The sequence below is a fragment of the Pseudomonas sivasensis genome, assembly GCF_013778505.1.
In the GTDB taxonomy this organism is placed as follows: domain Bacteria; phylum Pseudomonadota; class Gammaproteobacteria; order Pseudomonadales; family Pseudomonadaceae; genus Aquipseudomonas; species Aquipseudomonas sivasensis.
This window is the reverse complement of the sequence record NZ_JAAOWU010000005.1, coordinates 10,393-66,455: the sequence shown is the minus strand read 5'-3', so window position 1 is coordinate 66,455 and position 56,063 is coordinate 10,393. Positions and strand designations below refer to the sequence as shown.

Sequence of the window (56,063 nt, the reverse complement as noted above, 5' to 3'; positions counted from 1 at the left end):
ACCTGCCGACCGAGGAGCAGCTCGCAGAGCGCGCCGCCAACGGCAAGGGCTTGACCCGTCCGGAACTGTCGGTGCTGATCTCGTACAGCAAGATCGACCTCAAGGAAGCATTGCTCAAGTCCCTGGTGCCGGATGACGAGTACCTGACCCGTGACATGGAGACCGCGTTCCCACCGAGCCTGGTCGCCAAGTTCGGCGAGGCCATGCGTCGTCACCGCCTGAAGCGTGAGATCGTCAGCACCCAGATCGCCAACGACCTGGTTAACCACATGGGCATCACCTTCGTTCAACGACTCAAAGAGTCGACCGGCATGAGCCCGGCGAACGTGGCCGGCGCTTATGTGATCGTGCGCGACATCTTCCACCTCCCGCACTGGTTCCGCCAGATCGAAGCCCTGGACCACCAGGTCTCCGCTGACGTGCAATTGCAGTTGATGGATGAGCTGATGCGCCTGGGCCGCCGCGCTACGCGTTGGTTCCTACGCAGCCGTCGCAACGAGCAGGACGCTGGGCGTGACACCGCGCACTTCGGTCCGCACCTGGCCGCACTGGGCCTCAAGCTCGACGAACTGCTGGAAGGACCGACCCGCGAAGGCTGGCAGAAACGCTATCAGGCTTACACTGAAGCGGGCGTGCCGGAGTTGTTGGCGCGTATGGTTGCAGGCACTACTCACCTGTACACCCTGCTGCCAATCATCGAAGCCGCTGACGTAACCGGGCATGACGCCGCCGAAGTGGCCAAGGCCTACTTCGCCGTAGGCAGCGCTCTGGACTTGCCATGGTACCTGCAGCAGATCAGCGATCTGCCAGTGGCCAACAACTGGCAGGCTGCGGCTCGCGAAGCGTTCCGCGACGACGTGGACTGGCAGCAACGGGCGATTACCATTTCTGTCCTGCAAATGGCCGACGCGCCACAAGACATGGAAGCCCGCGTGGCCCTGTGGCTTGAGCAGCACAAGGACATGGCGGATCGTTGGGTGGCCATGATGGTGGAGATTCGTGCTGCGGTCGGTACGGACTACGCCATGTATGCGGTCGCCAACCGTGAGTTGCTGGACTTGGCCTTGAGTGGGCCGTCTGTGCTGCAACCGGCTTGATTTAGCGCCTGAAACAAAAGCCCCTGCATTGTGAGATGCAGGGGCTTTTTGTTGGAATGCCCTTTATCAAACACCCCAAAAACTGTGGGAGGGGGCTTGCCCCCGATAGCAGAGTGTCAGCCAGCCTCTTCATGACTGGCCCACCGCTATCGGGGGCAAGCCCCCTCCCACATTTTTATCTCGTTTTATCTGGAGATTAATGGTGTTTCAGCAACTTGGCTTCCAGGTGATCCAGGTGTTGGGTCATCAGGGTCACTGCGGTGCTTGAGTCGCGTTGCTCCACCGCATCCACAATCGCCACATGCTCCTGCCACGCGCAATACGTGCAGGCTTTTGCTTCGAATTGGGCAATGATCAACGACGTCAACGGCACCAGGCTGTTGAGGAACTGCGCCAACGGACCATTCCCCGCCATCACCGCCAGTTGCAGGTGAAACTCCCCCGACAAGCGAATCGCCGGCCCACGCTGGTCGCGTTCAATGCACTCGCGTTCGCGAGCAATCAACTCGCGCAGTTGGCGTATCTGCGTCGCCGTGGCCTGGGCACACGCCAGTTGCACCACGGTGATTTCGGTCATGCGCCGTGCTTCGAGGATCTGCCGCGTCTGCTGTGCGTCCGGTGCCGCTACTTGAGCGCGCTGGTTGGGACGCAGGATGATCACTTGCTGATGAGACAGCTTGGCCAATACGCGGCGAATCACACTGCGGCTCACGCCAAAGGTTTCACCCAGGCTTTCTTCTGTAAAGCGGCTGGCCGGGGCGATGCGTTGTTCGAGGATCGCGTCGAACAGCCGTGGGTAGATGTCATCCACCGTTGGCTTTTTACCGGCTACCAGGCGCAGGGCGGGGAGGAAGGGCTCGCGGTGCAGGGCGTGGGCGGTCATGGTCGTCTCCAAAAAGTCAGCTGCCCAGATGGTCGTCCGGGATGTTCAAGCGAATACCCATGCGCAGGCCTTCCTGGAGGATGTGCTTGCGCATTTCTGCGCTGGCCAGGGCGCTGTTCTTGTTGCGTATGGCGCGCACCACCGCGTCGTTTTCCTGCAGGCGCTCGGCCAGGTGTTCAGGAGAGTTGCGCAGAACCTGGGCGCTTTGCTTGAGGGCGTTGCTGGTCTGTTGCACCACGTTCTGGAAAATCGGGTTGGACGTGAGGGCGAAGAGTTCTTCGTGAAAGCCAATGTAGGCGTTCATGCCTGCTTCGGCGTCACCAGCGTCGAGCGCCTCGCGCATGTCCATTAGGGTCAAGCGCAATTGGCCGACTTCCTTGCTGCTGATGGACTGGGCCACAAGGCCGACGATGAAGGGTTCGAGGGTGTAGCGCAGTTGCAGGAGGTCTTCGAGACTGGCGTCGGCCACGGCGTCGCTGGATTGGGGTTCACTGACGCTGGTTTCGAGCACGACCACGCCTTTGCCGGGCATGGAGCGCACCAGGCCGAGGGTTTCCAGCACGATCACCGCTTCGCGCAGGCTGGGGCGGCTGATGCCCATCTGTTCGGCCAGTTCGCGCTGGCCGGGCAGCATTTCGCCCCGGCGCCACTGACCTCGCGCCAGGGCGGCGCGGAGTTTTTCTACGACTGAATTGACGACCGTTGAGGTGCTGATCACGTCGATACTTCCTTAATGTTGCTAATACAGTCATGTGGGAGGGGGTTTGCCCTTGATGGCGGTGGATCAGTTACAGATCTATCAACTGACCGTCCTCATCGGGGGCAAGCCCCCTCCCACATTAGCCAGTGTTGCCCATGAGACAGCGTTAGAATTCCTGGTGGGCCGGCAGCACCGGTTTCTTGGCCTGGAAGGCATACCCTTGCTGGCCGTCCAACACCTTGTTGGCGCGCTGGATATCGATGTCTTTTTCCCAGCGTGCGATGGCCACGGTGGCGACGCAGTTGCCGATCAGGTTAGTCAGTGCGCGGCCGATGCCCATGAACCAATCCACCGCCAATACCAGCACCAGGCCCACTACCGGAATCGCCGGGATTGCTGTCAGCGTTGCCGCCAGGATCACCAGCGCAGAGCCGGGAATCCCGTGGGCGCCTTTGGAGGTGATCAACGACACGAGCAGGATGGTCAGCAAGTCAGTCATCGACAGCGGCGTGCCGGTGGCGTTGGCGATAAACACGATGGCCAGGGTCAGGTAGATCGAGAAACCGTCGAGGTTGAACGAATACCCCGTTGGAATCACCAGGCCCACGGTGGAGCTACCAATGCCCAGGTGTTCGAGTTTGCGCATGACCTGCGGCAGCACGGCATCGGAGGAGGCGGTCCCCATCACGATCAGCAGTTCTTCGCGCAGGTACTTAAGCAACGGCAGCATGCGCAGGCCCGACAGGCGCATTACCAGGCCCAGGATCAGTCCGACGAAGGCAAAGCAGGTCAGGTAGAACAGGCCAACCAGGCTGCCCAGGTGTTGCAGGGAGTCCAGGCCGTAAGTGCTGGTGGTGAAGGCAATCGCGCCGAACACACCGATTGGCGCCAGGCGCACGATCATGCCCATGATGCGGAAGATCACGTGGCTAAGCTCATTGATCAGCCGTGTGATGCCTGAGGCCGCTTCGCCCACCAGGTTCAGCGCGCTGCCAAACAGCACCGAGAACAGCAGCACTTGCAGCACGTTGTTGTCGGCAAAGGCGCCGATCACCGAGTTGGGGATCAGGTCCATCAGGAACTGGCTGGTGCCCTTGATGTGCTGGCCCTTGTCGGCCAGTTCATTGAGGCCGGCGGAGGAGAGCTGCTCCAGGTGGATATTGGCACCTTGGCCGATACCGGTGCTGAAGGCCATGACCAGGCCGATCACCAGGGCGATGGTGGTGAGGATTTCAAAGTAGATCACCGACTTGAGGCCGATTCGTCCGACTTTCTTCAAGTCGCCGGCGCCGGAAATGCCACTGACCACGACGCAGAACACGATCAGGCCAATCAGCATTTTGATCAGCTTGATAAAGCCGTCACCCAGGGGTTTGAGTTGCGAGGAGAATTCGGGAAGGGCCAGGCCGCAGATGATGCCAAGCATCAGGCCAATTACGACTTGCAGGAAAATCGAACGCGAGCACCATCTGAGCATGGGAGGGATCTCTATTCGGTGCCCTGGTGGTTCCAGGGCTTAATTGTTGTGGTCATACCGGTAAGTCCAGTGCGGGGCCAGTCTACGCCGGGTTTTTTCGAAATCACAAGTCATTATTGGTTGATTGACAAGTCCCGGTCTGACCAGTTGGTCGCTGAGGGCGATGCTTGAGCGGTTGGCGGGCTGGAAAAATTTTCGTCTATCATCCGCCGCTCGGCTTATGAGGTGATGGATGGACACTCCAGGATTGACCACTGACGCAGCGGGCCACACCCATTGCAGCTGGCGCACCTCGGCGCCGGAATATCCGCGTTACCACGACCAGGAATGGGGTGTGCCGGTGGCGGACGATGTCCAGCTGTACGAGAAAATTTGCCTGGAAGGCTTTCAGGCGGGGATGGCGTGGATCACCATTTTGCGCAAGCGCGAGCAGTTTCGTGCGGCGTTCGAGGGCTTTGATTTTCGTCGGGTGGCGCAGTACGGCGAGGCTGATATAGAGCGGCTGATGCAGGATCCGGGGATTGTGCGTAATCGGGCCAAGATCGTGTCCACCATCAACAACGCGCGCAGGGCCTGTGAGCTGGTGGATGAAACCGGATCGCTGGCGCGGTGGTTGTGGGCGTTCGAGCCGGGTGATGAAGAGCGCCCGGCGGTGGTGGACCTGGCTTACTGGACGGGCAACCCCACCTCATCGGCCTCGGTGCGACTGTCCAAGGCCCTTAAAAAACGTGGCTGGACCTTTGTAGGTCCGACCACGATGTATGCGCTGATGCAGGCGATGGGGATGGTCAATGATCACCTTGAGGGCTGTGTGTGCCGGTCAAGGATCGAAGAACTGCGCTGCCTATTCAAACGCCCCTAGTCCCTGACTCAACGCGGTCAAAACTGTGGGAGGGGGCTTGCTCCCGATAGCGGTAGTTCAGCCAAATGGGTGTCGTGACGCACTGCTATCGGGAGCAAGCCCCCTCCCACATTTAGCGACCGCCCATACTTCTGATAGATGTCTTAGCTGATCATTTTGGAAGAGGGGTCAGCACCTCGGCCTTGTCATCCAACACCATCACCACCAGTAACTTCGCTGGCTGGGTCTGGCTGGCATTGCTGGATTCAAAGTGCCGCGAACCCGCGGGCTCGTAGAACGATTCGCCGACCTTGTAGGTTATCGCCTCCTCATCATTGACCCGCGAAGTGATCGCGCCCTCCAGCACATAGGCCACCGCCGTACCCGTATGGCTATGGGGAACGGTGGCCTGGCCGGGGGCGTAATCAACGGTGAGCATGATGGTTTTCTTGCCGGGCACGTTGGTCAGGGCGTGCTCCTGCAGCACCTTGATCGACTCCTGGTTGTACACCGGTTCGTGGGCAAAGGCGCTGAGTGAAGCGAGCATCAGAGTGGTGGCGAGCAGGCGTTTCATGTTCGGGTTTCCGAGTAGTTCGAGACCTGTCCACCCTACGCCGCAGAACCTGGCCGACCAATGACCAATCCGCCGGAAAAGCCCCTAGCCAATCTGTTTGAGAATGTCGCGCACCTTGTCCAGCGCCGGGTCTATATCCAGGGTTTCGATGGCGCCGAATCCAATAATCAGCCCAGGGCGCACCGGTGCGTCGTGGAAGAACACATCAAGCGGGTATAAACCCACTTCGGCCTCACGCGCCAATGTCATCAGCAACGGAATGCTCACCGGCACCTTGCACAGCGCCGCCATATGAAACCCCGCCACGGTGGGCACGGCTTCGAACCACGGCGACAAATCCCCGGCCAGTCGTTGCAGGATGCGCTCACGACGCCCGGCATATACGGAGTGGCAGCGGCGGATGTGTTTGAGCAGGTAGCCTTCGCTGATGAACTTGGCCAGCGCCCACTGCGGCAAGGTGGAGCTGTGCTGGTCGGTCAATTGCTTGGCCTTGAGTACCGCGCCGTGGATCGCCGGCGGCAGCACCAAATAGCCCAGGCGCAGTTCGGGCAGCAGGGTTTTGGAGAAGGTGCCGACGTAAGTGACTACGCCGCGGGTGTCCATGCTTTGCAGGGAATCGGTGGGGCGGCCTTCGTAGCGGAATTCACTGTCGTAGTCGTCCTCGATGATGATCGCCCCCAGGTCGAAGGCGCGGACCAGCAAGGCTTCACGGCGCGCCAGGCTCATGGGCATGCCGAGGGGGAACTGGTGGGAGGGGGTCACATAGATCAAGCGGGTGCCGTCGGGGATCTGATCCACCTGAATGCCTTGGTCATCCACCGGCACACTGGCGACCCGGGCGCCCATCGCCTGGAACAACTGGCGTGCGGGGCTGTAGCCAGGGTCTTCCATGGCGACGATGCTGCCTGGTTCCAGCACCACGCGGGCCAGCAGGTCCAGCCCTTGTTGCGCGCCATTGGTGACCACGATGTCGTCATCGCAGCATTTGACGCCTCGGGAAAAGGCGATATGCCCGGCGATGGCACTGCGCAGTGCTGGCAAGCCTTCGGGTTGGCTGTAGAAGCCGCTGTTCTGGGCAATGCGGCGCAGCGCGTCCTGGGTGCAGCGTCGCCATTCGTCTTGTGGGAACTGATTGCGGCTGGTGGCGCCGCCGAGAAATTCGTAGCGCAGGAGATTGTCGCGTGTGGGGTGGCGCATCGGCGAGGGCAGCGCCTGCCATTTAGCCAGATTGCTGGCGCAGGCCAGGTCGGTGGCAGTTTGTAGACGATCCGCTGGGGGCGCCCAAGCGTTAACGAAGGTGCCACGACCGATCTTTCCCACCAGCAAGCCTTCATAGGTCAACGTGGCGTAGGTATCGGACACGGTCTTGCGCGATACGCCCAACTGCTCGGCCAGCAGGCGGCTGGGCGGCAGTTGCGCGCCTGCCGCGAGACGCCCGGCCGCAATGGCTTCGCGCAATTGCTGATAAAGCTGGGCCGCCAGGTCCTTGCGGCCTTTGATGACGATGTGCAGTTCCATGTTTCACTCTGAGACAAATCGATCTACGCCAAGGTTACGCGTAAATCGACCTGTAGAAACCCGGGCGAAGTCAGGAGAGGAAACCACCGTCTACATTCAGCGACACACCGGTGGTGTAGCTGGACGCGTCACTCGCCAGAAACAGCACCGCGCCGGCCATCTCGCTTGGGTCGGCCACACGCTTGAGCGGGATCTGCGCCAGGGCCATTTTCAGGATCGCATCGTTTTTCACCAGCGCCGAGGCGAACTTGGTGTCCGTCAGGCCCGGCAGCAGGGCGTTGCAACGGATGCCGAATTCAGCGCATTCCTTGGCGAACACTTTGGTCATGTTGATCACCGCGGCCTTGGTCACCGAGTAGATGCCTTGGAAGACACCCGGCGAGATGCCGTTGATCGAGGCCACGTTGATGATGCTGCCGCCGCCGTTTTCGCGCATCAGCTTGCCGGCTTCCACCGACATGAAGAAGTAGCCGCGAATGTTCACGTCAACGGTCTTCTGGAACGCGCCCAGATCGGTGTCCAGCACGTTGCAGAACTGCGGGTTGGTGGCTGCGTTGTTGACCAGAATATCCAGGCGGCCGAACTGCTCGCGAATGCCGGCGAACACCTGGCTAATCTGCTCCATTTCACCAATATGGCAGGCAACCGCAGTGGCCTTGCCGCCGTCGGCGATGATTGCGTCGGCCACATGCTGGCAGCCTTCTAGCTTGCGGCTGGAGACGATCACATGGGCGCCTTGCTGGGCCAGCAACTTGGCGATGGCCTCACCGATGCCACGGCTGGCGCCGGAGACAAACGCAATTTTGCCGTCGAGGTCGAACAGATGAGTCTTGGACATGGGGGTTCCTTGTTTTTGTGCGATCAGAGGGCTGATTTAGCGATTACCTTCAGGCTCATTTGCTCCAGCAGTGAGTTCATCTGAATGAACTGAGCAAAGCGTTTGTCCTGGGTCTGGCCATGGAAGAAACGGTAGTAGATCTGCTGAACGATGCCGGCCAGGCGGAACAGGCCGTAGGTGTAATAGAAGTCGAAATTATCGATCTGGATGCCCGACCGTTCGGCGTAGTAGTCGACGAACTCGCGGCGGGTGAGCATCCCGGGCGCATTGCTTGGCTGGCGGCGCATCAGTTGCACCGGCGCGGGGTCGGCGGCCTCTATCCAGTAGGCGAGGGTGTTGCCCAAGTCCATCAGCGGATCGCCGAGTGTGGTGAGCTCCCAGTCCAGTACGCCGATGATCTGCATCGGGTTGTGCGGGTCGAGGATCACGTTATCGAAGCGGTAGTCGTTATGCACGATGCTTGATGTCGGGTGGTCGGCCGGCATCTTGTCGTTGAGCCAGGCCCGCACTGCCTCCCATTTGGGCGCATCGGGGGTCAGGGCCTTTTCGTAGCGGTCGCTCCAGCCGCGAATCTGGCGTGCCACATAGCCTTCGGGTTTGCCCAGGTCGGCCAGTCCGCAGGCGGTGTAGTCGACTTGGTGCAGCTCGACGAACTTGTCGATAAAGCTTTTGCACAGTGCTTCGGTCTTGGTTGCATCCAGCCCCAGCTCAGGCGGCAGGTCGGAGCGCAGGATGATGCCCTTGACGCGTTCCATCACGTAGAACTCAGCGCCGATCACCGACTCATCGGTGCAATGCACATAGGCTTTGGGGCAATACGGGAAGCCATCTTTTAGCTGATTGAGAATGCGGAATTCACGGCCCATGTCATGGGCTGACTTGGCCTTGTGACCGAAGGGCGGGCGGCGCAGGACGAATTCCTGCCCAGGGTATTCCAACAGGTAAGTCAGGTTGGACGCGCCGCCGGGGAACTGACTGATCGCAGGCGTGCCGCTCAGGCCCGGGATATGGGCCTTGAGATAGGGATCGATCAGGCCAGCATCAAGTTCTTCGCCTGGGCGAATCTGGGTCGATTGGTCGTTCAGCGCCATGCTTATCCCTTCTGCTTATTCTAAAGGCCTTGGACTATTTCCTAATCTAATGCGCACGACCGCCCAGCGACAAGGTCGGGGCGGCTTAATAGGTTAGCGTGTTGGATGATGATCAGCGTGCCTGATTGGTCATTTTACGGGCGCGGGTAACACGACCGGCGTGAGCACTGGTCGGCCGGCGAAGTACTCCACCAGATTGTCGGCCACCCGTTGCACGGTGTCGTGAGCGGCTTCCGGTGAAAGGCCGGCCACATGGGAGGTGAGTACGGTATTGCTCAGGTGCTTGAGGGCGTCGGGCACCTTGGGTTCGTCGTCGAATACATCCAGCGCAGCCCCGCCAATGCGGCGCTGTTCAAGGGCGGTGATCAGGTCGGCGGTAACCACCACGCTGCCACGGCCGATATTGACCAGGTAGCCATTCGGCCCCAGAGCATCCAGGGCGTGACGATCAATCAGGTGACGGGTGCTCGGGCCACCGGGCGTGGCCAGGATCATGAAGTCCGAAGTGCGCGCCAGCTCCACGGCGCTGGCGCAGTAGGTGTAATCCACATCATCACGGGGCTGACGGTTGTGATAGCTCACTTCCATACCGAATCCGAGGGCGGCGCGCTTGGCGATTTCCAGGCCCACGGCGCCCAAGCCAAGAATGCCCAGTTGCTTGCCGCCCAGGGAAGGGCGCATCACCTTGGGCCATTCACCGCGCCGCACGGCGACGTCGGTCTGCGGGATGCCGCGCACCAGGGACAGCAACAGCGCCATAGCGTGGTCCGCCACCGACGGCGCATTCACCCCGGCGCCGTTGGTCACGACAATCCCACGATTGCTGGCGGCCTGCAGGTCAACATGTTCGTAACCGGCGCCGATCACACAGATGATTTCCAGCAGCGGCAGCGCGGCGATTTCGTCTGCGTAGAGGCCCAGGGGGCCGCGGGTCAACACGGCGTTGATCTGGCCGCCATGGCGCTTGATGGCTTGGGCTCGTTCGGCTGGGGTTGGCGCCAGGATCACATGAAAGTCATTGCTCTCGATGATTTGCAGGTAGTCGTTGATGGTTTCAACCAGGACCAGAACAGTGGTGGTCATCGGACGGCTCTTCCTTGTGGGGCGGGATGGAAGAGAGAGTATGCGACATTTTATAGGGCGGTGATGCAAGGTCCGCAGGGGGCGGGTAGAGGGCAGTGAATCCATAGCATGGATCCACGCCCTGGTGAGTCGCGCAGTCTTAGCCGATGCGAGGCATTGGGATCATTGTGTTGTTGGGTTTGGGCGCGGCAGCATATTCAATGCCGTTGAAAGGGAAGCTGGGAGGCTGCTGTGGCTTGGGCTTATCTTGTGCCGCGATTTGATCGGCAATATGCATCGCCACGCTGTCGACCAAGTGGCCGGCGTGGGACAGATTGAGGTTTGAAATCGTCATGGTTGAATCTCCAAGGTTTGTGATAAGGCTCCCTCTGAGTGGGCGAAACAGGCGTCACGTTCCTGACTGGAACAAATTGTCGTCAATTGGATTGATCTGCTTCGTACAACCATTCCTCAGCTAAGTCTTTGCTTATTCAAAAGAATCCCGGACAATCCGGCCCCTTCTATGGTCGGGGCGCTGCCTGTCAGGTTTTTCTGACTCGTCCCGGCCGTGTAAATGCGGAGATCCGACCGGATGAATGATCAGGCCAATAGCGTCGACGAACGCTATGCAACGACACCTGCAACCCTCACAAGCTGGAGCCGCCAGGACACCACCTGGATGCTTGGCCTGTTCGGCACCGCCATTGGCGCCGGTACCTTGTTCCTGCCAATCAACGCCGGCCTGGGCGGTTTCTGGCCGCTGGTGATCCTGGCAGTGCTGGCGTTTCCGATGACCTTCTTTGCCCACCGTGGGCTGACCCGTTTTGTGCTCTCCGGCCGTGAAGGTTCGGACATTACTGATGTGGTCGAAGAGCATTTCGGTATCAAAGCGGGTGCACTGATCACCTTGCTGTACTTCTTCGCGATTTTCCCGATCCTGCTGATCTACAGCGTGGCCCTGACCAACACGGTCAGCAGCTTTATGGAGCACCAGTTGCACATCATGCCGCCGCCACGGGCGCTGCTGGCGTTTGTGCTGATCCTCGGCTTGCTGGCGGTGGTGCGTTGCGGCGAACAAGTGATCGTCAAGGCCATGAGCATGATGGTGTACCCGTTTATCGTCGCCTTGCTGTTCCTTGCGGTGTACCTGATCCCGCATTGGAACGGTGGCATCCTCAGCACCGCGAGTGTGGTCCCGGCGCCTTCGGCCTTGCTCAATACCCTGTGGCTGGCGATTCCGGTGATGGTGTTCTCGTTCAACCACTCCCCGATCATCTCGGCGTTCGCGGTTGACCAGAAGCGCCAGTACGGCGAACACGCCGATGAGCGCAGTTCGCAGATCCTGTCCCGCGCGCACCTGTTGATGGTGGTGATGGTGCTGTTCTTCGTGTTCAGCTGCGTGCTGACCCTGTCGCCGGCCCAGTTAGCTGAAGCGAAGGCGCAGAACCTGTCGATCCTGTCGTACCTGGCCAACCACTTCAACAACCCGACCATCGCGTTCGCTGCACCGTTGATCGCGTTCGTGGCGATTGCCAAGTCGTTCCTCGGTCATTACATCGGCGCGAGCGAGGGCCTCAAGGGTCTGGTGCTCAAAAGCGGTCGCCGTCCAGCTGCGAAGACGCTGGACCGTATGACTGCGGGCTTCATGCTGGTGGTGTGCTGGATCGTCGCCACGCTGAACCCCAGCATCCTCGGCATGATCGAGACCCTGGGCGGGCCAATCATTGCGTCGATCCTGTTCCTGATGCCGATGTACGCGATCCGCAAGGTGCCGGCCATGGCCAAGTACCGTGGGCACGCGTCCAACGTGTTTGTCACCGCAGTGGGCCTGGTGGCAATTACTGCATTGATTTACTCGCTGCTGTCCTGAACCCAGGGCTCACGCAAGCAAGCCGATTCGCGCATAGCGCGAATCGGCTTTTTTTTGCCCGCGCAAAAGCTGATGCGGCTCAACCGCAGCCGAGCAATGAGGGCTAAGCTTACGCACGCTTTTTGCCAGGATGGGTTGGGCCGATTGAAGACTGAAACCGATGCACCCGTTGCCGTACCGTCGAACCGCATCCAAGACCTGCTGGCTGGCTTATCCATCGCGGGTTTGCTGCTGCCCGAAGCCGTCGCCTATTCCAGTATCGCCGCGCTGCCGCCCCAGGCCGGGGTGATCGCTTTATTTGCAGGCCTGGTGTGCTACGGCCTGTTCGGCACTAGCCGCTTTGCGATTGTTTCGGCTACCTCGTCGTCGGCGGCCGTTTTGGCGGCGGCGACGGCGAGCCTGGCGGGAGATGAGCCGGCATTGAGGCTTTCCCTGGCCTTCGGGCTGGTACTGCTCACCGGGGTGTTTTTCCTGTTGGCCGGCCTGTTGAAACTTGGCGGCGTCACTTCGTTTATCGCCAAGCCCGTGTTGCGTGGCTTCGCCTTCGGCCTGGCGCTGACCATCATCCTCAAGCAATTGGCCAGTGTGGTGGGCGTGCACCTGACCGATAACAACCTGATCCGTTTTCTGCCGCAGTTGCTGGAGCAGCTACCGCGTTGGAACTGGCCTGCGGCACTGGTGGCGGGGCTGGCGTTGCTGGTGTTGTGGCTGTGCGCACGCTTCCCGCGTCTGCCGGGTGGTCTGGTGGTCGTGGTGCTCGGCATCGCTGCCGGGCAGTACCTGGACCTGCAGGCCTATGGCGTGGCGCAGATCGGCATGATCGACCTGCGCCTGGAGCTGGGGCATTTGCCGATGCTGCCGTTTGCCGACTGGCTGCGCCTCGGGGAATTGGCGTTTGCGCTGGTGATGATCCTGTACGCGGAGTCCTACGGCTCTATCAGTTCGTTCGCGCTCAAGCATGGCGACCGCGTGTCCTCCAACCGTGACCTGCTTGCGCTGGGAGTGGCCAACCTGGTCTCCGGTCTGTTCCACGGCATGCCGGCCGGTGCCGGGTATTCGGCGACGTCGGCCAACGAGGCGGCCGGCGCCTATTCGCGCCTGGCGGGGATTGTCGCGGCGCTGGTGATATTGCTGATCGTGCTGACGGTGCTTCCCTATGTCGCGCTCACGCCGGAGCCGGTGTTGGCGGCCGTCGTCATCTATGCCCTGGGTCGAGGCTTGAGTTTGCAGCCGCTGGGGCGTTATTTCCTGTGGCGCCGCGATCGCGTGCTGGTGATTTGTGCGGTGGCGGCGGTGCTGGTGCTGGGCGTGCTGGATGGTTTGCTGCTCGCGGTCGCAATCAGTGTGATGTTGATGCTGCGCCAGATGTCGTCGGCCGACATTCAAGTGCTGGGCCGCCTGGGTGACAGCCATGACTTTGTCGACCGCCTGCACCATGCCGATGCCCTGGCCGTCCCGGGGGTATTGATCGTGCGGCCCAGCGAAGCGCTATTTTTTGCGAATGCCGAGCGCATCCTGGGCGCGGCCTTGCGCCTGATGCGTCATTCCCAGGCGCAGGCGGTAGTGTTGAGCCTGGAAGAATCGCCGGACCTCGACGGCACCAGCATCGAAGCGCTGGCGGCTTTTTTTGCGCAAGTACACGGGGAGGGCAAGCGCCTGGTACTTGCCCGCGTGCGGCATGACGCGCGCGAGGTGTTGCAGGGGCTGCCCGAAGCATTGGCGTCCCATGTGCTGCTCAGTGGCTTGAGCGTCGATGGCGCGGTGCAGCTGGCGCTGGAGGTGAGCAAGGCGTGACGCGTGGGGATTGCTCCAAATAGCGGTGGGTCAGTGGCAGATGCGTCAACTGACTCGCCCATCGGGGGCAAGCCCCCTCCCACATTTGGAGCGGTGTCTTCAGCCAGCTCATCTTCAGGATCAGACGGTGGTGCGGTTGAAGGTATAAGGTCGCCCGTTGCGGTCAAAGCTGTGGGAGGGGACAAGCCCTCTCCCATATTTGGATCGGTGTCTTCAGCCAGCTCACCTTGAGGGTCAGACGATGGTGCGGTTGAAGGTATAAGGTCGCCCGTTGCGGTCAAAGCTGTGGGAGGGGACAAGCCCTCTCTCACATTTGGATCGGTGTCTTCAGCCAGCTCACCTTGAGGATCAGACGGTGGTGCGGTTGAAGGTAGAAGGTCGCCCGTCGCGGTCAAAACTGTGGGAGGGGGCAAGCCCCCTGCCACATTTGGAGCGGTGTCTTCAGCCAGCCCACCTTGAGGATCAGGCGGTGGTGCGGTTGAAGGTATAAGGTCGCCCGTCGCGGTCAAAACTGTGGGAGGGGGCTTGCTCCCGATAGCGGTGGGTCAGTGACAGAGGGATCAATTGAATGTGTTTATATTCCAGGCATAAAAAAACGCCGCGTATCTTGCGATACGCGGCGTTTTTGTTACATCAACACCTTAGGCTTGAATCACCGGGATGTTGGCGCTTGCTGCGATCTTGCGGAACTCAGCGATCTGGTCGAAGTTCAGGTAGCGGTAGACGTCGCTGGCCATGGTGTCCAGTTTCGCCGCGTAGCCCATGTACTCTTCGACGGTCGGCAGGCGACCCAGGGTGGAGGCTACTGCCGCCAGCTCAGCCGAGGCCAGGTAGACGTTGGCACCATCACCCAGACGGTTAGGGAAGTTACGGGTCGAGGTCGACACAACAGTCGAGTTCGGTTCTACACGTGCCTGGTTACCCATGCACAGCGAGCAGCCCGGCATTTCCATGCGCGCGCCAGCCTTGCCGTAGATGCCGTAGTAGCCTTCTTCGGTCAGTTGGTGAGCGTCCATCTTGGTCGGCGGCGAGAGCCACAGACGGGTAGGCAGCTGACCCTTGACCTGCTCCAGCAACTTACCGGCAGCGCGGAAGTGACCGATGTTGGTCATGCACGAACCGATGAACACTTCGTCGATCTTCTCGCCGGCAACACTCGACAGCAGACGAGCGTCGTCCGGGTCGTTTGGTGCGCAGAGGATCGGCTCGTTGATTTCGGCCAGATCGATCTCGATGATTTCGGCGTATTCCGCGTCGGCATCGGCTTCCATCAGCTCTGGGTTGGCTACCCAGGCTTCCATCGCTTGAGCGCGACGTTCCAGGGTACGTGCATCGCCGTAGCCTTCGCCGATCATCCAGCGCAGCAGGGTGATGTTGGAGTTCAGGTACTCGGTGACGGACTCTTTCGACAGCTTGATGGTGCAACCGGCAGCCGAACGTTCGGCCGAGGCGTCGGACAGCTCGAAAGCCTGTTCCAGCGTCAGGTCGTTCAGGCCTTCGATTTCCAGGATGCGGCCGGAGAAGGCGTTTTTCTTGCCTTTCTTCTCGACAGTCAACAAACCGGACTGGATCGCGTAGTAAGGAATGGCATGAACCAGGTCACGCAGGGTGATGCCAGGTTTCATTTTGCCTTTGAAGCGCACCAGGATCGATTCCGGCATGTCCAGTGGCATTACGCCAGTGGCTGCGGCGAACGCGACCAGACCGGAACCGGCTGGGAACGAGATGCCCATCGGGAAGCGGGTGTGGGAGTCACCACCGGTACCGACGGTATCCGGCAGCAGCATGCGGTTCAGCCAGCTGTGGATGATGCCGTCGCCTGGACGCAGCGATACACCGCCACGGGTCATGATGAAGTCAGGCAGGGTGTGGTGGGTGGTCACGTCGATCGGCTTTGGATAAGCCGCGGTGTGGCAGAAAGACTGCATTACCAGATCGGTCGAGAAGCCCAGGCACGCCAGGTCTTTCAGTTCGTCACGGGTCATAGGACCGGTGGTGTCCTGGGAACCCACGGTGGTCATCTTCGGTTCGCAGTACGTACCTGGACGAACGCCTTTGCCTTCCGGAAGACCGCAGGCCTTGCCGACCATTTTCTGGGCCAGGGTGAAACCCTTGCCAGTGTCGACCGGTGCTTCAGGCAGCTTGAACAGGTCGGTAGGGCCCAGACCCAATTCGGCGCGAGCCTTGTCGGTCAGGCCACGGCCGATGATCAGCGGGATACGGCCGCCGGCACGAACTTCGTCCAACAGGACCGGGGTCTTCATTTCGAAGGTGGTCAGGACTTCATCGGTGCCGTGTTTGCAGACTTTGCCAGCATGAGGATACAGGTCGATGACGTCGCCCATGTTCATGTTGGTCACGTCGAATTCGATTGGCAGTGCGCCAGCATCTTCCATGGTGTTGTAGAAGATCGGAGCGATCTTGCTGCCGAAGCAGAAACCGCCGGCACGCTTGTTCGGTACGTAAGGTACGTCGTCGCCGAAGAACCACAGTACCGAGTTGGTAGCGGATTTACGCGAAGAGCCGGTACCGACCACGTCACCGACGTAGGCGATCGGGAAGCCTTGGCCGCGCATTTCTTCGATCTGCTTCATCGGGCCGGTCTTGCCTTGCTCGTCCGGCACGATGCCTTCGCGAGCCATTTTCAGCATGGCCAGGGCGTGCAGTGGGATGTCAGGGCGGGACCAGGCGTCCGGAGCAGGGGACAGGTCGTCGGTGTTGGTTTCGCCGGTGACCTTGAATACGCGCAGGCTGATCTTGTCGGCCAGGGTAGGGCGGTTGCGGAACCATTCGCCGTCAGCCCAGGACTGGATTACGGCTTTAGCGTGCTCGTTGCCGTTGCGGGCTTTTTCGGCGACGTCGTGGAACGCGTCGAACATCAGCAGGGTGTGCTTGAGTTGGGCCGCGGCGACAGGCGCCAGCTCGGCGTCGTCCAGCAGCTCGACCAACGTCACGATGTTGTAGCCGCCTTGCATGGTGCCGAGCAGTTCAACAGCGCGTTTCTTGTCGATCAGGGGGGAAGTGGCTTCGCCCTTGGCCAGGGCAGACAGGAAACCGGCCTTGACGTAGGCAGCTTCGTCAACACCAGGTGGAATGCGGTTGGTGATCAGGTCAACGAGGAATTCTTCTTCGCCGGCTGGAGGATTTTTCAGCAGCTCGACCAGGCCTGCGGTTTGTTCGGCGTTAAGCGGCTGGGGAACAATACCCAGGGCTGCACGCTCTTCGATATGTTTGCGGTAGGCTTCAAGCACAGTTATTACCCTCATCAGTGGTCCCACGGGACGCTCATCCAGAAATGAACGGCACGCATGCGCTCGGGGGCTTTTTGGGCCGCAAAGCCAGCGCTGCCGGCATTCCTCACAGAAGCTGCTTTCAAAGTTTTACGCCTGCAGAACGGAGCTGATGAGGGTTGGCGCGGTTGTTGACCTACCGGGGTCAAGTCCGCGCCAACACCGTTCTGAAGGAACGACTGTGCTCGTGACGCTTTGAAAACAGCTTCCAGCGGATTATTGGCGCCTTACAAGGCCGGATGATTCTACGGCAAAAAATTTCTAAAGGTAAGTTGCCATGGCAAGTTTGCTGGGTGATCAACCTTAGACAAAGGGCTAACATGGCGCACTGTTTCGCTGATTTGCGTGTCGTTGCCCATGTCCAACCAAACCATCAAGACCCCCTGCGTCGGCCTGTGCTCCACGGTTTACGGCGATCTGGTGTGCCGTGGCTGCAAGCGCTTCCACCACGAAGTAATCCTGTGGAATGGCTATAGCGAAGAAGAAAAACGTGCGGTATGGCTGCGCCTGGAGCAACTGCTGGTGCAGGTGATGGCCGGCAAACTGGAGATTTTCGACCCCAAGACCCTGCGCGGTCAGTTGGAGCAGCGCAAGATCCGCTTCGTGCCGCACCAATCCGAGTACTGCTGGGCATACCAGTTGATTGCGCGCGGTGCGCGGGTCATCAATAACCTGGAGGCGTACGGCATGGTGCTGTTGCCGGAGTTTCGTGAATGGGCGTTGCCGGAACTGCGCGATGCCATCGACCGTGAGTTCTTTATCCTGTCCGAGGCCCACTACCAGCGCTATATCGCCCCAGGGTTCCTCAGGGATGCGCTCTCTACCTGACGGCAAAAATCGGAATGTGGGAGGGGGCAAGCCGCCCCCCACATTGGACGTCGGTTATCTGGAGGATAGGCGTCAGGGTTTGGTGACCAGCTCTTCCAGGTGATCCATCAATGTCTGCGGCTTGAGCACCAACACATCACTTTCCACAGCATCCAGCACCACCTCCGCCGTGTTGCCGATCAGTGCACCGGAAATTCCGGTGCGCGCTACGGTACCGATGATGGTCACTGCTGCCTGCCACTTGTGCGCCGCGAATGGAATCAGCACATCCGCCGGGCCTTCCTCGATATGCAGGTGCGCGTCGTCCACGTCGAACTCAGCCTGGAACGCCTGGCACTGCTCGCGGTAGCGCGCTTCGATGGTTTCCTTGAGTTGGAACGTCGGGTCCGCCGCCGACAACATCGGCGACGGATGGGCGCTGATCACGTGCAGCTGCGCCTTGGCGAGGCTGGCGATGTCGAAGCCATGATCAATGATCGAATTGTGCAGCGAACGGTGCTCGCTGTCGGTATTGCCCACATCAATTGCTGCCAGGATCACCCCGCCAGCCCATGGCGTGGACGTCTTGACCAGCAACACCGGTGTCGGGCAAAAGCGCAGCAGCTTCCAGTCCGCCGGTGTCAGCAGCGCCTTCTTCAGCGGGCTGTCGGGAAAGTGTTGCTTGATCACCAAACCGCAGCCCTAAGCCTGCTGCACATCAATGATGGTTTCATGCAGGCTGGCATTCCACGCCTGTTCGGTGGTCACGCTGTAGCCATCCTCCTGCAATCCAGCCTTGAGCAGGCTCAACAGAGCCGAATGCTCATGGTTTTTATCGCAGACCAGCAAGTGCAAGTGCGCGCCGGTTACCTCGGCGATCAGCTTGGCGCGCTTGAGGGCCAGGCTTTCCGAATGCTCGGGCTCGATGACCACCAGGATGCTGCGGATGGCTTGCATGGTCGGGATCTCCAAAAGAGTGGGCGTGGAATAACTATAGTTGCTGCCCGGCAGCCGTCATGTTGATGCACATCAAGGCCGGTGGCTGGTGGTCTGCGGCGTGGTCGGTATAATCGCCGGCCTTTTGTGATCCTTTTGCCCGTGAGCCCGATGAACCTGCCAGAAATCCACGAATTCCTCGGTTGCCGCACCCCCGACGCCTGGGTCCAGGCCGCGTTGGCCGATCAGGAAACGCTGCTGATCGACCACAAGAACTGCGAATTCAAGGCCGCGAGCACCGCCTTGAGCCTGATCGCCAAGTATCACGGCCATGTCGACCTGATTAACATGATGTCGCGCCTGGCCCGCGAAGAACTGGTGCACCACGAACAGGTCATGCGCCTGATGAAAAAGCGCAAGATTGAACTGCGCCAGTTGCACGCCAGCCGTTATGCCTCGGGCTTGCGCAAAGTCGTGCGCAACCATGAACCAGTGAAATTGGTGGATACGTTGGTAGTCGGGGCGTTTATCGAGGCGCGCAGTTGCGAGCGTTTCGAAGCGTTGGTGCCGCATTTGGACGAAGAACTCAGCAAGTTCTACTTCGGCCTGCTGAAAAGCGAAGCGAGGCATTTCCAGGGTTACCTGAAGCTGGCCTACCAGTATGGCGATGCAAAGGATATCGCCCAGGTGATCGAGCGGGTGAGGGCGGCCGAGCAGGAATTGATTGAGTCACCTGACGTCGAGTTTCGCTTTCACAGTGGTGTGCCGGCCTGAGGCGACGGCCACGCCGATCAGTGCGGTGATCCCGGTCAGCAGCAGGATCACCGTTTGCGTGCCCAAGGGCGCTGCCAGCACGGCAATCACCAGGCCAGCCACGGGCTGTGGCAGGTTATTGAGTAGGGTGATCATGCCGACGGTCTTGCCAAAGTCCTCTACCGGGATGACCTGCTGGCGCACGCTGCGCATATAGACGCTGTACATCTTGTCGAAGCCTATAACCAGCAGGAAGCCAAGGCTGTAAGCCCACAGATTGGGGCTGACCGCCATGATCAGCGCGCCCACAGTGATCAGTCCGTAAGACACGCCGCCGAGGCGTTTTAACGGCAAGGTCGTGCGCGACAGGTAAAACAGAATCACGATAGTCACCAGCGCACCTGCCGCTTGCAGCAGCGCGTAGGCATCCTTGTCGGCGTTGAAATCGCCAGTGACCATGGCGGCGGATGTGGCCAGGGTGGCGCCAATGAGCAGGTTCACGCCCACCGTCAGCGCAATCAGGCGTTTCAACCCCGGCAGGTTGCGGATATGCGCGACGGCGATGCGCAGCGGTTGCAGCCAGATATCACGGTGCTGCTGATGGGGTTGCGGGTTGACTGAGGTGTTACGTTGCCACGCGCGCATCGCCAGGTCTGCCAACACGAACAGCCCTGCAACCCCCAGCACTACCCAATGCCAGGCCCACACCTCCAGCATCAGCGCGGCCAACAACGGCCCCAGTACCAGGCCGGATTGGTCGGCGATCTGGGAGTAGGACAACGTCTTGGCATAGCTGTATTGCGCAAAGATATGCGGCATCAGCACCTCCCGGGCCATGATGCCTTGGGTGGTCAGCACCCCACATAGCGCGGACAGCAGCACCAGCCAGTAGATACCGTCGAACATCCCGTAAAGCGCCACAGCCACCACACAGGCCAGCGCCCGGTAGACCTGGCTGATATGCAGGATACGCACGGGCGAATACTTGTCGCACACGGCGCCGCACACCGGGAAGGCCAGGAAGCGTGGCAGCGACTCGATAAAAAAGGCCAGGCCTGCCCACGACGCACTTTGGGTGGTTTGAAATACGATCAGCGGCACGATAAACAACAGGATCTGATCCGCCAGACGCGACAGGAACAGCGAAACAAAGAACGCCAGGTAATCCTTACGCATACAACTCCCTGTGATTGGCGTTAAAGAATGCAGGCTATTTGTAAAAAGCTCTTAAAAACATGAAGCTTCAGCGACGCCCGTTGGCTATCTGCTTCAGTTGCCCAGCTTGCCACCTATAATGCCGCCTCTTCAATCCGCGTGCGCGCACTGAGAACGTATGGAAAACCTGGGTCAGGGTAAGGTTCTGCTTGTTGAGGACGACGAGAAGCTGGCGGGGCTGATCGCGCATTTTTTATCACAACATGGCTTCGAGCCTCGCGTGGTACACCGAGGTGATGAAGCCTTGGCGGCGTTCCTGGCGTTCAAACCGAAAATTGTCGTACTCGACCTGATGCTGCCGGGCCAGAGCGGCCTACAGGTGTGCCGCGAGATTCGCAGTGTGTCCGACACTCCCATCGTGATCCTTACCGCCAAGGAGGATGACCTGGACCATATCCTCGGCCTGGAATCCGGCGCCGACGACTACGTGATCAAACCGATCAAACCGCCGGTGCTGCTGGCGCGCCTGCGTGCGCTGCAACGCCGCCAATTGCCGGAGCCTACCGTACGCGGGGCGCTGGCGTTCGGTCGGTTGGCCATCGACCGCAGTTGCCGGGTCGTCAGCCTGGGGGACGACAAGATCGACCTCACCACCATGGAGTTCGAATTGCTGTGGTTGCTCGCCAGCAACGCCGGCACCATTCTTTCCCGCGATGACATTCTCAACCGCATGCGCGGCATCGCGTTCGACGGCCTTAACCGCAGCGTCGACGTCTACATCAGCAAACTGCGCGGCAAACTCAATGACAACCCACGTGAGCCGGTGTGTATCAAGACGATCTGGGGCAAGGGGTATCTGTTCAATCCGTTTGCTTGGGAGGTCTAGATGCTGCGCTTATACATGCGCCTGTACATCATCCTCGCGCTGGGGTTGGCGGGGGCGATTTGGCTGGTCAACTACACCTTTGATGAACTGCTGCCCGAAGCCAACGAAACCTATAATCGCGAAGCCATGCGTGGCCCGGCGTACGGTCTGGTAGAGCAGTTGCGCCCGTTGCCAGCCGATGCGCGCCCGGCGCGGCTGGCCCAATTGCAGCCACATTATGGTTTGCTGCTGAAACTGGTCCAGCGTGATGAATTGGCCCTGACCCCCCGTGAACAACAATTGTTGGCGGCCGGCCACTTGGTAGTGCGTGGCGATTTCATGGAGTTCATCGCCTCGGTCGACAGCGGTCCACAACTGCTCGAAATCAAACTGCCGGCAGAGCCGAAATGGCTATACCTGTGGGCCTACAGCCTGCTGGGTCTGTGCCTGGCGGTAGTGCTGTATTTCTGGGTGCGTCCGCATTGGCGTGACTTGGAGCACATCCGTCTGGCCGCACAACGTTTTGGCGACAACGACCTCGGCTCGCGCATCCTGCTGCCGCGCCGCTCCACCGTGCGCGAACTGGCCGGGCACTTCAATCAGATGGCCGAGCGTATCGAGAGCCTGATCGCCAACCAGCGCGAACTCACCAATGCGGTGTCCCATGAGCTGCGTACGCCAATTGCACGATTGTCGTTTGAACTCGACCAACTCAAGCAGCAGGCCGACCCGCGTCAGCGCAGCGAATTGATCGCTGATATGTACGCCGACCTGGGCGAGCTGGAGGAAATGGTCTCCGAACTGCTGACCTACGCCAGCCTGGAACGCGGCGCGACCCAGGTCACTCGCGAGCGCATCGAAGCCCATAGCTGGCTCGACAGCGTGATCGGTAGCGTGGCCCTGGAGGCGGAGGCGGCGGGCATACACCTGTCGTTGCGCACCTGCGAAGTGGACGTGATCCAGATCGAGCCGCGTTTCATGGCGCGAGCGGTGATCAACCTGCTGCGCAATGCCATCCGTTACGCCGAGCACCGTGTGGACATTTCACTGATCAAATTCGGCAACGGTTATGAAGTGCGGGTATGTGACGACGGCCCGGGTGTACCCGAGGAGAGCCGGGCGAAGATCTTCCAACCGTTTATGCGCCTGGATGCCAGCCGTGATCGCCGTACCGGCGGCTTCGGCCTGGGCCTGGCGCTGGTGCAGCGAGTGTCCCAATGGCATGGCGGGCAGGTGCATGTGCAGGATTCGGAGCGGGGCGGGGCGTCGTTTCGGATGACGTGGGCGAACGCTGAATAACGTTTATGAACACGATGAAGGTCAAATGTGGTGGAGGGCTTGCTGTGGCTGAGCAAGCCCTTCATCACAGGGTGGGCTCGTGTCCGGCTTTAATGGTCCAGCGCACTCAACACTGCATGGGCGACTTTCACCCGCTCTGCATTCGGGTAGTTCTTGTTCGCCAGAATCACCACCCCTAATCCCTTGCTCGGCACGTAGGCCACATAGGCGCCAAAACCATTGGTGGAGCCGGTCTTGTTCACCAGCGAGTTGGCGTGGGGCGCCTGGGCAGGGGTTAGCCAGTTCACCTTGTGCGGCTCCATGGCCATTGGTGTGGAGTTGCCGTCAGTCAACGCATCGAGCGTGATGGGATAAGGGTACATTTCCCAGCCCAGCCCTTGGGTCATGCCGTCGACGGTGTAGTAGCCGGTATGAGTGATGCTGACCGCGCGTTGCACGGCGCTTTCCAGCTTCGCCGGGTTCATGTTGGCTTGCACATAACGCAGCAAGTCCGAGGCGCTGGTCTTGATGCCGTAAGCCTCACTGTCCATGGCGCCGGGGCCGACGCGCACCGGTTTGCCATCCTTGCCGTAGCCTTGTGCGTAGAGGCTCATCTGACTCGGCGGCACCTTGACGAAGGTGTGCTTGAGCCCAAGTTTGGGCAGCAGGGTTTTTTCCATCGCCTGATCGAACGGTTGCTTGAGGCTCTGCGCCGTCAGGTAGCCGAACAGGCCCAGGCTCGGGTTGGAATACAAACGCTGGGTGCCTGGGGCGAAGTCGGGCTTCCACTGCTGGAAGTAGCTGATCATGTGCTGATTGTTGTCAGCCTCCGGTGGAAATTGCAGAGGCAGGCCGCCGGCGGTGTAGGTGCCGAGGTTAAGAATGCTGATGTGATCAAACTTGCCGCCACCCAAGGCTGGAAGGTAGCCGCTGGCCGGGGCCGAAAGCTTGAGTTTGCCGGTAGCCGCCGCATAACCAGCGAGGGTGGCGGTGAAGGTTTTGCTCACCGACCCGACTTCGAACAGGGTGTTCTCGCTGACGGGCTGCCCCGTTTCCTGGGAGGCGACGCCGTAGTTGAAATAGTGCGCTTTGCCGTCCTGAACCACGCCGACCACAAGACCGGGAATGGCCTGTTGCTGCATCAGCGGCTTGACACTCGCGTCCACCACCGCCTGCAGATCGGTCGCGGCCAGGCAGTGGCCGGTAGCGACAAGGGCGGCTACCGCCGTGAGATTGCGCATGCCTGAGAACATAGATAGGGGCATGAGAGTGTTTCCATGAAAGTGATCGATTAAAAAAAGACCCTCGCGGGGGATGCAAATATAGGCAGTTCGCCTGCTCTGGGCAAACGATGAAGTCTCTTGCCTGGGTATAACGGGAGAAGGCCAACGTGATAAATTTTTTAGAAACATAATGAAACATTCTCCGAGGCGCACCGCTCTACCGCTACACCTGTACTGAGTTATTCCATGAAAACACCGCGCCCCTCCGCTCGTATGCCCCACCTGACCCAACTGCGAAACCTCAAGATGGCGCGCTCGGCGCACGCTTATGTGCGCGGCAGTACCGTTCAATTCTACGAGTGGCTGCACAGCTTGCCTGGACGCCGTTTGCCCCGCGGGCCAGCGATCTGGATCTGCGGCGACTGCCACGCTGGCAACCTTGGCCCCACCGGCGACACCAAGGGGCGCATCGATATGCATATCCGCGACCTGGACCAGGCAGTGATTGGCAACCCGGCCCACGACCTGGTGCGCCTGGCCTTGTCCCTGGCGACCGCCGCGCGAGGCTCGGACCTGCCGGGGGTAACCACCGCACGCATGCTCGAAGAAATGATGGTGGGCTACGAACAAGCCTTCAAAGACAAACCCGATGAAACGCCGCCACGCCCGTCCCAGGTCAAGGCAGGGATGCGCAACGCCGTGGCGCGCACCTGGAAGCACTTGGCCCGTGAGCGCATCGAAAGCGCCCGGCCGACCATCCCGTTAGGCAAGCATTTCTGGCCGTTGTCGCGGGCCGAAAAAAGTGCGCTGAAAGTCGTCTGCGCGTCGGACGAGATCCACCAGTTGGTTACTTCGCTCAAAGGCCGGCCCAAGGATGCCAAGGTCGAACTTTTGGATTGCGCTTATTGGGTCAAGGGCTGCAGCTCCCTTGGCTTGTTGCGCTACGCGGCCTTTCTCGGTGTTGGTGATAAGGATGATCAGGCGTATTGCCTGATCGATATCAAGGAGGCGGTCGGCGCCGCTGCACCCCGGGCCGCACGGGCGAAGATGCCGAGGGACAACGCCCGCCGGGTTGTGGAAGCTGCGCGTCAGCTGTCGCCGGGCCTTGGCGAGCGGATGGTGGCGACGCGGTTTCTGGATCACGGGTTTTTTATTCGCGAACTGCTGCCTCAGGACATGAAGTTGGAGTTGGATGAGTTGAGCGAGACTGACGCGATGCACGCTGCGGGTTATTTGGCTCGGGTGGTTGGCGTTGCTCATGCCCGGCAGATGGATCGGGCGACTCGTAAGGATTGGATGGCGGTTTTGCAGGAAAACCGGTCAAGGGAGTTGGATGCGCCTTCGTGGTTGTGGACCAGCGTGGTGCAGCTGGTGGGGAGTCATGAGCAGGGGTATTTGGATCATTGCCGGCGGTATGCTTTGGAGCATTGATGTCGAGGGGGTGATGGGTTTTGCGTAGGAGAGCTGGTAGATGTCTGTTTCTGCGTCAACGGCGGCCAGGGTTACGCCATTTGACTGATGGTCCCCTATCCAAATGTGGGAGGGGGCTTGCTCCCGATGGCGGCCTGACAGTCGACTCATATGTTGGTTGGGGTACATAGCCATCTCTGCGGTAACGGCGGCTTAGGGTTCCGCGCTTACAGCGGGTCACTTTTGGAAAGGCCGGAATGCCGGCCCAGCCAAAAGTAACCAAAAGGCTTTCGCCCCAACACTCGCTGCTTCGTCTGGAATCTGCATGCCCTCACTCCGGCTTGGATCTATGGCCCAGTGCGGCTAACCCGGCGTCCTGCCGGGTTGCCCACGGATTCAAGCCTGCGTTCGGCCAGCGCGTCTGACGGGGCGCTTTGGATCAAGATCAAAAGCAGGAGCAACAGCCAGAGCAGCGCCAGTCATGCCAGGTATTTGTTGAACCACCCCAGTGTTCTTTCCCATGCCAGATTGGCGGCTGCTTCGTCATAACGTGGCGTCGAGTCATTGTGGAAGCCGTGATTGGCGCCCTTGTAGATGAACGCTTCATAGGTTGTGCCGGCCGCTTTCAAGGCTGCCTCGTAGGGCGGCCAGCCTTCGTTGATGCGTGTATCCACCTCGCCGAAGTGCAGCATGATCGGCGCCTTGATCCGCGGTACGTCCTTGGCTTCCGGTTGGCGGCCGTAGAAGGAGACGGCTGCGCCCAGTTCGGGGTAGGCCACCGCTGCTGCGTTGGTCACGCCACCGCCGTAGCAGAAGCCGGTGATGCCGACTTTTCCGGTGCTGCTGTCGTGGTGCATCAGCCATTCGATGGCGGCGAAGAAGTCGTTCATCAGTTTGGTCGGGTCGACGGTCTGTTGCAGCGCTACGCCTTTTTCGTCATTGCCGGGGTAGCCGCCGACCGAGGTCAGACCGTCCGGGGCAAGGGCGATGAAGCCGGCTTTGGCCAGGCGTCGGGCGACGTCTTCGATATACGGGTTCAGGCCGCGGTTTTCGTGGACCACCACCACCGCCGGTAACTTGCCCGCAGCCTTGGCCGGGCGTACCAGGTAGCCGCGTACCGTGCCGTTGCCCTTGGGTGAAGGGTAGGTGACGTAGTCGGCGACGATGTCCGGGTCGGTGAATTTCACTTGCTCGGCCAGGGCGTAGTTAGGGCTCAGGGAGGCGAGCAGGGCGGAAGCGGTCAGGCCGCCAAAAGTGAACAGCGCAGCGCGGTCGAGAAACTCACGGCGGTTGATCTTGCCGTGGGCGTAGCCGTCGTAGAGTTCCAGCAGTTCGGGGGCAAAGTCTTTCGCGGTGAGACGAGTCATCGGTGCAATCCTCGATTAGCGGTGACAGTCAATGTAGACCAGCTTCAGTCCTCGCGGCCATGGGCGGCAGCGGCCAGTTGCCCGGTGTCGACGCGCACGAACACCGAGTCGCCGATCGCCGTGAGCACGTCGCCGGCGTATATCTCGCAGACCACGCGGGTTTTGCGCTTCACGTCGCCTTCGACCCTGGCGCGCAAGGTGAGGGTGACGCCCATGGGCGTGGGCTTGATGAATTTGATGCCGAGGTTGCCGGTCACGCAGTCAATACGTGGCAGGCTGCCGGGTTCGCGTTGCTCGGTGCGGTAGTGGTAGGCCATGGCGGTCCAGTTGGAATGGCAGTCCACCAGCATGGCGATCAGGCCGCCGTAGACCAGGTCCGGCCAGCCAGTGAAGTGAGCTTCTGGCGCGTGTTGGGCGATCAAATGGATGCCGTCTGCGTCCCAGCGGCTCTTGATGTGCAGCCCGTGAGGGTTGCTGCCCCCGCAGCCGTAGCAGATGCCTTCCGGTGCGGTGATGTCTTGTAGCGCTTGCATGCAACATCCTTATTGTTGTGGGCGACTATTCTGTTTAGCAGGACAAACGCGTGATGGGAATACATCCAGACTTTGCGGAGTGGTGCATGAAACGTGGATTTTTGCCGGTTGCGCTTGTCCTGGGCTTTATCGCCAGCGCCCAGGCGGTGGAGTACAAGGACGTCAATCACACTGCCAGCCAGATCAGTTTCACCTACGAACAACTGGGGCAGCGGATGTATGGGAGGTTCAAGGAATTCGAGAGCACCTTGGCCTTTGATACGCAGGCGCCGGAGGCGGGACACGCGCTGCTCAAGATCCAGCTCACCAGCATCAGCGCCGGCAGTGAGGATGCCAATGACACCCTGCAACGCGCGTCCTGGTTTGACACCGCGACCTATCCGGTCGGAGTGTATGAATCCACTGGGGTCAAGGCGCTGGGGGATAACCGCTTCAGGATCAGCGGCAACCTGACCATCAAGGGCACCACACGCCCGGTTGATGTAAAGGTGGTGCTCAAGGAGCTGGATGGCATTGGCGTGTTCGACGGCGAATTCATCCTCAATCGCGGCGATTTCAAGATCGGTGAGGGTGAATGGGCCGGCAATAGCGTGGTTTCCAACGACATCCATATCAAATTCAAGATGGTCGCACCGCAGCGCTAGCGGGCGAACTTCTTCGCACCGGCCACGCAGGCGATCACCGCCACCGTCACCAGCACCATGCCGAGACTGACCTGTTCATGCAGCAGGCCCGCCGCCAGCGCCAGGCCGAAGAACGGTTGCAGCAACTGCAACTGGCCGACGGCCGCGATGCCACCTTGAGCCAGGCCGCGATACCAGAACACAAAGCCGATCAACATGCTGAACAGCGCCACATAGCCCAGGCTCAGCCAGGCTGTCAGGCTGATGCCGGCAAAGCTTGGCGGAGCAAGGAGCAGGCCTAACGGCAGCACCACTGGCAGCGACACCACCAGCGCCCAGCAGATCACCTGCCAGCCGCCCAGGCTGCGCGACAGTTTCGCGCCCTCGGCATAGCCCAAGCCGCACACCAACACCGCCAGGAGCATCAGCAAATCGCCGGCCGGTGCGGCGCTCACGCCCTGGGCGAAGGCATAACCCATCACCAGGGCACTGCCCAGAATCGAAAACACCCAGAACACCGGTCGCGGCCGCTCGCCGCCGCGCAGTACGCCAAACACCGCCGTGGCCAGGGGGAGCAGGCCGATAAACACAATGGAATGGGCGGAGGTTACGTATTGCAGGGCCAGGGCGGTGAGCAGGGGGAAGCCGATCACCACGCCGAGGGAGACGATCAGCAGGGGCACCCATTGAGTGCGCGCGGGGCGTTTTTCCTTGAACAGCCACAGCAGAAGCAGCCCCAATGCGGCAGCGATGGCGGCGCGAATCATCGTCAGAAACACCGGATCGAATTCCATGACCGCCAAGCGCGTAGCGGGCAGTGAGCCGCTGAAAATCACCACGCCGATAAAGCCATTGATCCAACCCTGAGTGCTGTTGTCCAGGGCGTTGAGGGGAGACGTACGTTCCATGGGGGCTGTCCCGAAAAAGAGGAGTTGCGTGGTGCCCATCCTAGGATCGAGAATCAAGACAATCAAAAAATTGTCATGGATACATCGCCAATGCCCCGCGCCCGTTACAAGTCACTGGTCGACACCTTTGCCGAAGACATCCGCAGCGGAAGACTGCCCCCTGGTATGCGATTGCCTACCCATCGCCAATTGGCCGCGGATCAGGGCTTGGCGCTGGTCACCGCCAGTCGGGTGTACGCCGAGCTGGAGGCAATGGGGCTGGTCAGCGGAGAGACCGGGCGCGGCACCTTCGTGCGCGAGATTGCGTTGCCGCCAGGGCAGGGCAGTGGGCAGATGACCATTGCGGCGGGGATGCTCGACCTCAACTTCAATTACCCTTCGTTGCCGGGTCAGGCGGACTTGCTGCGCACTGCGTTGCGCCAATTGGCGCTGTCCGGTGACCTCGAAGCGCTGCTGCGTTATCAGCCCCACGCCGGTCGCCTGCATGAGCGCGCCACCATTGCCCGCCACCTGCTGAGCCGAGGGCTGACAGTGCAGGCCGAGCAGGTGTTGGTGGTCAGCGGCGCCCAACATGGGTTGGCGGTGGCGATGATGGCGTTGCTCAAGCCGGGGGATGTGATCGCGGTGGACGCGTTGACCTATTCGGGGTTCAAGGTGTTGGCAGAGACCCTGCATCTGGAAATCGTCGCGATTCCCGTCACCGCCAGCGGCCCGGACCTGGAATATCTGCATAGCGTGTGTCGCAAGCGTCCGGTTCGCGCGGTGTACAGCATGCCGACCCTGCACAATCCGCTGGGCTGGGTGATGGGCATGGCGCAGCGCGAGCAGCTGGTCGCCATCGCCCGCCAGCACAACCTGATGATCATTGAAGACGCGGCCTACGCGTTTTTAGTTGAGGACGCGCCAACGCCCCTGGCGAGCCTGGCACCGGAGCGTACGGTGTATGTGGGTGGGTTGTCGAAGAGTGTCGCCACAGGGCTGCGCGTGGGATTTGTCGCGGCGCCTGTTGCGTGGATGAAGGCGTTGGAGCGCACCATCATGGCGACCACCTGGAACGTGCCCGGGGTGATGAGCGCGATTGCCGTGGCCTGGATCGAGGACGGCACCGTTGCCCACTTGGAAGCACAAAAGCGCCAGGATGCCCGGGCTCGGCAAGCCTTGGCTGCGCAGGTGTTGAAGGGGGTGGCCCACACCAGCCACCCGTCATCGTATTTTTTGTGGCTGCCCCTGGCGGAAGATGCCCGCGCCGATCAAGTCGCCATGGCCTTGCAGCGCGAGGGCGTTTCCGTGTCCACCGCTGAGCCCTTTGCCGTTTCGGCCCAGGTGCCCCATGCGCTACGCCTGGCGTTGGGTTCGGTGGACATGCCGTCGCTGCGCGAGGCGTTGCTCAAGGTGCGCAACGTGGTGGCGTGGTGAGCCACCGCTAGCCATCAGAATTTAAAGGCCTGGCGACCGATCAGCAGCCAGTGGCCTTTCTGCTTTTGCCAGACCTGGAAGTTTTCGATATCGGTAGGCACTTCGACGCCACTGTTCACTGCCTGTGCGTGAAAGTGGTTGCGCACCAGTGCCGTGTCGCCTTGCAGAGTGATGGTTTGTTTTTGCATTTCCAGAGTCTTGAAGCCGCTGCGACCGGTCTCGATATCGGCGATGAATTCCTGTTTGTTCTGAATTTTGCCGCTGGAGTGGCCGTAGGTGAGTTGCTCGGCGGTGAGGGCCTGGAGCTGCTTGATGTCTTTGTGCAGCATGGCTTGGGTCAGGTGATCGACCGCTTGGGCTACGTCGTTGTCGGCGGGGGCTGCGGCCACGTAGCCGCTGAACAGGCACAGAAAACCGATCAGCACTTTGACGTTTTGCATGGGTGTTTCCTTATTGTTGTTGGGGTGTGCACGACAGCTATAGTCGTCGTACAACCATGCAATATTTGCCGGGTCTAAGGAAAGTAAAATTTTGAAATACCCTGACAAGTTTGGTGTTTGTAGGTTTTAGCTCCTTATACGATGTCCCAACACGCGGGGTGCTCGTACACGGCAGGTTTTGGCACTTCCTGGGTGGCTGGCACATCGCTATGCTAACGCCGACCCAACACCTGCCCGAGTGACAAAATGGATTTTGACTGGCACAGCGACCCCATCACCCGCGCCACCCCGGTGACCGCACACTACAAAAACACCCAGAACGTGCGGCGCTTCATGCGTGAGCACTGCGGGCCGACCTTCAAGTTCGATCGTCCCTTCATGGCCTGGATTCGCAACGATATCCCCAAGACCCTGGGCGACGTGGTGGATGAATGGCAGCGCCTGAACCATGACAACCGCCCATGATCACCCAGGGACTGGTGGTACTGATCAACTACGGCATTCACCTGGCGTCCGGCCTGTGGTTTGCCTTCACCCCCAAATCGCTGCCAGGTGCGGCTGTGTGCTGCCGGCATTTGTCGTTGAAACAAAGCCGGTAACTGACACGATGAGGATCAAAATGTGGGAGGGGGCTTGCTCCCGATGGCGGTGGTTCAGTTGGAATAGCTTTGCCTGATACACCGCCATCGGGAGCAAGCCCCCTCCCACAGGGTAAATCGTTAGTTTGTGATCAGTGGCGGGGTGCGCGGGGGAATCAATCGCTTGCTGCCGGTCGCTTCATACGCCGCCGCCAACCGCAGCAATGCCGAGTCATCATAAGCGCGCCCGGCAAATGTCAGCCCTACCGGCATGCCGATGTCCGCCATCACGCCCATCGGCACGGTGACGGTTGGCACGCCCAGGTGGCGGATGGCGAGGTTGCCGTTGGCCACCCAGATACCATTGCTCCAGGCGATATCGGCGCTGGCTTCGTTTACATCGGCATCCGCCGGGCCCACGTCGGCGACGGTGGGGAACAGCACAGCGTCGAGGCCGAGTGTTTCCATCCAGTCCTCCAGGTCGATTCGCCGGGTTTGCTCCAGGCCGCGCAGGCCATCGGGCACGGTGCTGATTTCATTCCAGGGCGTGATGCCGCGCTGGGCCATGCGCACGTATTCGTCCATGCCGGCGGCGAGGTCGTCTTCACGGTTGGGCAGGGTGCCGGGGTCGTGGGGGAAGATTTTCGGGCCGTCCACATCCGCCAGGCGGTTGAGGGTTGGGTCGTTGTTGGCGCGCAGGAAATCATCGAAAGCCCAGGCGGACAGTTCCCATAACTCGTCGTGCAGGAATTCCTTGGACACCAAACCTCTGGTGAACACCGTCGGCGCGCCGGGGCGATCGCCTTCGCAGTTGGACACCAGGGGGAAATCCACTTCGATGACTTCGGCGCCAGCCGCTTCCAGCGCCTTGCGGGCGTCTTTCCACAGGTCGATCACGCTGGCGCGGGTGTTGATCTGTTGCCCGGTCGGGCCGCCGATGCCGGGTTTTTCGCTGGTGCCGGCGTCGGGGTCGGCATTGATGTACATGCGCGGTACACCCAGGCGTTTGCCCGCGAGGGATTCAGCCGTCGCAGCCAGCTCAGCGTAAGACGCCGGGCGCACCGAGGCGACGCTGGGGATCGGCACCCAGGGTTGCAGGCGCCATAGGTCGCCACGGGTGTCGGGGTCTTCGGCGACCACCACATCGAGGACTTCCAGCAGGTCGGCCATGGTGCGGGCGTATGGCACCACCACGTCCATGGTTGGCGTCAGCGGCCAGTTGCCACGCACCGAAATCACCCCACGGGAGGGGGTGTAAGCGCACAGGCCATTGTTGGACGCCGGACCGCGTCCGCTGGACCAGGTTTCTTCTGCAAGGCCGAATGCCGCGAAACTGGCGGCGGTTGCAGTACCCGCGCCGTTGGAAGAGCCGGAGGCGAACGGTGCGGTGAGGTAGTCAGCGTTATAGGGGCTTTCGGCGCGGCCATATACGCCACGCTGCATGCCGCCATTGGCCATCGGCGGCATATTGGTCTTGCCCAGGCAAATGGCGCCACCGGCGCGCAGGCGTTCGATGGTGAACGCGTCGCGCTGGGCGGTCAGTTTGGCAAATGCCGGGCTGCCGGAGGCCGCAGTCAGGCCTTTGACCAGGTAACTGTCCTTGGCGGTGTAGGGAATGCCATCCAATGGCCCAAGCGTTTCGCACTTGGCCCGGCGTGCATCGGACGCCTCGGCCTCTTTGAGCGCGTGTGGGTTACGCACCACCACAGCGTTAAGCGCGGTGGCGGTCTGCGGGCCGTCGTACGCGTCGATCCGTGCGAGGTAAGCCTGGACCAATTCAACGGCAGTGGTCTGGCCGGATTCAAGCGCCGCGCGCAATTGGGCAATGGAGACTTCGGTAACTTGCATGACGTTTTCTTCGCCGCCTTCAGATGGAGGTATGGCCGCAGTCTACGTACAGATATTTCACAAAACCAGCGCCGAATAGTCCGCGAAGGCAGCGCGCATCACCTGCCAGGTCGCCTCGTCAGCCGGAATCAGATGCTCGATGCGCAGCGAGGTGAGGGTGATGTCCTGGGGCATGCCGAACGTGGTGAAGGTCGACAGAAAGTTCAGCTCGCCTTCGAGTGAGCGGATGCGCGTGAGCACCAGCGGCGGCATTTCGGTGGGTAATTGGGTGTGAGTCGGCGCTGGCAAACTCGCCATCAGCGCAGCCAATGCCGGATTGCCCAGCGCCTCGCGGGTTGCCCGTTGCCAGGCCAGGGTGCGGATCTCTTCGGCGTTGATGAGGTGGTCGCCCAGGCCACCGGTTTGCAGCAGGGTGGTCAGCAGGTTCAAGCCATCGGCTGCATCTGCTTTGATGCCCACCCGTTCAAACAACAGCCCGGTACTGACATTCGCCGCCAGCACTTGCCACTCACTGCCCAGCAGAATCGCAGGCGCGGGGTTGTTTGCATGCAGCACATGGTTGACCGCTTCGCGAACCGCGGCCATGGCCGGTGAGGCAAGCGGGGTCGCGGTGTAGCGCGGGGCGTAACCGGCGGCGAGGAACACGCGGTTGGATTGCTCCAGCGGTGTCTCCAGTGCCGTCAACAGGTTGTGCAGTGTCCCCGGACTAGGTGTGGCGCGACCGGTTTCGAGGCAACTGAGATGACGCTGAGAAATCCCGGTGATCAGGGCGAGGTCCAGTTGGCTCAACTTGGCCTGTCGGCGCAGTTGGCGCAGGTGTTCACCGGCGCTAGCAGGGTTTGCCGTGACGTGTTCATGACCTCCGAGGTCATTGCGAGGGGCCAAACCTTATCACTAAGGTGGGCCTCGATCACCTCAAGGACGACACCATGCACAGACCTTATATTGCCCTGGCCGGCTTGCTCGGTTTTTCGCTGTACACCCTGGTTACGATGCTGACTGCCGAGCAATCGCTGCTGGCCTTTGGGCGCGAGCTGATGTCTCGACCGGACACCGCGCAAGTGGTGATCGACCTTTACCTGATGGCGGTATTGGCGTGTGTATGGATGTATCGGGATGCGCGCGGGCGAGGGCGGTCAGTGCGTTCGGTGGTGCCGTACTTTTTATTGACGGCGGTGTTTGTGTCAGTGGGGCCGCTGCTCTATATCGTGGTGCAGGGAGTCAGGGATGAATGACCTCCTGAGAGTCTATGCCCTGTGTGTACTGGTGCTATGCCTGAAGATGTTTGCGGTTTCCTGCTACCAAGGGTATTTCCGCATTCGAGGCCTGGCATTCACCAACGCTGAAGATGCGGCTTTCTTTAAGCGCGCCAGGCATTCGATAGAGCTGCCACCGGTTGGCCGAGCGAGCAGAGCGTGGGCCAATGATCTGGAGAACATCCCCGTGTTTTTTGTGCTGGGAGGGCTGTGTGTTGCGCTGGAGGCGCCCGCTGTGGCGAGTGCGTGGTTGTTTGGCGGTTTTACCCTGGCCCGTCTGGCGCATACGGTGACGTATCTGGCGGGTTGGCAACCTTGGCGAACGCTGGCGTATGGGGTCGGGGTGATCTGTTTGCTCGGGCTTGGCGCGATGACTTGTTGCAGGCTTGTCTGAAATTCAGCGGCATCCCGCTTACTTCTGTAGTGAGCGAGCTTGCCTCGCGCGGGGCAAGCCCGCTCACCACAAAAAGCGCCTCACTGACTCAAACCCATCGCCTGCCTTTGGTTGTCTTGATACGCCGTGACCTGTAACTGGCCTTGAAGTCGTATGGGGTCGGGGTGATCTGTTTGCTCGGGCTTGGCGCGATGACTTGTTGCAGGCTTGTCTGAAATTCAGCGGCCTCCCGCTTACTTCTGTAGTGAGCGAGCTTGCCTCGCGCGGGGCAAGCCCGCTCACCACAAAAGCGCCTCACGGACTCAAACCCATCGCCTGCCTTTGGTTGTCTTGATACGCCATGACGTGTAACTGGCCTTGAAGTCGTATGGGGTCGGGGTGATCTGCTTGCTCGGGCTTGGCGCGATGACTTGTTGCAGGCTTGTCTGAAATTCAGTGGCATCCCGCTCACTTCTGTAGTGAGCGAGCTTGCCTCGCGCGGGGCAAGCCCGGTCACCACAAAAGCGCCTCACTGACTCAAACCCATCGCCTGCCTTTGGTTGTCTTGATACGCCGTGACCTGTAACTGGCCTTGAAGTCTCCGGCGCCACCGGCGGACTGCTCACACCGAAGCGTTGGAGTCGGTCAGGACGGGGCGGAGTGTGGGGGTTAGTTACGATCTCTAACCGTAGGGCGTGGCGCCCCTGCGATCCACCAACCGGATACTGTCCCGCCCACCCCGCTTGGACTCATACAGCGTCGTATCCCCTTGCTCAATCAACGCCGCCAGGCTCTCCGGCGGCTGATCGAACAGGTTGGCGCCAATGCTCAGGGTCACCGGTTGCGGGGTGCTGAAGCTCTGCGAGGCCAGTTGCTGAAACTGGTCGCGCAGGCTGCTGCCCAGTTCGACTATCTGCTCAGCCGACGTGGGATTGAGCAGGATCACAAACTCATCGCCGCCCAGCCGTGCTGCCAGTGCGCCTCGGGGCACGACGGCGCGGATCATTTCGCTCAATGCGATCAACAGGCGGTCGCCGGCGGTGTGGCCGTGGAGGTCGTTGACGCCTTTGAAGTTGTCGATGTCGATCAGCAGCAGTGCGCCGGGTTGGGTCGAAGATACCTGGGCCAGCAGGCGAGGGGCGCGCAGGTCGAGGGCGCGACGGTTATAGAGGGCGGTGAGTGGATCGCGGGCGGCGAGGCGGGCGATCTGTTGTTCGCGGCGGTAGCGTTCGGAACCCGTCATGGACAAGGCAATCAGCATGATTGCCATGGCGCCTTCCACCAGGGAGATCTGGATGATCTCGCCCTTGAAGGCGGCGAGGTCGATCAGGGTGCCGGGAATGACCACCGACAGCGTTTTGGCCACGTAAAAGGTCCCGTGGAGCAGCAGCACAAAACGCAACTGCACCGCGCCGACGCTCAGGGACCGGCCATGGGGCCGCAGCAGGAAACTGGCGCGCAGGGTGGGCAGGGCGACCAACAGCGATTGCACCGCCAGCATGGCTTTGGACCATGATTGGTCCGTTGGCAGCGCGAGCATGGCGAACCAGATCACGGGCATCAGGGCCCAGGCGCGTGACACGCGTACTTGGGTAAACCGCGCCACGCCGAGCAGAAACAGGAAGTGTGCGGTCACCAGCAAACCGTTGGCGAACCAGATGCCGATGACTAAAAAGCCATTAATGCGCAGCAGGGCCAGGAGCGAACCGATGGTGATGGTGGCGAAACCGCTGCTCCACAACAGCAGCGAGGGTTCGCGCACGCTGCGCCATTCGACCAGCAGGTAAAGGGCGGCAGCGGCTGCCAAGGCAACGGTGAGTGCCAAAATCGTGGGAGGGTCGAGCGTCATTTCTTGCTGGGTCTGCCTGGTGTGCGTTTAAACCGGGATTGTAAGCGCACACGCAGGTTTTTCAGAGCATTCTGTGTAGTGGCACACAGCCAGCCGATGATCGGCGGGTCAAACGCCTTTGGTCGACGGCAGCAGAATCGTCAGGATACCCACCAGCGGCAGGAACGAGCACAGTTTGTAGACGTACTCGATGCCGTGGTTATCCGCGAGCAAACCGAGCAACGCCGCGCCAATCCCGCTGAAACCGAACATCAGGCCAAAGAACACACCTGCGATCATCCCGACATTGCCCGGCACCAGTTCTTGGGCAAACACCACAATGGCCGAGAACGCCGAAGCCAGGATAAAGCCAATCACCACACTGAGCACGGCGGTCCAGAACAGATCGACGTAGGGCAGGGCCAGGGTGAAGGGCGCGGCGCCGAGGATGGAGAACCAGATGACTTTCTTGCGGCCGATTTTGTCGCCGATCGGGCCGCCCGCGAAGGTGCCCACGGCCACCGCACCGAGGAACAGGAACAGGTACATCTGGGAACTCGATACCGACAGGTGGAATTTTTCAATCAGGTAAAACGTGAAGTAGCTGGTCAGGCTGGTCATGTAGAAGTACTTGGAGAACACCAGCACTGCGAGCACCACCAGGGCAAACGTCACGCGGCCTTTGGACAAGCCGTGGGTGGCTTTGCCGCCTTGCTTGAGCTTGAACAGCGCGAGGTGGTTGCGGTACCAGCGGCTCAAGCCATACAGCACCAGGATCGCGAACACCGCGAACAGACCGAACCAGGCGATATTGCCCTGGCCGTAGGGAATGATGATCGCCGCTGCCAGCAACGGGCCGAAGGCGCTGCCGGTGTTGCCACCGACCTGGAAGGTCGATTGCGCAAGGCCGTAGCGTCCGCCGGAAGCCAGGCGCGCCACGCGGGAGGTTTCCGGGTGGAAGGTCGACGAGCCTACGCCCACCAGACCCGCCGCCAGCAGGATCGCCGGGAAGCTGCCGACAAACGCCAGCATCAGGATGCCGATCAATGTGCACACCATGCCGGCCGGCAGCAGCCAAGGCTTGGGATGACGATCAGTGTGGTAGCCGATCCACGGTTGCAGCAGCGAGGCGGTCAGTTGGAAGGTCAGGGTGATCAGGCCCACCTGGGCAAACGTCAGTCCGTAATTGGCCTTGAGCATGGGGTAGATCGACGGCAGCACGGCCTGGATCAGGTCATTGATCAGGTGCGCCAAAGCGCAGGCACCGAGGATACGCATAACTAATGGGCTTGCTTGGGGCGCACTGGTAGCAGTGGCGGGTGACGCGGTGAGTGTCGACATGCAGGCATTCCATACAAGGCAGCGAACAGGGGCCGCCAATACGTGGCTGGCGGCCCATTTCAAATTGTGTCGGGCTTTATGCTAGATTCAGTAAAAATGTCTGTCTCACGAAATTCGGGCAGTAACTGTCGCAAAAAGGGCTAAATGATCAAGTCACTGGATAAATTCCTGCAGGAGATCGACGAAGGCGAGTGGGCCGTGATCAGTTCGGCCACCGACTATCCTGAAAACTGGGTGATCCCCGACCACAGCCACGAGAAGCATCAACTGCTCTACGCGACCGAAGGGGTCATGGTAGTGCATTCGGCGCAGAACCAGTGGACAGTGCCGCCCAATCGCGGCTTCTGGATGCCCTGCGGGCACGTGCATTCCCTGCGCTGCGTAGGGCCGCTGAAAATGCGCAGCGTGTTTGTGCGCCCCGACAGCTTCCCCAATCTGCCCACCGAAACCAAGGCTGTGAGCATCTCGCCGCTGCTGAGCGAGCTGATCAAGGCCTCGGTCAGCCTCAAGCCACCTTATGCCGAAGACTCGCGGGATGCGCGGATCATGCACCTGATCCTCGACGAACTGGCCATCCTGCCCGCGTTGCCGTTATCCCTGCCACAGCCTGCCGACCCGCGTATCCAGCGGATCTGCCTGGCGCTGCAACAGAATCCGGGCGATGCCTCGACAGTGGCGCACTGGAGCGAGCGCCTGGGCCTGGATCAGAAAACCATCCAGCGCCTGTTTCGCAAGGAAACCGCCATGACCTTCGGCCAATGGCGCCAACAGGCGCGGTTGCTACTGGCCCTGGAGCGCATGGCGATGGGGGAAAAGATCATCGACGTAGCGTTGGAGCTGGGCTACGAAAGCCCCAGCGCCTTCACCAGCATGTTCAAGAAACAGTTCGGCAAGACGCCGAGCCTGTTTTTCAAACCGGGCCCAGCAGCCGGTTGAACGCGTCGGTATCCAGCGGGCGGCTGAGGAAGTAGCCCTGGCCTTCATCACAGGCCACGGCCTTGAGCATCGCCAGGTGCTCGGCGGTTTCGATGCCTTCGGCGGTCACCGTGAGTGCCAGGGCACGTCCCAGGCCGACGATGGCATGGATGATGGCTTGGTCGTCCTCGCTGTCTTCCAGTCGGGTCAGAAAGCTGCGGTCTATTTTCAAGCCATCGAACGGGAACGCGCGCAGGTAGCTCAGTGATGAATACCCGGTGCCAAAGTCGTCCATGGCGATGCGGATGCCCAGTTGTTTGAGGGCGCGCATCACGTCCAGCGCACCGACGGCGTCTTCGAGCATGACGCTTTCGGTGATTTCCAGTTCCACCCGCGCCGGTTCGATACCCGATGCCTGCAACGCGTGACGCACGCGCTCCATCAGGTTGCCGCGCTTGAACTCGGTCGGCGACAGGTTGACCGACACAAACAACGCATCCGGCCACTGGGCGGCACAGGCACAGGCGGTTTCCAGCACCCAGTCACTCAGCGACAGGATCAGGCCGGACTCTTCGGCAATCGGGATAAAGGTGTCCGGCGCGATCAGGCCGCGCTCCGGGTGTTGCCAGCGCACCAGCGCTTCGGCGCCGACCATCTGCCCGTCGGCTATGCGGTAACGCGGCTGAAAGTGCAGGCGCAATTCCCCATGTTTGATCCCATAGCGCAGGTCGCTTTCCAGGCGTCGACGCTCGATGATTCGTGCATTCATCTCGCCGGAGTAGAAGCGCCAGGTATTGCGCCCGGCGGACTTGGCCTCGTACAGCGCGATGTCCGCGTAGCGCAGCATTTCGGTGACGTTGCCGGCGTCATTGGGCGCCAGCGCAATACCGATGCTGGCGCTGATAAACACTTCCTGCTCATCGATCCGGATCGCGCGCTCAAGGGAGACGATCAAGCGTTTGCAAAAGTTTTCGACGTCGTCCTGGGTGCCGGCATCGCTGAGGATCAGCACAAATTCATCGCCGCCAACCCGCGCCACCAGATCACCGTGGCGCACGCAGTCGGTCAGGCGGCTCGACACTTCATTGAGCACCCGGTCGCCGGCGGCATGCCCGAGCAAGTCATTGACCGGTTTGAATCGGTCCAGGTCCAGGCTGAGCATGACCAAGGGTTGCTCAACGAGGGGCAGCGTCTTGAGCTTGGCGTCCAGGAAGGCTTGCAGACGCGTGCGATTGGGCAACCCGGTCAGGGCGTCATGCTGGGACAAAAATTCAATGCGTCTGCGCGCCTCGACTTCTTCAGTCACGTCGGTGGCGGTGCCGCGAAACCCGCCGCACGGCATTTTCCGCGCCGATAGCCGGGTGGTGCGCTCTTGCCCTTGGGCATCCACATACAGGCATTGCACGCTGAGGTCCGGGCGTCGGCCGGGCGTGCACAGCCACTGTGACAACAAACCGTCTTCGGTGCCCAGCAGGTCATTCATGGCCGCGCCGATCCAGGCGTCGCGGGTCAACCCGGTTACGCTTTCGAAACGCTCCGAGAGGTAGGTAAAGCGCCAATCGCCGTTGATCTCCCAGACCCAGTCGGAACTGGCTTCTACCACATCGCGAAAGCGCGCTTCGCTGGTGGCCAAGGCGTTCTGGCTGGTTTGCAGCGAGCTGTGACTGGCATCCAGCGCCAGGGCGGCGGCTGTGCTGCGGCGCAAGATCATCCACGTCATCAGGCACACCAGCAGCGCGGCCAGGCCCAGCAAGGGCAGGCCGACGCCAATGAGGCGTCGGCCGGGCTGTTCCGGCTGCCAGTACAGGCTACCGGCGCTGCCGTTGTCGCCGAGGGGTAAAAACACGCCCTTGGCGATGTCTTCAGGGGTGGCGATGTGCAGGTTGCCCACGCCGAAGTCATCGCCGATCAGGCCCAATTTGGCGCTGTCGAGGATGTCGACAAAGACCAGCACCGAGGCTGGCCTACCGTCTGCAACCACCGTGGGGTCGGTGCCCGGCGTAATGGCTGCGGCAGCCACCAGGGCGGGGCTGCCGCGTACGTTGATGAACGTGCTCACCGGGGTTTCGTTGTCTACGCCGGCGCGAGCCTGTTCGAGCAGTTGGGTGAGGGGCTGATCGAGCCATTCGCTGAGCTCAAAGGTTTGCAGTTCGCCTTCGACCACGGTGTACACCGTGCGATTGGCATCGTTGACCACAAACAGGCCCTGAAAACCGAAGTCTTGGAACAGTGTGGGCCCGATATTGCCGCGCTCGAAGGCCCAATCCTTGTCCACCTGTACATGCAGGTGCTTGTAGGCATCGCTCCAGAACGCGTAGTCCTTGACCGTCACCCGCATGGCTTTTTCCATGGACTGTATGGCTTTGCGAGTATGGAACGCGCTTTCGGCCTGCTCGGTGCGGTCCAGGTCATGGGCGATGTAAAGCAGTGAGTAAGCCGCTGCCGCAAAGACAACGGCCAGCAAGGCCATGAAATTCAACAGTGACGTGCGTGCCAGTGACAGGCTGGTGCGGGTGGACAGCGAGCGGACGATTGGAGCGAGAGAGTTGGGCATTATTTAGCGCAGGGCCTCGCTGCAAGTCAGGGGTATGACAAGTTATCGGCGGCCCTTGGAAAAGATTGAGTGCGTCAGGCTGTGCTCAAGTGTTGTGCGCGAACACTGACGCAGCGTGTTGCCCACGCAAGCAACGCCGCCCCGCACAGCAGCGCCGCACTCAACTCAAACGTCGCCCGATAGCCACTGAAGTCAAACACCACACCGCCCACCGTGGCGCCTGAAGCAATCGCCAACTGGATGATCGCGACCATCAGGCCGCCCCCTGCTTCGGCATCCTTGGGCAGGGTGTTGGCCAGCCACGTCCACCAACCCACGGGGGCGGCGGTCGCGACCAGGCCCCAGAGCCCCAGCAACAGGGTTGTCATCGCCGTCGAGCTGCCGAAGGCGACCAAGGCCAGGGCGATCAACGCCATCAGCAGTGGGATGGCAATCAGCGTGGGATACAGGCTGCGCTTCAAAAAACGCTCGATCAGGAACGTGCCCGCCAGACCGGCCATGCCCAGTACCAGCAGCATCAGCGACAACAGGGACACGCTGACCTGGGTGACGGTTTCCAGGAACGGTCGCAGGTAGGTGAACAGCATGAATTGACCCATGAAAAACACACTGACCGCCAGCATGCCCATGATCACAGGCGGCTGTTTCATCAGGCGCAGTACGTTGGTGGTCTTTGCCTCGCCCTGCGACTTGATCGACGGCAGGCTGATCAGCAGCCACACCACGGCGATCACCGCCACCGGCACCACGCAGAAAAACGCGCCACGCCAGCCGATCATTCCGCCCAGAAAGCTGCCCAGTGGTGCAGCAATCACCGTGGCCAGGGCGTTGCCACCGTTGACCATGGCCAGGGCACGCGGCACTTGATCGTCCGGTACCAGGCGCATGGCGGTGGCGGCCGACAGTGACCAGAACCCGCCGATGGCAACGCCGATCAGCGCTCGCCCCAACATGAAGACCATGTAGTTCGGCGCAAAGGCCACGACCGTTCCGGACACGATCATCAGCAATGTCAGTGCCACCAGCAGGCGCTTGCGATCCACCCGCGCTGCCACGGCGGCAATCACCAGGCTGGTGAGCAAGGCAAACAGCCCTGACACCGAAATGCCCTGGCCGGCCTGGCCTTGAGTGATGTTGAGGTCGGCCGCCAGTGGCGTCAGCAGGCTGACCGGCATGAACTCCGAGGCGACTAATGTAAAGGCCGCCAGGGACATAGCGAGCACCGCGCCCCAGCGCGGTGCATTCGGGTTATTGGGCATCACTTGAGGTTGTTCTTGAAGAAGGTGGTGAGGTGGGCAAACGGAATCAGATTGACCCGGTCGTACAGGTCCACATGCCCCGCGTTCGGGATGATGAGCAATTCCTTCGGTTCGGCCGCACGCTGGTAGGCGTCTTCGCTGAACTCGCGGGAGTGCGCGTTGGCCCCGCTGATCAGCAACAGCGGACGCGGAGAGATCGTCTCGATGTCGTTGAACGGGTAGAAGTTCATGAACTTCACGTTGCTGGTCAGCGTCGGCATGGTGGTGGTCTGCGGCGACGCACCGGCAGGCGTGACCTGGCCACGTGGCGTGCGGTAGAAGTCAAAGAACTCGTCCCCCACCGGATTGCCCGTCAGCTTGAGCGGCGTGCCGCTGGTGTAGAGGGTCTCGCCGCCCTGGAATTCCACATAGCGCTGGTTGGCCGCTTGCAGCAGGATATGCCGGCGCTGTTCCAGGGTGACGCCGTGCTTGAGGCCGTTGCGGTTGGCCGCGCCCATGTCGTACATGCTGACGGTGGCGATGGCCTTGAGGCGGGGGTCGATCTTCGCCGCCGCGATGACGAAGCTGCCGCTGCCACAGATACCGATCACGCCAATGCGTTCACGGTCGACCATCTGCCGGGTGCCGAGGAAGTCCACGGCGGCGCTGAAGTCCTCGGTGTAGAGGTCGGGCAGCACCGCGTTTCGCGGTGTGCCGGCGCTGTCGCCCCAGAACGACAGGTCCAGAGAGAGTGTGACGAAGCCCTGTTCGGCCATTTTGGTGGCGTACAGGTTCGCGCTCTGTTCTTTGACGGCACCCATCGGGTGACCGACGATAATCGCGGGGCTTTTAGCACCCGAGCTCAGGTTTTTCGGCACGAACAGGTTGCCGGCAACCTGCAGGCCGTATTGGTTGTTGAAGGTGACCTTTTCGACCGTCACCTTGTCGCTTGTGTAGAAGTTGTCAGCACTGTTGGACATATCGGCTCCCAGAGCAGTTAAAGACGTCACCAGCAAACCAAGGGCAAGCAAGAGGCGTTTCATGGGCGGATCCTTGAAAGGGTTGGTCCGCACATTTTCCCGGTGTGGCGGCGGCGTCTGTAGTGCGTTCCGATGGATTACTTGCCTGATGCTCTGAGTCTGGGGGGTTACGGGGGACGCCGTGGACTGCGCGGGGTAGAGTTCGCGGATCAACAAAAAGGGCAGGTTATGAAGAACAATCTGGACGCGCTGGTCCACGCTATTGCATCGCGCATCGCTGCGCCTGGGGACTGCCCCATGCCGATCCCGGGCCTGGGGTTCTATCGGCGTGAGCAGCCGTGCACGCCGGTGGTGTGCATGGTCGAACCGAGCATTGTGCTGGTGGCCCAGGGGCAGAAGCAGCTGTGGGTGGGCGGCGAGGGGTATCCGTATGACACGTCACGCTTCCTGGTGACATCGCTGGACATTCCTGCCAATTCCGAAGTGCTGCAGGCGAGCCCCACGCGGCCGTGCCTGGGGCTGACCTTTAAGCTGGACCTGCGCATATTGGCCGAGCTGATCGCCCAGAGTGAGCTGCCGCCCAAGCGCGAGCGTTCAGTGCTCAAAGGGGTCGGCATCGGGGTTGTCACCGACGGCATGCTGGCGTCGTTTGCGCGGCTGGTGGCGTTGCTCGATGAGCCCGAGGCGATCCCGGTACTCGCACCACTGATCCAGCGCGAGATCCACTACCGCTTATTGCAAAGCGACCAGGCTGGACGACTGCGGCAGATTTGTTCAGTGGACGGGCAGGGCTACCGTATCGCCAAGGCGATTGACTGGCTCAAACTCAATTACGACGCAGTGCTGCGCGTGGAAGACTTGGCGGCGCGGGTGCAGATGAGCGCGGCCACGTTCCATCATCACTTTCGCCAACTCACGGCGATGAGTCCGTTGCAGTATCAGAAGTGGCTGCGTTTGAACGAGGCGCGCCGGTTGATGCTTAACGAGCATCAGGATGTCTCCAGTGCGGCGTTCAAAGTGGGCTATGAAAGCCCGTCGCAGTTCAGCCGCGAATACAGCCGGCTGTTTGGCGTGCCGCCCAAGCGCGACATCGCCGGGTTACGCGGCAAGCCGAAATTTAACGATCATTCTGTGTCAAGTTAGCGAAAAAGATGCAGCCAATCAGTCGGGCAAACAGGCTCAGGGTTTCCGGCAGGTTGGGGTCATCAAACAGCATCGCTTGTGAATCCAAGGCACACAGCGCGCCGAACAAGCGGCCATCTGGCAGGAAAATCGGCGCGCCGGCGTAGCTTTCGATAGCGAACTGCTTGACTACCGGGCGTGAAGCGAAGCGGCCGTTTGCGCTGACCTGCGGGATGAACAAGGTCTGTGGATTAATGCAGAACTCGCTGCACAGGGTGGTTTCCAGGTTAAGCACGTCATCCACATTGATCCCCATTTCCATAGGGTCGTGGACCGAGCAGACCACCCATTCCAGGTCGGTGAACTTGGCGATGCCGGCAAAGCGCATCCCGGTCAGGCGGGTGACCAACTGCAGAATGCTGGTGGTGGCTTCTATTTCGGCGATGGCGGCGCGTTCGTCTGCGCTCAGTAGCGAATGTGCTGCGGTGAAGCTGGGAAGCATGCTGAGCTCTCCAAAGGCGTGGTGGCCGGGGCCACCACGCACGGTCAAGTCTTAATTAATTCGCGGGTGCTGTTGCACCAGATTCTGGCGCTTAGCTTCCAATTCCGCAATTTCGGCGTCGATGTCTTCGATCTTCTGCTCGATATTGTCGTGGTGTTCCTGCAGCAACTCCTTGGCTTCTTCCATGTCCGAAGCTGCCGGTGCCGCGCCACGCAGAGGCTTGTTGGCAGTTTCCTTCATCGTCAGGCCGGTGATCAAACCGACCACGGCAAACACCATCAGGTAGTAGGCGGGCATGAACAGGTCATTGGTGCTTTCCACCAGCCACGCCACGGCCGTCGGTGTTACACCGGCGATCAGTACCGAGACGTTGAACGCACTGGCCAGCGCGCTATAGCGCAGGTGAGTGGGGAACATCGCTGGCAAGGTCGAAGCCATCACGCCGATGAAGAAGTTCAGGATCACAGCGAGGATCAAGAGGCCGGCGAAGATCAGGCCGATCTTGCCGCTGGTGATCAGCATAAATGCCGGGATCGACAGAAACAGCAAGCCAACACTGCCCGCGATGATGAAAGGCTTGCGGCCGATCTTGTCACTGATAAAGCCAATGAACGGTTGCACGAACAGCATGCCGACCATGATCGCGATGATGATCAGCACGCCGCTGTTTTCTTTGTAATGCAGGTTGTGGGACAGGTAGCTCGGCATGTAGGTGAGCAGCATGTAGTACGTCACGTTGGTGGCCGCGACGATACCGATGCAGGTCAGCAGGCTGCGCCAATGCTTGGTGGCGACTTCCTTGAAGGAGACCTTGGGACCGTGGGTCAGGCCTTCGCGGTCGCCTTGTTCGAGCTTGTCCATGTGTTGCTGGAACGCGGGGGTTTCTTCCAGCGCATGGCGCAGATACAGGCCGATGATGCCCAGAGGCAGAGCCAGGAAGAACGGCAGGCGCCAGCCCCACGATTCGAATTCGGCTTCGCCAAGCACGCTGGAGATCAATACCACTACGCCGGCACCGAGCACAAAACCGGCAATCGAGCCGAAGTCCAGCCAACTGCCGAGGAAGCCGCGCTTGCGGTCCGGGGCGTATTCGGCGACGAAGATCGACGCGCCGGTGTATTCACCACCCACCGAGAAACCCTGGGCCATCTTGCACAGCAGCAGCAGGATCGGCGCCCAGATGCCAATGGACGCATAGCCGGGAATCAGGCCGATGGCGAAGGTGCTCAGGGACATGATCACAATGGTGGCGGCGAGGACTTTCTGCCGTCCGTATTTATCGCCCAGCGCGCCGAAGAACAGGCCACCCAGCGGACGAATCAGGAAAGGCACGGAGAACGTACCCAGCGCGGCGATCATTTGTACGCTGGGGGAGGCGTCCGGGAAGAACACTTTACCGAGCACATAGGCGACAAACCCGTAGACACCGAAGTCGAACCATTCCATGGCATTGCCAAGGGCGGCGGCGGTAATTGCTTTGCGCACCTTGGCATCGTCGACGATGGTGATGTCCTTCAACCCGATGGGTTTGACGCTTTTTCTACGTAATTTCATGCGAACCACTCTAAAACAGAACAGGGGTGGTGCTATCACTGCGATAGCACCGCTCTGTCACTTCAGATACAAGCGGACACGAAAAAATTCACCCGTTGCTGTACTTTTTCTCGACTGGCAGCAGATCTACCTGTGAAAAGCGCTATTTCACGACCCCGCTACCCCCTGTAGTGAGCGGGCTTGTCGAATCGTCGCACCGCCCGCGCTGGGCTGCGAAGCAGCCCCAAAACCACACAACCCGGTTTGTCTGGAAAACCGGGTTGGCGTTGATGGGGCTGCTGCGCAGCCCAGCGCGGGACAAGCCCGCTCACCACAAAAGCCCGCTCACCACAAAAAAGAGCGACATCCTTGAGAGAACCACCCCAATGCCCACCTCACGCCTGATCTACCGCCCACCAACACTCGAGGATCTGCCGCGATTGTTCTCGATCTTCGGTGACCCACAGACCAACCGGTTCAATCCTTCCGGTCCCTTGGCAAGCCTTGCCGATGCGCGGCGGTTGCTCGACCACTGGCTCGCACAATGGGCGCGCGACGGTTATGGCTGGTGGGCGATTGCCCGGCGTGAATCCCCAGAGCATCTCATCGGCTTTGGCGGTATCGCACCGCTCAACTACCTCACTGAGCGGCGTATCAACCTCGGCTACCGTTTTGCCGTGGAGGCCTGGGGGCAGGGCTATGCCACTGAGCTTGCCCGCGATGCGCTGGTGCTGGCGTTTGAAACCCTGAACCTGCCCGAAGTGTTCGGGCTGGTTCGGCCCGATCACGCCGCCTCGATCCGCGTGTTGGAAAAGGTGGGCCTGCAGCACATTGGCGTCCTCGACGATGTGCCCGGTCAGGCGCCGAGTCTGGTGTTACGCATTTGTCATCCTACAACTACCTCTCTCTGAAACTTCTCGTAACCACGTAGTCCCTAGACAGGCGGCAATCTTTCAGATTGACACCGCTCATGGGTCTCGATATAAAAGTCGCAGTTGTACGACGACATATGACGTTACATATGTCCTGCCTAACAAAAATAAAAAGTGATGCCATGAATCTGAACGAGCCCATCAGCGCCCAGCGCGTTGGCCAGGCGGTAGGCAACTATCGCTGGACCATCTGTGCGATGTTGTTTTTCGCCACCACCGTCAACTACCTCGACCGCCAGGTGCTCAGCCTGTTGGCACCGCAGCTGTCCACGCAATTTGGCTGGAGCAATACCGATTACGCCAACATCGCGGCGGTGTTCCAGTTCGTGTATGCGATTTCCATGCTGTTTGCTGGGCGCTTTGTCGACAAGATCGGCACCAAGGCCGCTTACGTGGTCGCCATCGCCATTTGGTCCACCGGCGCCGTCATGCATGCGTTCTCGGTGCAGATGGGCGAGGGCATTGCCGCTGTCAGCAGTGCGATTGGGCTGGCGGTGATTCCGGTATCGATTGCCGGGTTCATGCTCTCCCGAGCGGTGCTGGCGATTGGCGAGGCGGGTAATTTTCCGATCGCGATCAAAGCCACTGCCGAATACTTCCCCAAGAAAGAGCGCTCCTTCGCGACCGGCATCTTCAACTCCGGCGCCAACGTCGGCGCGATCCTGGCGCCGATCTGCGTGCCGCTGATTGCTGGCATGTGGGGGTGGGAAGCCGCGTTCATGGTGATCGGCATGCTCGGTTTCCTGTGGGTAGCGGTGTGGGCAGCGGTGTATGAAAAACCCGAGCAGCAAAAACGCCTGTCGGCCGAAGAACTGGCCTATATCCGCAGTGACCAGACCGTACAGCCGTTCACCAAAGCCCCGTCTGGCGCGCCCGAAAAGAAAGTCTCGTGGTTCAAGTTGCTGACCTACCGCCAGACTTGGGCCTTTGCCTTTGGCAAGTTCATGACCGACGGCGTGTGGTGGTTCTTCCTGTTCTGGCTACCGACTTACCTGTCCGCGCAATACGGCATGAAGGGCGCCGATATCGTGATGCCGCTGGCGGTGCTGTACAGCATGACCATGGTCGGCAGCATCGGCGGCGGCTGGTTCCCCAGCTACTTTATGGCGCGCGGCGATGCCCCGTACGACGGCCGTATGAAAGCCATGCTGGTGATCGCGCTGTTCCCGTTGGTGGTGTTGTTGGCGCAGCCCCTGGGCTACATCAGCTTCTGGGTGCCGGTATTGCTGATCGGCGTGGGCGCGTCTGCGCACCAGGCGTGGTCGTGCAACATCTTCACTACCGTGTCCGACATGTTCCCGCAGAAAACCGTGGCCTCGGTGGTCGGTATCGGTGGCATGGCCGGTGGGATCGGCGGTGTGGTGATGACCAAGATCGGCGGGTGGGTGTTTGACTATTACAAGTCAATCAACGACATCCACACCGGCTACATGATCATGTTTGCTATCTGCGCCCTGGCCTACCTGGTGGCGTGGAGCGTGATGAAGACCTTGGTACCGCGTCACAAGGAAATCACCGACCTGTGAAAACCACAGGTCGCGAGGTGCACTTGCGCCTCACACCCGTTCAGCACCCCCGCAGGTGCTGGCGGGGTCTGCCCTGGTCAGGATGATCCGCACCGCCATCACCACACCGGTTAGCACAGCGGCCAAGCCTGCGGTTTCCATCGGCGTTGGCCAGCGCCCGTGAAACCCCAGGCCGAGCAGGGTGGCGAAGAGTGATTCAAGGGCGATCAATTGGCCGCTCAATACCATAGGCAAGCGCTGTGTTGCGGCGTTCCAGGCCCAGGCGCCGACCACGGTCGACATCAGCGCGATGATCAGGCTCCAGGCATACAGCGGCCCAGCGCGGGAGAGCTCAAGGCCCAACGTCGGAAGCTTGAGCAGGCCGAAGCTCTGTATCAGCGGCAGCAACCCCAGTGTGGCGGTGCCTGCACCGAGCAGCATCAACGCGCTCCAGAGTCCAATGCTCGACGCGGGAAGGTGCATCAATTGCTTTTGATTGATCACGCTGAAGCCTATCCACAAGCCAACCGCGCTCAACGAAAACAGCAGCCCCAACCACCAGGAAGCAAGGCTCAATGAAGGCTGGTGCAGGCTGCTCAGATTGGCCAACAACAGCCCCACGGTCAGGCACGTCAACGGCATCGCCAGCCTGCGCCACTGCACGGTTTTGTCCCTGGCGTTGCCGAGCAGAGCCAGCAACACGGGGACCATCCCCACCAGCGTCGGCGTCAGCACCGGGCCGCCGAACATGACTCCCGCAGCGATGCACGCGCCGTATCCCAGGCAGCCCAAGGCGCCGAGCGCTGCGGCGAGGCAGAGCTGGCCAGGCCGCAAAAAACGCAGGTGCGCCCGGCACAGAATCACGCCCAATACACCCAGTGCGCCCGCGATCAAAAAACGCACCACCATCAGGTCGTAGAGGGTGTATTCGCCACTGACGTAAGGCGTGATGAAGTTCAGCGCCCAGCCTAGGGTCGAGATGACCGCCAGGGTTACGCCAACAAATATCGAGCTCTTCGGTAAGGTCATCAGGGTTATCCATCAGGCGAGAGATCCATGGTGCCTAGCCGCGAGGCTGTGCTACAAACGAGTTCTCCGCCCTGAATGCATAACTTCAGATTATGAATACGCTCGGTAAAACCTTGCCGCCTCTTGCCAGCTTGTTGCCCTTTGAAGCAGCAGCGCGCCTGTGCAGTTTCTCCAGGGCGGCGGATGAATTGCACATCACCCAGGCGGCTGTCAGCCGACAGATTCGCGGGCTTGAAGACAACCTCGGGGTGAAGCTGTTTTACCGGCGCAACCGCGCGGTATCCCTTACGCAAGAAGGGCGTGACCTGGCGCGGGTGGTTAGCGACGCATTGCACAGCATCGGTGACAGCGCAGCCCTCTTGCGCGCCGCGCAACGCAGCGACCGGGTGGTGCTGCTCTGCCAACTGTGCGAGGCGTTTTATTGGTTGATGCCGCGTCTGTCGAGTTTCCACCAGCAATACCCGCATCTCGATATCCAGGTCGTGACCTCAACCCGGCCGCTGACGGAGTTCAATGCGCACTTCGACGTTGCTCTGCAAAGTTCGCGGCGACCCAGTGGCCCACATCCCTTGATGTTCACCGCTGCTGACGAAGTGTTCCCGGTGTGCAGCCCGGCCTACTTCGATGCGCGACAACCGGTGTCGCTCACCGAATTACAGTCGGCCACTTTTTTGCACCACAGCTCCCAGCCTCCGCACTTGATGGAGTGGGACAGTTGGTTGCAGGTATTCGGGCAGGCAGTGGCCGCCAATGCGCGCAGTGCCACATTCGACAGTTATCCATTGATGTTGCAGGCAGCGGTGGAAGGGCATGGAGTTGCCATGGGCTGGCGCCGTACGGCAAGCAGGCTGATCGAGAGTGGGGCGCTGGTCAGGCCCTGTGTGGAGAGCGTGCATTTACCCGAGGCGATTTCGATTTATCGTCATCAAGGCGCGGGCGACCGCCTAGAGATCGCGGCGTTGTTGGGCTGGTTGCAGGAGCAATTAAAGGGCGACAGCTGACGGCTGATCAGCTGTCGCACACTCAATGCGCTGTTATTGGTTACGCGTCACGCGCCACACCGTATTGGCCAAGTCATCCGCAATGATCAGCGCACCTTTGGGGTCCACCGTCACGCCCACCGGGCGGCCACGGGTCTTGCCGTCGTCGCCACGGAAGCCGGTGGCGAAGTCAACCGGCTCACCCGCCGGTTTGCCATTGCTGAACGGCACAAAGATCACCTTGTAGCCCACCGGATTCTCGCGGTTCCAACTGCCGTGCTCGCCGACGAACACGCCGTCGGCGAATTTTTCGCCCATGGCCGGGATGGAAAAGTCCACACCAAGTGCCGCCACGTGAGAGCCCAAGCTGTAATCCGGCTTGATCGCAGCAGCGACTTTGGCCGGGTTCTGTGGTTGTGCGCGCGGGTCGACGTTCTGGCCCCAGTAGCTGTAGGGCCAACCGTAGAAGGCACCTTCACGCACCGACGTCAGGTAGTCCGGCACGAGGTCGGGGCCGAGTTCATCGCGTTCGTTTACCACTGTCCACAATTGCCCGGAGTCGGGTTGGATGGTCAGCGCCGTGGGATTGCGCAGCCCGGTCGCGTAGGGCTTGTGCGCGCCGGTGGCGGCGTCGATCTGCCAGACCATGGCGCGGTCGATCTCCACTTCCATGCCGCGTTCGGTGACGTTGCTGTTGGAGCCGATGCCCACGTACAGCTGGCGCCCGTCGGCACTCACGGCCAGGGACTTGGTCCAGTGGTGGTTGATCTGTGCCGGCAGGTCGGTGACTTTGACCGGCGCACCGCTGGCCTTGGTCTGGCCGTCGGTGTAGTCGAAACGCACCAGCGCATCCTGATTGGCGACGTAGAGCTTGCCGTCCGCAAATGCCAGGCCATAGGGCGCGTTGAGGTTGTCGGCGAACACGGTTTTCAGCTCGTAGGTGCCGTCACCGTCGGCATCGCGCAGCAGGGTCAGGCGGTTGCCGCTCTTGACCTTGGTGTTGCCCTCGGCCTTGATCAGGCTGGCGATCACATCCTTGGGCTTGAGCTTGGCCGCACTGCCGCCACGGCCTTCGGCGACGAGGATGTCACCGTTGGGCAGCACCAGGGTCTGGCGGGGGATGGCCAGGTCGGTGGCGATGGCCGTGACGCTGTAGCCTTCGGGCACTTTGGGTTTCTGATCGCCCCATGGCGCGGGCTCGGCGATCTTCATGCTCGGCAGCAGGCTGCTTTGTTGTTCCGGCAATTTGGGATCAGGGCCGCGGGCCTGGGTTTTATCGCCTTCGCCACCGCAGGCGCTTAACAGCAGGGCGGCACTCAACAGGGTCAATGTGCTGGAGGTTTTCATTTCACATCTCCCGAACGCAGGCCGGTCCAGGTCGCTGCCAGCGTCAGCAGCATCACGATCGCCGACAACACCAGGCCGGTCGGCATGGAGGCGTAGGCGTCCTTGGCGTGTTGGAACGCGTTGACCAGACCGAGTATCCAGGTGGCCAACAACAGCAGGACATACCGAGTAGGTTGCCCGGCCTTACGCTCGGCGCGCAGCAGGTTGACCAGTGCAAACAGCAGCGCAAAACCACCGAATACCAACGCACCGGCGATCAGCCAGGAGGCGAAGTTCGCCCACTGGATCTGGTAGGTCTGGGTGTAGGCGATGTCACTGAGCAACGCGCCAAGAAACAGCGGCACGGTGCCGGCGAGCAAGGTCGCATGCAGCGGACCTGGCGTGGGGCGATAGGTGGAGAGGGTAGTCATGGGGGGGCGGCTCCTTTTTATCCAACGCCCCTGGGCGGGGCAGCGCATAGGAAATGAGCGCGGCGCTTGTCAGAAAGTTCAGGGTGATTGGTGTCTAAATATTATGAGCCCGCTGCCAGAGCCCATGCATAAGGCCGTATCATCGTGTACTTTCCTTTCGCCAGGCGCCTCTATGACACACCCTCGCATTGGCTTCGCATGCCAGTACAAGCACCCCGAACGCCTATTGTCGCCCAGCGCCCTCAAGCTGATCGAAGGCCCGTTCAACCCCCGCACGACCACCTTGCGTTGGATGGACGGGGTTACGCCGCAGGTCGCCCGCGAAAAATTGGTCGAAGTGGTCACCCATAATCTGGCAGCGCAATTGCGCCTGTTGGCCTATGTCGCCCAACTGCCGCCAACCTTGCGCATGCTGCGCTTGAGCAGCGACCTGCTGCCGTTCTACAGCCATCCGAAAGTCGCCGACGTCTATAAAGATCCCGCCATCGAGCGCCAATTGATTGAAGGTTTCGCCGCCATCGGCGAGCTGGCGCGTGCCTCGGATATTCGGCTGTCGTTCCACCCTGGCCAATACTGCGTGCTCGGTTCGGAAAACCCCGGCGTGGTTGAAAACAGCCTCGCCGAATTCGAATACCACGCCGACATGATCCGCATGATGGGCTACGGGCGGCAGTTCCAGGACCTTAAGTGCAACGTGCACATCGCCGGACGCCTGGGCGTTGAGGGCACTCGCGCGGTGTGGTCGCGCTTGTCTGAGGTGGCGCGCAACTGCATCACCTTCGAGAACGATGAAAAGACCTACGGGCTCGACCACTGCCTGCAAGTCGCCGATCTGGCGCCGGTGGTGCTCGATATTCACCACTGCTGGATCAACGAAAACGAGTACATCGACCCCAGCAGCGAACGCGTCACTCGCGTGATCGACAGCTGGCGCGGCGTGCGGCCGACCATGCATTACTCCCAGCCCCAGGAAGTCCTCCAGGAACTGGGCTTCGACGCCGAACACAAGTTGGAAATGGACGCGCTGTTGCAGGTGGTCTCCAAGCGTGACCTGTACGCCCACAGCGCGCAGATGTGGAACCGCTGGACCAACAACTACGCGCTGCAGTTTCTGGAGCGCTTCGACATCATGTTGGAATCCAAGGACAAAAACGTGGCAGCGCTGGCGTTTTATGAGCACTGGAAGAGGCAGTCGTGATGATGTCGAACAGCTCGGGTATTGACCCGGATGGCTATATCCTAAGCGTCCCCCACAACCCAATGCAGCCTGAGTTCCAGGCATTGCTTGAGGATGTCTGCGCTTCGCTGTCTCCGGATGATTTGGGGCTGGACAGCCTCTATCTGTACGGCAGTGTCGCAAGGGGAGACGCCACGCCCGGTGTCTCTGACCTGGACCTCACGCTGGTGCTGCGCGAACCGCCCACTGCGCCGCTGCTGGCGCGTCTGGAAGCGATTCGCCGGGCGCTGGAGCAACGGCACCCGCAAGTCATTAAGGTCGATTTTGACATCGGCAGTCGTGGGCAAGTGTTAGCGGCTGACAACAGCAACAGTTGGGGCTTCTGGCTCAAGCACCATTGCCGCTGCCTGTGGGGCAATGATCTTTCCCTGCATTTCGAGCGGTTTCGGCCGTCCCGCGACATTGCCGTGGCGTTGAATGCCGACTTTGAACACGTGCTGGCCGGCTACCTCACGCGTATTGCGCAAGCCGCTACCCAGCAGGACCGATTGCGCTTGCAGCGTGAAGCATCGCGCAAGGTGGTGCGGGCCACGCATGTGTTGCGTTCGCAGGATGCAACAACGTGGCCGCAGACACTTGAAGAGCATGTTGCACTGTTCGTCAGGCGTTATCCGACGATGATCACGCAGGTGGCGTTCTTTCTGTTTGAAGCGCGAAATCCTGAAGCCGAAGTCGACAACTTCACGACCCGGCTGCAGACATTTCTGGGTTGGATGGCCTCGCAACAGCAATAAAGGTGTTGGCCGTGAGGCCGCCACTGCAGCATGGCCATCTCCACACTTTCTAAAGACCAACACATGACCCAGTAGTGAGCGGGCTTGCCCCGCGCTGGGCTGCGAAGCAGCCCCAAAACCTGGCACTGGGTGTTACTAAGAAATCGCGGTGGTCTTATTGGGGCCGCTTCGCAGCCCAGCGCGGGGCAAGCCCGCTCACCACAAGAGCATCGTTTTCTCAGGTTATGTCTTCACCGCAGATGTGTAGATGCCCACGGCCATTGCAGCATGGCCATCTCCATACTTCCTAAAGACCAACACATAACCCTGTGGTGAGCGGGCTTGCCCCGCGCTGGGCTGCGAAGCAGCCCCAAAGCCTACCAACGCGGTTTTACTAAGAAATCACGGCGGTCTTAGTGGGGCCGCTCCGCAGCCCAGCGCGGGGCAAGCCCGCTCACCACAAGAGCGTCGTTTTCTCAGGGTATGTCTTCACCACAGATGTGTAGATGCCCACGGCCATTGCAGCATGGCCATCTCCATACTTCCTAAGACCAACACATAACCCTGTGGTGAGCGGGCTTGCCCCGCGCTGGGCTGCGAAGCAGCCCCAAAACCTGGCAACGCGGTTTTACTAAGAAATCGCGGCGGTCTTTAGTGGGGCCGCTCCGCAGCCCAGCGCGGGGCAAGCCCGCTCACCACAAGAGCGTCGTTTTCTCAGGGTATGTCTTCACCACAGATGTGTAGATGCCCACGGCCATTGCAGCATGGCCATCTCCACACTTCCTAAAGGCTGACACATAACACTTTGTGGTGAGCGGGCTTGCCCCGCGCTGGGCTGCGAAGCAGCCCCAAAACCTGCCAACGCGGTTTTACTAAGAAATCACGGCGGTCTTAGTGGGGCCGCTCCGCAGCCCAGCGCGGGGCAAGCCTGCTCACCACAAGAGCGTCGTTTTGTCTGGTTATGTATTCACCACAGATGTGTAGATGCCCACGGCCATTGCAGCATGGCCATCTCCATACTTCCTAAGACCAACACATAACCCTGTGGTGAGCGGGCTTGCCCCGCGCTGGGCTGCGAAGCAGCCCCAAAACC

50 protein-coding genes and 1 pseudogene (1 of these 51 running past the window's edge) are annotated in these 56,063 nt (G+C 60.7%); 22 read left to right on the top strand and 29 right to left on the bottom strand.

The features are described 5' to 3' along the window. Window positions 1-1,097 carry the 3' end of an NAD-glutamate dehydrogenase gene (locus G9Q84_RS11235; RefSeq protein ID WP_032887202.1) on the top strand. It extends 3,772 nt beyond the left edge of the window, so only the last 1,097 of its 4,869 coding nucleotides appear in the window; the start codon falls outside the window, past its left edge; it ends in the stop codon at window positions 1,095-1,097. Between the two features lie 196 nt (window positions 1,098-1,293). Here the strand turns inward: G9Q84_RS11235 and G9Q84_RS11230 are convergent, their stop codons facing one another. The 3 genes from G9Q84_RS11230 to G9Q84_RS11220 form a co-directional block, all read right to left on the bottom strand. Continuing rightward, a complete protein-coding gene (locus tag G9Q84_RS11230) occupies window positions 1,294-1,980 on the bottom strand; it encodes a GntR family transcriptional regulator (RefSeq protein WP_032887200.1) in 687 nt (228 codons plus the stop codon). Between the two features lie 16 nt (window positions 1,981-1,996). Then, the gene (locus tag G9Q84_RS11225; RefSeq protein WP_095184588.1) at window positions 1,997-2,698 is read right to left on the bottom strand and encodes a FadR/GntR family transcriptional regulator; all 702 of its coding nucleotides are present in this window, start codon (window positions 2,696-2,698) and stop codon (window positions 1,997-1,999) included. A 148-nt stretch (window positions 2,699-2,846) separates the two neighbouring features. Beyond that, window positions 2,847-4,172 (bottom strand): C4-dicarboxylate transporter DctA, encoded by a 1,326-nt coding sequence (locus G9Q84_RS11220; RefSeq protein ID WP_177326439.1) that lies wholly within the window; start codon window positions 4,170-4,172, stop codon window positions 2,847-2,849. 217 nt (window positions 4,173-4,389) lie between these two features. Between G9Q84_RS11220 and G9Q84_RS11215 the strand changes: the two genes are divergently transcribed. Then, a complete protein-coding gene (locus tag G9Q84_RS11215) occupies window positions 4,390-5,019 on the top strand; it encodes a DNA-3-methyladenine glycosylase I (protein WP_181643316.1) in 630 nt (209 codons plus the stop codon). A 151-nt stretch (window positions 5,020-5,170) separates the two neighbouring features. Here the strand turns inward: G9Q84_RS11215 and G9Q84_RS11210 are convergent, their stop codons facing one another. The 6 genes from G9Q84_RS11210 to G9Q84_RS11185 form a co-directional block, all read right to left on the bottom strand. Next, window positions 5,171-5,572: a cupin domain-containing protein gene (locus tag G9Q84_RS11210; RefSeq protein ID WP_181643315.1), complete on the bottom strand. Its 402-nt coding sequence runs from the start codon at window positions 5,570-5,572 to the stop codon at window positions 5,171-5,173. Between the two features lie 84 nt (window positions 5,573-5,656). Next, window positions 5,657-7,090 (bottom strand): MocR-like pyridoxine biosynthesis transcription factor PdxR, encoded by a 1,434-nt coding sequence (pdxR, locus tag G9Q84_RS11205; protein ID WP_181643314.1) that lies wholly within the window; start codon window positions 7,088-7,090, stop codon window positions 5,657-5,659. Between the two features lie 70 nt (window positions 7,091-7,160). Then, window positions 7,161-7,928, bottom strand: a complete 768-nt coding sequence (locus tag G9Q84_RS11200; RefSeq protein WP_032887191.1) for an SDR family oxidoreductase — start codon at window positions 7,926-7,928, stop codon at window positions 7,161-7,163. 23 nt (window positions 7,929-7,951) lie between these two features. Beyond that, window positions 7,952-9,019 (bottom strand): phosphotransferase family protein, encoded by a 1,068-nt coding sequence (locus tag G9Q84_RS11195; protein WP_181643313.1) that lies wholly within the window; start codon window positions 9,017-9,019, stop codon window positions 7,952-7,954. Between the two features lie 129 nt (window positions 9,020-9,148). Beyond that, window positions 9,149-10,102, bottom strand: a complete 954-nt coding sequence (locus tag G9Q84_RS11190; protein WP_095184593.1) for a 2-hydroxyacid dehydrogenase — start codon at window positions 10,100-10,102, stop codon at window positions 9,149-9,151. Between the two features lie 139 nt (window positions 10,103-10,241). After that, window positions 10,242-10,436, bottom strand: coding sequence for a hypothetical protein (locus G9Q84_RS11185; RefSeq protein ID WP_032887188.1), 195 nt, complete (start codon window positions 10,434-10,436; stop codon window positions 10,242-10,244). 237 nt (window positions 10,437-10,673) lie between these two features. Between G9Q84_RS11185 and G9Q84_RS11180 the strand changes: the two genes are divergently transcribed. Next, complete coding sequence (locus G9Q84_RS11180) at window positions 10,674-11,951, top strand: serine/threonine transporter (protein ID WP_032887187.1); 1,278 nt, start codon at window positions 10,674-10,676, stop codon at window positions 11,949-11,951. Between the two features lie 144 nt (window positions 11,952-12,095). Further along, window positions 12,096-13,745 carry a SulP family inorganic anion transporter gene (locus G9Q84_RS11175; RefSeq protein ID WP_181643312.1) on the top strand — a complete coding sequence of 550 codons (1,650 nt, stop codon included), beginning with the start codon at window positions 12,096-12,098 and terminating at the stop codon, window positions 13,743-13,745. 641 nt (window positions 13,746-14,386) lie between these two features. Here G9Q84_RS11175 and acnB read toward each other — a convergent pair. Further along, window positions 14,387-16,996, bottom strand: coding sequence for a bifunctional aconitate hydratase 2/2-methylisocitrate dehydratase (gene acnB, locus G9Q84_RS11170; protein WP_032887185.1), 2,610 nt, complete (start codon window positions 16,994-16,996; stop codon window positions 14,387-14,389). A 396-nt stretch (window positions 16,997-17,392) separates the two neighbouring features. On the opposite strand from acnB, the gene G9Q84_RS11165 reads away from it, so the two are divergent. Further along, window positions 17,393-17,863, top strand: coding sequence for a DUF1289 domain-containing protein (locus G9Q84_RS11165; protein WP_181643311.1), 471 nt, complete (start codon window positions 17,393-17,395; stop codon window positions 17,861-17,863). Window positions 17,864-17,935: 72 nt separating this feature from the next. Here G9Q84_RS11165 and G9Q84_RS11160 read toward each other — a convergent pair. After that, window positions 17,936-18,799 (bottom strand): annotated as a pseudogene (locus G9Q84_RS11160) (universal stress protein). Window positions 18,800-18,949: 150 nt separating this feature from the next. Between G9Q84_RS11160 and G9Q84_RS11155 the strand changes: the two are divergent. Continuing rightward, window positions 18,950-19,552, top strand: a complete 603-nt coding sequence (locus G9Q84_RS11155; protein ID WP_032887182.1) for a MiaE family protein — start codon at window positions 18,950-18,952, stop codon at window positions 19,550-19,552. On the opposite strand, the gene G9Q84_RS11150 is transcribed toward G9Q84_RS11155, so the two are convergent. After that, the gene (locus G9Q84_RS11150) at window positions 19,508-20,707 is read right to left on the bottom strand and encodes an MFS transporter (protein ID WP_181643310.1); all 1,200 of its coding nucleotides are present in this window, start codon (window positions 20,705-20,707) and stop codon (window positions 19,508-19,510) included. The genes G9Q84_RS11155 and G9Q84_RS11150 overlap by 45 nt on opposite strands. 157 nt (window positions 20,708-20,864) lie before the next feature. Between G9Q84_RS11150 and G9Q84_RS11145 the strand changes: the two genes are divergently transcribed. Together G9Q84_RS11145 and G9Q84_RS11140 are read left to right on the top strand one after the other, a co-directional pair. Further along, a complete protein-coding gene (locus G9Q84_RS11145; protein WP_181643309.1) occupies window positions 20,865-21,572 on the top strand; it encodes a winged helix-turn-helix domain-containing protein in 708 nt (235 codons plus the stop codon). Beyond that, window positions 21,573-22,850 carry an ATP-binding protein gene (locus G9Q84_RS11140; RefSeq protein WP_032887179.1) on the top strand — a complete coding sequence of 426 codons (1,278 nt, stop codon included), beginning with the start codon at window positions 21,573-21,575 and terminating at the stop codon, window positions 22,848-22,850. An 89-nt stretch (window positions 22,851-22,939) separates the two neighbouring features. Here the strand turns inward: G9Q84_RS11140 and ampC are convergent, their stop codons facing one another. Then, window positions 22,940-24,094: a class C beta-lactamase gene (gene ampC / locus G9Q84_RS11135; RefSeq protein WP_181643308.1), complete on the bottom strand. Its 1,155-nt coding sequence runs from the start codon at window positions 24,092-24,094 to the stop codon at window positions 22,940-22,942. 204 nt (window positions 24,095-24,298) lie between these two features. Between ampC and G9Q84_RS11130 the strand changes: the two genes are divergently transcribed. Further along, window positions 24,299-25,483 carry a DUF2252 family protein gene (locus G9Q84_RS11130; RefSeq protein ID WP_181643307.1) on the top strand — a complete coding sequence of 395 codons (1,185 nt, stop codon included), beginning with the start codon at window positions 24,299-24,301 and terminating at the stop codon, window positions 25,481-25,483. A gap of 458 nt (window positions 25,484-25,941) precedes the next feature. Here G9Q84_RS11130 and yghX read toward each other — a convergent pair whose 3' ends face one another. Both yghX and G9Q84_RS11120 read right to left on the bottom strand, forming a co-directional pair. Further along, window positions 25,942-26,829 (bottom strand): YghX family hydrolase, encoded by an 888-nt coding sequence (gene yghX / locus G9Q84_RS11125; protein WP_181643306.1) that lies wholly within the window; start codon window positions 26,827-26,829, stop codon window positions 25,942-25,944. A 44-nt stretch (window positions 26,830-26,873) separates the two neighbouring features. Continuing rightward, complete coding sequence (locus G9Q84_RS11120; RefSeq protein WP_181643305.1) at window positions 26,874-27,362, bottom strand: PaaI family thioesterase; 489 nt, start codon at window positions 27,360-27,362, stop codon at window positions 26,874-26,876. 86 nt (window positions 27,363-27,448) lie between these two features. Between G9Q84_RS11120 and G9Q84_RS11115 the strand changes: the two genes are divergently transcribed. Beyond that, entirely contained in the window at window positions 27,449-28,006 is a 558-nt protein-coding gene (locus tag G9Q84_RS11115) for a YceI family protein (protein WP_181643304.1), read from the top strand. On the opposite strand, the gene G9Q84_RS11110 is transcribed toward G9Q84_RS11115, so the two are convergent. Next, window positions 28,003-28,893 (bottom strand): DMT family transporter, encoded by an 891-nt coding sequence (locus G9Q84_RS11110; RefSeq protein WP_032887172.1) that lies wholly within the window; start codon window positions 28,891-28,893, stop codon window positions 28,003-28,005. The two genes, G9Q84_RS11115 and G9Q84_RS11110, sit on opposite strands and share 4 nt — an antisense overlap. A gap of 90 nt (window positions 28,894-28,983) precedes the next feature. Here G9Q84_RS11110 and G9Q84_RS11105 point away from each other — a divergent pair, with 90 nt between their 5' ends. Beyond that, window positions 28,984-30,309, top strand: a complete 1,326-nt coding sequence (locus G9Q84_RS11105) for an aminotransferase-like domain-containing protein (RefSeq protein ID WP_181643303.1) — start codon at window positions 28,984-28,986, stop codon at window positions 30,307-30,309. 14 nt (window positions 30,310-30,323) lie between these two features. Here G9Q84_RS11105 and G9Q84_RS11100 read toward each other — a convergent pair whose 3' ends face one another. Continuing rightward, window positions 30,324-30,749 (bottom strand): nuclear transport factor 2 family protein, encoded by a 426-nt coding sequence (locus tag G9Q84_RS11100; RefSeq protein WP_032887170.1) that lies wholly within the window; start codon window positions 30,747-30,749, stop codon window positions 30,324-30,326. Window positions 30,750-30,995: 246 nt separating this feature from the next. On the opposite strand from G9Q84_RS11100, the gene G9Q84_RS11095 reads away from it, so the two are divergent. Together G9Q84_RS11095 and G9Q84_RS11090 are read left to right on the top strand one after the other, a co-directional pair. Continuing rightward, the gene (locus tag G9Q84_RS11095) at window positions 30,996-31,214 is read left to right on the top strand and encodes a DUF6434 domain-containing protein (protein ID WP_032887169.1); all 219 of its coding nucleotides are present in this window, start codon (window positions 30,996-30,998) and stop codon (window positions 31,212-31,214) included. Then, window positions 31,211-31,348 carry a hypothetical protein gene (locus G9Q84_RS11090; protein WP_181643302.1) on the top strand — a complete coding sequence of 46 codons (138 nt, stop codon included), beginning with the start codon at window positions 31,211-31,213 and terminating at the stop codon, window positions 31,346-31,348. Before G9Q84_RS11095 ends, G9Q84_RS11090 begins: the two co-directional genes overlap by 4 nt. 120 nt (window positions 31,349-31,468) lie before the next feature. On the opposite strand, the gene G9Q84_RS11085 is transcribed toward G9Q84_RS11090, so the two are convergent. Both G9Q84_RS11085 and G9Q84_RS11080 read right to left on the bottom strand, forming a co-directional pair. Then, the gene (locus tag G9Q84_RS11085; RefSeq protein ID WP_181643301.1) at window positions 31,469-33,175 is read right to left on the bottom strand and encodes an amidase; all 1,707 of its coding nucleotides are present in this window, start codon (window positions 33,173-33,175) and stop codon (window positions 31,469-31,471) included. A gap of 57 nt (window positions 33,176-33,232) precedes the next feature. Next, complete coding sequence (locus G9Q84_RS11080) at window positions 33,233-34,060, bottom strand: helix-turn-helix domain-containing protein (protein WP_181643300.1); 828 nt, start codon at window positions 34,058-34,060, stop codon at window positions 33,233-33,235. 44 nt (window positions 34,061-34,104) lie between these two features. On the opposite strand from G9Q84_RS11080, the gene G9Q84_RS11075 reads away from it, so the two are divergent. Further along, the gene (locus tag G9Q84_RS11075) at window positions 34,105-34,410 is read left to right on the top strand and encodes a DUF2834 domain-containing protein (RefSeq protein WP_095184604.1); all 306 of its coding nucleotides are present in this window, start codon (window positions 34,105-34,107) and stop codon (window positions 34,408-34,410) included. Further along, window positions 34,403-34,825 carry an MAPEG family protein gene (locus G9Q84_RS11070; RefSeq protein ID WP_095184605.1) on the top strand — a complete coding sequence of 141 codons (423 nt, stop codon included), beginning with the start codon at window positions 34,403-34,405 and terminating at the stop codon, window positions 34,823-34,825. The genes G9Q84_RS11075 and G9Q84_RS11070 overlap by 8 nt, the downstream gene beginning before the upstream one ends. Before the next feature lie 661 nt (window positions 34,826-35,486). On the opposite strand, the gene G9Q84_RS11065 is transcribed toward G9Q84_RS11070, so the two are convergent. Together G9Q84_RS11065 and G9Q84_RS11060 are read right to left on the bottom strand one after the other, a co-directional pair. Then, window positions 35,487-36,653, bottom strand: coding sequence for a GGDEF domain-containing protein (locus G9Q84_RS11065; RefSeq protein ID WP_095184606.1), 1,167 nt, complete (start codon window positions 36,651-36,653; stop codon window positions 35,487-35,489). 108 nt (window positions 36,654-36,761) lie between these two features. Next, complete coding sequence (locus tag G9Q84_RS11060; protein WP_095184607.1) at window positions 36,762-37,973, bottom strand: MFS transporter; 1,212 nt, start codon at window positions 37,971-37,973, stop codon at window positions 36,762-36,764. A gap of 144 nt (window positions 37,974-38,117) precedes the next feature. Between G9Q84_RS11060 and G9Q84_RS11055 the strand changes: the two genes are divergently transcribed. After that, window positions 38,118-38,909: an AraC family transcriptional regulator gene (locus G9Q84_RS11055; RefSeq protein ID WP_032885323.1), complete on the top strand. Its 792-nt coding sequence runs from the start codon at window positions 38,118-38,120 to the stop codon at window positions 38,907-38,909. Here the strand turns inward: G9Q84_RS11055 and G9Q84_RS11050 are convergent. From G9Q84_RS11050 to G9Q84_RS11040, 3 genes are all read right to left on the bottom strand, one after another. Beyond that, window positions 38,884-41,442 carry a bifunctional diguanylate cyclase/phosphodiesterase gene (locus G9Q84_RS11050; RefSeq protein WP_181643299.1) on the bottom strand — a complete coding sequence of 853 codons (2,559 nt, stop codon included), beginning with the start codon at window positions 41,440-41,442 and terminating at the stop codon, window positions 38,884-38,886. The genes G9Q84_RS11055 and G9Q84_RS11050 overlap by 26 nt on opposite strands. 74 nt (window positions 41,443-41,516) lie before the next feature. Then, entirely contained in the window at window positions 41,517-42,701 is a 1,185-nt protein-coding gene (locus G9Q84_RS11045; RefSeq protein ID WP_181643423.1) for an MFS transporter, read from the bottom strand. After that, window positions 42,701-43,723 carry an alpha/beta hydrolase gene (locus G9Q84_RS11040; RefSeq protein WP_095184610.1) on the bottom strand — a complete coding sequence of 341 codons (1,023 nt, stop codon included), beginning with the start codon at window positions 43,721-43,723 and terminating at the stop codon, window positions 42,701-42,703. The genes G9Q84_RS11045 and G9Q84_RS11040 overlap by 1 nt, the downstream gene beginning before the upstream one ends. A gap of 165 nt (window positions 43,724-43,888) precedes the next feature. On the opposite strand from G9Q84_RS11040, the gene G9Q84_RS11035 reads away from it, so the two are divergent. Continuing rightward, complete coding sequence (locus G9Q84_RS11035) at window positions 43,889-44,803, top strand: AraC family transcriptional regulator (RefSeq protein WP_095184611.1); 915 nt, start codon at window positions 43,889-43,891, stop codon at window positions 44,801-44,803. Here G9Q84_RS11035 and G9Q84_RS11030 read toward each other — a convergent pair. Then, window positions 44,778-45,284: a GAF domain-containing protein gene (locus G9Q84_RS11030; protein ID WP_095184612.1), complete on the bottom strand. Its 507-nt coding sequence runs from the start codon at window positions 45,282-45,284 to the stop codon at window positions 44,778-44,780. The genes G9Q84_RS11035 and G9Q84_RS11030 overlap by 26 nt on opposite strands. Window positions 45,285-45,335: 51 nt before the next feature. After that, window positions 45,336-46,838 (bottom strand): glycine betaine/L-proline transporter ProP, encoded by a 1,503-nt coding sequence (gene proP / locus G9Q84_RS11025; RefSeq protein WP_032885317.1) that lies wholly within the window; start codon window positions 46,836-46,838, stop codon window positions 45,336-45,338. Window positions 46,839-47,203: 365 nt separating this feature from the next. On the opposite strand from proP, the gene G9Q84_RS11020 reads away from it, so the two are divergent. Then, complete coding sequence (locus tag G9Q84_RS11020) at window positions 47,204-47,728, top strand: GNAT family N-acetyltransferase (RefSeq protein ID WP_122765241.1); 525 nt, start codon at window positions 47,204-47,206, stop codon at window positions 47,726-47,728. Window positions 47,729-47,871: 143 nt separating this feature from the next. After that, the gene (locus G9Q84_RS11015) at window positions 47,872-49,275 is read left to right on the top strand and encodes an MFS transporter (RefSeq protein WP_032885315.1); all 1,404 of its coding nucleotides are present in this window, start codon (window positions 47,872-47,874) and stop codon (window positions 49,273-49,275) included. Between the two features lie 30 nt (window positions 49,276-49,305). Here G9Q84_RS11015 and G9Q84_RS11010 read toward each other — a convergent pair whose 3' ends face one another. Further along, window positions 49,306-50,283, bottom strand: coding sequence for a DMT family transporter (locus G9Q84_RS11010; RefSeq protein WP_181643298.1), 978 nt, complete (start codon window positions 50,281-50,283; stop codon window positions 49,306-49,308). Between the two features lie 92 nt (window positions 50,284-50,375). On the opposite strand from G9Q84_RS11010, the gene G9Q84_RS11005 reads away from it, so the two are divergent. Beyond that, window positions 50,376-51,284: a LysR substrate-binding domain-containing protein gene (locus G9Q84_RS11005; RefSeq protein ID WP_181643297.1), complete on the top strand. Its 909-nt coding sequence runs from the start codon at window positions 50,376-50,378 to the stop codon at window positions 51,282-51,284. 33 nt (window positions 51,285-51,317) lie between these two features. Here the strand turns inward: G9Q84_RS11005 and G9Q84_RS11000 are convergent, their stop codons facing one another. Continuing rightward, entirely contained in the window at window positions 51,318-52,610 is a 1,293-nt protein-coding gene (locus tag G9Q84_RS11000; protein ID WP_032885313.1) for a PQQ-dependent sugar dehydrogenase, read from the bottom strand. Continuing rightward, window positions 52,607-53,020, bottom strand: a complete 414-nt coding sequence (locus tag G9Q84_RS10995) for a DUF2231 domain-containing protein (protein WP_181643296.1) — start codon at window positions 53,018-53,020, stop codon at window positions 52,607-52,609. The genes G9Q84_RS11000 and G9Q84_RS10995 overlap by 4 nt, the downstream gene beginning before the upstream one ends. A 172-nt stretch (window positions 53,021-53,192) precedes the next feature. Between G9Q84_RS10995 and G9Q84_RS10990 the strand changes: the two genes are divergently transcribed. Further along, on the top strand, window positions 53,193-54,218 hold the full coding sequence (locus G9Q84_RS10990; protein ID WP_032885311.1) for a UV damage endonuclease UvsE: 1,026 nt from the start codon (window positions 53,193-53,195) through the stop codon (window positions 54,216-54,218). A 2-nt stretch (window positions 54,219-54,220) separates the two neighbouring features. Then, window positions 54,221-54,991 (top strand): nucleotidyltransferase domain-containing protein, encoded by a 771-nt coding sequence (locus G9Q84_RS10985; RefSeq protein WP_420875420.1) that lies wholly within the window; start codon window positions 54,221-54,223, stop codon window positions 54,989-54,991. Window positions 54,992-56,063 lie beyond the last annotated feature (1,072 nt).

What these genes read in the sequence shown, in the direction of transcription:
- yghX (WP_181643306.1), bottom strand. Translation starts at nt 26,829, where the DNA reads ATGACTCGTCTCACCGCGAAAGACTTTGCCCCCGAACTGCTGGAACTC.
- G9Q84_RS11180 (WP_032887187.1), top strand. Translation starts at nt 10,674, where the DNA reads ATGAATGATCAGGCCAATAGCGTCGACGAACGCTATGCAACGACACCT.
- G9Q84_RS11105 (WP_181643303.1), top strand. Translation starts at nt 28,984, where the DNA reads ATGCCCCGCGCCCGTTACAAGTCACTGGTCGACACCTTTGCCGAAGAC.
- G9Q84_RS11165 (WP_181643311.1), top strand. Translation starts at nt 17,393, where the DNA reads ATGTCCAACCAAACCATCAAGACCCCCTGCGTCGGCCTGTGCTCCACG.
- G9Q84_RS11020 (WP_122765241.1), top strand. Translation starts at nt 47,204, where the DNA reads ATGCCCACCTCACGCCTGATCTACCGCCCACCAACACTCGAGGATCTG.
- G9Q84_RS11150 (WP_181643310.1), bottom strand. Translation starts at nt 20,707, where the DNA reads ATGCGTAAGGATTACCTGGCGTTCTTTGTTTCGCTGTTCCTGTCGCGT.
- G9Q84_RS11060 (WP_095184607.1), bottom strand. Translation starts at nt 37,973, where the DNA reads ATGTCGACACTCACCGCGTCACCCGCCACTGCTACCAGTGCGCCCCAA.
- pdxR (WP_181643314.1), bottom strand. Translation starts at nt 7,090, where the DNA reads ATGGAACTGCACATCGTCATCAAAGGCCGCAAGGACCTGGCGGCCCAG.
- G9Q84_RS11090 (WP_181643302.1), top strand. Translation starts at nt 31,211, where the DNA reads ATGATCACCCAGGGACTGGTGGTACTGATCAACTACGGCATTCACCTG.
- G9Q84_RS11095 (WP_032887169.1), top strand. Translation starts at nt 30,996, where the DNA reads ATGGATTTTGACTGGCACAGCGACCCCATCACCCGCGCCACCCCGGTG.
- G9Q84_RS11040 (WP_095184610.1), bottom strand. Translation starts at nt 43,723, where the DNA reads ATGAAACGCCTCTTGCTTGCCCTTGGTTTGCTGGTGACGTCTTTAACT.
- G9Q84_RS11185 (WP_032887188.1), bottom strand. Translation starts at nt 10,436, where the DNA reads ATGACGATTTCAAACCTCAATCTGTCCCACGCCGGCCACTTGGTCGAC.
- G9Q84_RS11100 (WP_032887170.1), bottom strand. Translation starts at nt 30,749, where the DNA reads ATGCAAAACGTCAAAGTGCTGATCGGTTTTCTGTGCCTGTTCAGCGGC.
- G9Q84_RS10990 (WP_032885311.1), top strand. Translation starts at nt 53,193, where the DNA reads ATGACACACCCTCGCATTGGCTTCGCATGCCAGTACAAGCACCCCGAA.
- proP (WP_032885317.1), bottom strand. Translation starts at nt 46,838, where the DNA reads ATGAAATTACGTAGAAAAAGCGTCAAACCCATCGGGTTGAAGGACATC.
- G9Q84_RS11155 (WP_032887182.1), top strand. Translation starts at nt 18,950, where the DNA reads ATGAACCTGCCAGAAATCCACGAATTCCTCGGTTGCCGCACCCCCGAC.
- G9Q84_RS11065 (WP_095184606.1), bottom strand. Translation starts at nt 36,653, where the DNA reads ATGACGCTCGACCCTCCCACGATTTTGGCACTCACCGTTGCCTTGGCA.
- G9Q84_RS11005 (WP_181643297.1), top strand. Translation starts at nt 50,376, where the DNA reads ATGAATACGCTCGGTAAAACCTTGCCGCCTCTTGCCAGCTTGTTGCCC.
- G9Q84_RS11045 (WP_181643423.1), bottom strand. Translation starts at nt 42,701, where the DNA reads ATGCCCAATAACCCGAATGCACCGCGCTGGGGCGCGGTGCTCGCTATG.
- G9Q84_RS11075 (WP_095184604.1), top strand. Translation starts at nt 34,105, where the DNA reads ATGCACAGACCTTATATTGCCCTGGCCGGCTTGCTCGGTTTTTCGCTG.
- G9Q84_RS11000 (WP_032885313.1), bottom strand. Translation starts at nt 52,610, where the DNA reads ATGAAAACCTCCAGCACATTGACCCTGTTGAGTGCCGCCCTGCTGTTA.
- G9Q84_RS11195 (WP_181643313.1), bottom strand. Translation starts at nt 9,019, where the DNA reads ATGGCGCTGAACGACCAATCGACCCAGATTCGCCCAGGCGAAGAACTT.
- G9Q84_RS11230 (WP_032887200.1), bottom strand. Translation starts at nt 1,980, where the DNA reads ATGACCGCCCACGCCCTGCACCGCGAGCCCTTCCTCCCCGCCCTGCGC.
- G9Q84_RS11210 (WP_181643315.1), bottom strand. Translation starts at nt 5,572, where the DNA reads ATGAAACGCCTGCTCGCCACCACTCTGATGCTCGCTTCACTCAGCGCC.
- G9Q84_RS10995 (WP_181643296.1), bottom strand. Translation starts at nt 53,020, where the DNA reads ATGACTACCCTCTCCACCTATCGCCCCACGCCAGGTCCGCTGCATGCG.
- G9Q84_RS11015 (WP_032885315.1), top strand. Translation starts at nt 47,872, where the DNA reads ATGAATCTGAACGAGCCCATCAGCGCCCAGCGCGTTGGCCAGGCGGTA.
- ampC (WP_181643308.1), bottom strand. Translation starts at nt 24,094, where the DNA reads ATGCCCCTATCTATGTTCTCAGGCATGCGCAATCTCACGGCGGTAGCC.
- G9Q84_RS11115 (WP_181643304.1), top strand. Translation starts at nt 27,449, where the DNA reads ATGAAACGTGGATTTTTGCCGGTTGCGCTTGTCCTGGGCTTTATCGCC.
- G9Q84_RS11140 (WP_032887179.1), top strand. Translation starts at nt 21,573, where the DNA reads ATGCTGCGCTTATACATGCGCCTGTACATCATCCTCGCGCTGGGGTTG.
- G9Q84_RS11190 (WP_095184593.1), bottom strand. Translation starts at nt 10,102, where the DNA reads ATGACCACCACTGTTCTGGTCCTGGTTGAAACCATCAACGACTACCTG.
- G9Q84_RS10985 (WP_420875420.1), top strand. Translation starts at nt 54,221, where the DNA reads ATGTCGAACAGCTCGGGTATTGACCCGGATGGCTATATCCTAAGCGTC.
- G9Q84_RS11035 (WP_095184611.1), top strand. Translation starts at nt 43,889, where the DNA reads ATGAAGAACAATCTGGACGCGCTGGTCCACGCTATTGCATCGCGCATC.
- G9Q84_RS11145 (WP_181643309.1), top strand. Translation starts at nt 20,865, where the DNA reads ATGGAAAACCTGGGTCAGGGTAAGGTTCTGCTTGTTGAGGACGACGAG.
- G9Q84_RS11120 (WP_181643305.1), bottom strand. Translation starts at nt 27,362, where the DNA reads ATGCAAGCGCTACAAGACATCACCGCACCGGAAGGCATCTGCTACGGC.
- G9Q84_RS11055 (WP_032885323.1), top strand. Translation starts at nt 38,118, where the DNA reads ATGATCAAGTCACTGGATAAATTCCTGCAGGAGATCGACGAAGGCGAG.
- G9Q84_RS11130 (WP_181643307.1), top strand. Translation starts at nt 24,299, where the DNA reads ATGAAAACACCGCGCCCCTCCGCTCGTATGCCCCACCTGACCCAACTG.
- G9Q84_RS11085 (WP_181643301.1), bottom strand. Translation starts at nt 33,175, where the DNA reads ATGCAAGTTACCGAAGTCTCCATTGCCCAATTGCGCGCGGCGCTTGAA.
- G9Q84_RS11070 (WP_095184605.1), top strand. Translation starts at nt 34,403, where the DNA reads ATGAATGACCTCCTGAGAGTCTATGCCCTGTGTGTACTGGTGCTATGC.
- G9Q84_RS11030 (WP_095184612.1), bottom strand. Translation starts at nt 45,284, where the DNA reads ATGCTTCCCAGCTTCACCGCAGCACATTCGCTACTGAGCGCAGACGAA.
- G9Q84_RS11110 (WP_032887172.1), bottom strand. Translation starts at nt 28,893, where the DNA reads ATGGAACGTACGTCTCCCCTCAACGCCCTGGACAACAGCACTCAGGGT.
- G9Q84_RS11050 (WP_181643299.1), bottom strand. Translation starts at nt 41,442, where the DNA reads ATGCCCAACTCTCTCGCTCCAATCGTCCGCTCGCTGTCCACCCGCACC.
- G9Q84_RS11200 (WP_032887191.1), bottom strand. Translation starts at nt 7,928, where the DNA reads ATGTCCAAGACTCATCTGTTCGACCTCGACGGCAAAATTGCGTTTGTC.
- G9Q84_RS11010 (WP_181643298.1), bottom strand. Translation starts at nt 50,283, where the DNA reads ATGACCTTACCGAAGAGCTCGATATTTGTTGGCGTAACCCTGGCGGTC.
- G9Q84_RS11215 (WP_181643316.1), top strand. Translation starts at nt 4,390, where the DNA reads ATGGACACTCCAGGATTGACCACTGACGCAGCGGGCCACACCCATTGC.